General features: G+C 68.4%; 43 protein-coding genes and 1 tRNA gene. 15 read left to right on the plus strand and 29 right to left on the minus strand.

What is annotated here, in order from left to right; all coding sequences use genetic code 11:
- Positions 1-175: 175 nt before the first annotated feature.
- The 3 genes from BN2503_RS11195 to BN2503_RS11205 all read right to left on the minus strand — a co-directional run bounded on the left by BN2503_RS11195 (position 176) and on the right by BN2503_RS11205 (position 4,661).
- The gene (locus BN2503_RS11195; protein WP_054256749.1) at positions 176-1,831 is read right to left on the minus strand and encodes an acetolactate synthase large subunit; all 1,656 of its coding nucleotides are present in this window, start codon (positions 1,829-1,831) and stop codon (positions 176-178) included.
- A gap of 68 nt (positions 1,832-1,899) precedes the next feature.
- Entirely contained in the window at positions 1,900-3,051 is a 1,152-nt protein-coding gene (locus tag BN2503_RS11200) for an L-lactate dehydrogenase (RefSeq protein ID WP_054256750.1), read from the minus strand.
- Positions 3,048-4,661, minus strand: a complete 1,614-nt coding sequence (locus BN2503_RS11205) for an FAD-binding protein (RefSeq protein WP_054256751.1) — start codon at positions 4,659-4,661, stop codon at positions 3,048-3,050. The genes BN2503_RS11200 and BN2503_RS11205 overlap by 4 nt, the downstream gene beginning before the upstream one ends.
- A 117-nt stretch (positions 4,662-4,778) precedes the next feature.
- On the opposite strand from BN2503_RS11205, the gene BN2503_RS11210 reads away from it, so the two are divergent.
- Positions 4,779-5,777 (plus strand): AraC family transcriptional regulator, encoded by a 999-nt coding sequence (locus BN2503_RS11210; protein WP_233495056.1) that lies wholly within the window; start codon positions 4,779-4,781, stop codon positions 5,775-5,777.
- Positions 5,778-5,838: 61 nt separating this feature from the next.
- Here the strand turns inward: BN2503_RS11210 and BN2503_RS11215 are convergent, their stop codons facing one another.
- Positions 5,839-6,486 (minus strand): response regulator transcription factor, encoded by a 648-nt coding sequence (locus tag BN2503_RS11215; protein ID WP_054256753.1) that lies wholly within the window; start codon positions 6,484-6,486, stop codon positions 5,839-5,841.
- Entirely contained in the window at positions 6,483-8,516 is a 2,034-nt protein-coding gene (locus tag BN2503_RS11220; RefSeq protein ID WP_074930341.1) for a two-component system sensor histidine kinase NtrB, read from the minus strand. The genes BN2503_RS11215 and BN2503_RS11220 overlap by 4 nt, the downstream gene beginning before the upstream one ends.
- Before the next feature lie 42 nt (positions 8,517-8,558).
- On the opposite strand from BN2503_RS11220, the gene BN2503_RS11225 reads away from it, so the two are divergent.
- From BN2503_RS11225 to BN2503_RS11245, 5 genes are all read left to right on the plus strand, one after another.
- A complete protein-coding gene (locus BN2503_RS11225; RefSeq protein ID WP_054256755.1) occupies positions 8,559-9,566 on the plus strand; it encodes a DctP family TRAP transporter solute-binding subunit in 1,008 nt (335 codons plus the stop codon).
- 98 nt (positions 9,567-9,664) lie between these two features.
- Positions 9,665-10,669, plus strand: a complete 1,005-nt coding sequence (locus tag BN2503_RS11230; RefSeq protein ID WP_054256756.1) for a TRAP transporter substrate-binding protein — start codon at positions 9,665-9,667, stop codon at positions 10,667-10,669.
- A gap of 135 nt (positions 10,670-10,804) precedes the next feature.
- On the plus strand, positions 10,805-11,482 hold the full coding sequence (locus BN2503_RS11235; protein WP_054256757.1) for a TRAP transporter small permease: 678 nt from the start codon (positions 10,805-10,807) through the stop codon (positions 11,480-11,482).
- Positions 11,479-12,762 (plus strand): TRAP transporter large permease, encoded by a 1,284-nt coding sequence (locus BN2503_RS11240; protein ID WP_054256758.1) that lies wholly within the window; start codon positions 11,479-11,481, stop codon positions 12,760-12,762. Before BN2503_RS11235 ends, BN2503_RS11240 begins: the two co-directional genes overlap by 4 nt.
- A gap of 2 nt (positions 12,763-12,764) precedes the next feature.
- Complete coding sequence (locus BN2503_RS11245) at positions 12,765-13,874, plus strand: ABC transporter substrate-binding protein (RefSeq protein ID WP_054256759.1); 1,110 nt, start codon at positions 12,765-12,767, stop codon at positions 13,872-13,874.
- Between the two features lie 66 nt (positions 13,875-13,940).
- On the opposite strand, the gene soxZ is transcribed toward BN2503_RS11245, so the two are convergent.
- The 9 genes from soxZ to BN2503_RS11290 form a co-directional block, all read right to left on the minus strand.
- Positions 13,941-14,270 carry a thiosulfate oxidation carrier complex protein SoxZ gene (gene soxZ / locus BN2503_RS11250; protein WP_054256760.1) on the minus strand — a complete coding sequence of 110 codons (330 nt, stop codon included), beginning with the start codon at positions 14,268-14,270 and terminating at the stop codon, positions 13,941-13,943.
- Positions 14,271-14,280: 10 nt separating this feature from the next.
- Complete coding sequence (locus BN2503_RS11255) at positions 14,281-14,751, minus strand: thiosulfate oxidation carrier protein SoxY (protein WP_054256761.1); 471 nt, start codon at positions 14,749-14,751, stop codon at positions 14,281-14,283.
- Between the two features lie 4 nt (positions 14,752-14,755).
- Positions 14,756-16,099: an FAD-dependent oxidoreductase gene (locus BN2503_RS11260; protein ID WP_054256762.1), complete on the minus strand. Its 1,344-nt coding sequence runs from the start codon at positions 16,097-16,099 to the stop codon at positions 14,756-14,758.
- Positions 16,086-17,111 (minus strand): YeeE/YedE thiosulfate transporter family protein, encoded by a 1,026-nt coding sequence (locus tag BN2503_RS11265; protein WP_054256784.1) that lies wholly within the window; start codon positions 17,109-17,111, stop codon positions 16,086-16,088. The genes BN2503_RS11260 and BN2503_RS11265 overlap by 14 nt, the downstream gene beginning before the upstream one ends.
- A 175-nt stretch (positions 17,112-17,286) precedes the next feature.
- Positions 17,287-18,546 carry an NAD(P)/FAD-dependent oxidoreductase gene (locus tag BN2503_RS11270; protein ID WP_054256763.1) on the minus strand — a complete coding sequence of 420 codons (1,260 nt, stop codon included), beginning with the start codon at positions 18,544-18,546 and terminating at the stop codon, positions 17,287-17,289.
- Positions 18,546-18,863 (minus strand): c-type cytochrome, encoded by a 318-nt coding sequence (locus BN2503_RS11275; RefSeq protein ID WP_054256764.1) that lies wholly within the window; start codon positions 18,861-18,863, stop codon positions 18,546-18,548. The genes BN2503_RS11270 and BN2503_RS11275 overlap by 1 nt, the downstream gene beginning before the upstream one ends.
- 282 nt (positions 18,864-19,145) lie before the next feature.
- Positions 19,146-19,628, minus strand: a complete 483-nt coding sequence (locus BN2503_RS11280; protein WP_139235463.1) for a GNAT family N-acetyltransferase — start codon at positions 19,626-19,628, stop codon at positions 19,146-19,148.
- Positions 19,629-19,699: 71 nt separating this feature from the next.
- A complete protein-coding gene (locus BN2503_RS11285) occupies positions 19,700-20,347 on the minus strand; it encodes a GDSL-type esterase/lipase family protein (RefSeq protein WP_054256766.1) in 648 nt (215 codons plus the stop codon).
- A 226-nt stretch (positions 20,348-20,573) separates the two neighbouring features.
- Positions 20,574-21,080, minus strand: a complete 507-nt coding sequence (locus BN2503_RS11290) for a DUF2325 domain-containing protein (RefSeq protein WP_082366567.1) — start codon at positions 21,078-21,080, stop codon at positions 20,574-20,576.
- A 396-nt stretch (positions 21,081-21,476) separates the two neighbouring features.
- On the opposite strand from BN2503_RS11290, the gene BN2503_RS11295 reads away from it, so the two are divergent.
- From BN2503_RS11295 to BN2503_RS11305, 3 genes are all read left to right on the plus strand, one after another.
- Positions 21,477-22,268 carry a hypothetical protein gene (locus BN2503_RS11295; RefSeq protein WP_139235462.1) on the plus strand — a complete coding sequence of 264 codons (792 nt, stop codon included), beginning with the start codon at positions 21,477-21,479 and terminating at the stop codon, positions 22,266-22,268.
- A gap of 84 nt (positions 22,269-22,352) precedes the next feature.
- Entirely contained in the window at positions 22,353-22,961 is a 609-nt protein-coding gene (locus tag BN2503_RS11300; RefSeq protein WP_054256786.1) for a LysE family translocator, read from the plus strand.
- 11 nt (positions 22,962-22,972) lie between these two features.
- Positions 22,973-23,758, plus strand: coding sequence for a helix-turn-helix domain-containing protein (locus tag BN2503_RS11305; RefSeq protein ID WP_054256787.1), 786 nt, complete (start codon positions 22,973-22,975; stop codon positions 23,756-23,758).
- A gap of 90 nt (positions 23,759-23,848) precedes the next feature.
- Here the strand turns inward: BN2503_RS11305 and BN2503_RS11310 are convergent, their stop codons facing one another.
- The 7 genes from BN2503_RS11310 to BN2503_RS11340 form a co-directional block, all read right to left on the minus strand.
- A complete protein-coding gene (locus BN2503_RS11310; protein WP_054256768.1) occupies positions 23,849-24,811 on the minus strand; it encodes a PDDEXK family nuclease in 963 nt (320 codons plus the stop codon).
- A gap of 15 nt (positions 24,812-24,826) precedes the next feature.
- On the minus strand, positions 24,827-26,896 hold the full coding sequence (gene metG / locus BN2503_RS11315) for a methionine--tRNA ligase (RefSeq protein ID WP_054256769.1): 2,070 nt from the start codon (positions 26,894-26,896) through the stop codon (positions 24,827-24,829).
- Positions 26,897-26,933: 37 nt separating this feature from the next.
- A complete protein-coding gene (locus tag BN2503_RS11320; RefSeq protein ID WP_054256770.1) occupies positions 26,934-27,848 on the minus strand; it encodes a diguanylate cyclase domain-containing protein in 915 nt (304 codons plus the stop codon).
- Complete coding sequence (locus BN2503_RS11325) at positions 27,845-30,967, minus strand: hybrid sensor histidine kinase/response regulator (protein ID WP_054256771.1); 3,123 nt, start codon at positions 30,965-30,967, stop codon at positions 27,845-27,847. Before BN2503_RS11325 ends, BN2503_RS11320 begins: the two co-directional genes overlap by 4 nt.
- Positions 30,964-31,515 carry a YfiR family protein gene (locus BN2503_RS11330; protein ID WP_054256772.1) on the minus strand — a complete coding sequence of 184 codons (552 nt, stop codon included), beginning with the start codon at positions 31,513-31,515 and terminating at the stop codon, positions 30,964-30,966. The genes BN2503_RS11325 and BN2503_RS11330 overlap by 4 nt, the downstream gene beginning before the upstream one ends.
- Before the next feature lie 2 nt (positions 31,516-31,517).
- Entirely contained in the window at positions 31,518-33,791 is a 2,274-nt protein-coding gene (locus BN2503_RS11335; protein WP_199445252.1) for a TonB-dependent receptor plug domain-containing protein, read from the minus strand.
- A gap of 127 nt (positions 33,792-33,918) precedes the next feature.
- Positions 33,919-35,169 (minus strand): patatin-like phospholipase family protein, encoded by a 1,251-nt coding sequence (locus BN2503_RS11340; protein WP_054256773.1) that lies wholly within the window; start codon positions 35,167-35,169, stop codon positions 33,919-33,921.
- Between the two features lie 175 nt (positions 35,170-35,344).
- On the opposite strand from BN2503_RS11340, the gene apbC reads away from it, so the two are divergent.
- A complete protein-coding gene (gene apbC, locus BN2503_RS11345) occupies positions 35,345-36,436 on the plus strand; it encodes an iron-sulfur cluster carrier protein ApbC (RefSeq protein WP_054256789.1) in 1,092 nt (363 codons plus the stop codon).
- Between the two features lie 2 nt (positions 36,437-36,438).
- The gene (gene selD, locus BN2503_RS11350; protein WP_082366568.1) at positions 36,439-37,491 is read left to right on the plus strand and encodes a selenide, water dikinase SelD; all 1,053 of its coding nucleotides are present in this window, start codon (positions 36,439-36,441) and stop codon (positions 37,489-37,491) included.
- Positions 37,492-37,593: 102 nt separating this feature from the next.
- Here selD and BN2503_RS11355 read toward each other — a convergent pair.
- The 7 genes from BN2503_RS11355 to fdnG form a co-directional block, all read right to left on the minus strand.
- A tRNA-Sec gene (locus tag BN2503_RS11355) sits at positions 37,594-37,688 on the minus strand.
- A 7-nt stretch (positions 37,689-37,695) separates the two neighbouring features.
- Positions 37,696-39,618 (minus strand): selenocysteine-specific translation elongation factor, encoded by a 1,923-nt coding sequence (gene selB, locus BN2503_RS11360; RefSeq protein WP_054256775.1) that lies wholly within the window; start codon positions 39,616-39,618, stop codon positions 37,696-37,698.
- Positions 39,619-39,689: 71 nt separating this feature from the next.
- Positions 39,690-41,108 (minus strand): L-seryl-tRNA(Sec) selenium transferase, encoded by a 1,419-nt coding sequence (selA, locus tag BN2503_RS11365; RefSeq protein WP_054256776.1) that lies wholly within the window; start codon positions 41,106-41,108, stop codon positions 39,690-39,692.
- Positions 41,105-42,058 carry a formate dehydrogenase accessory protein FdhE gene (fdhE, locus tag BN2503_RS11370; RefSeq protein ID WP_054256777.1) on the minus strand — a complete coding sequence of 318 codons (954 nt, stop codon included), beginning with the start codon at positions 42,056-42,058 and terminating at the stop codon, positions 41,105-41,107. Before fdhE ends, selA begins: the two co-directional genes overlap by 4 nt.
- A gap of 102 nt (positions 42,059-42,160) precedes the next feature.
- Complete coding sequence (locus BN2503_RS11375; RefSeq protein ID WP_054256778.1) at positions 42,161-42,787, minus strand: formate dehydrogenase subunit gamma; 627 nt, start codon at positions 42,785-42,787, stop codon at positions 42,161-42,163.
- Positions 42,784-43,704, minus strand: a complete 921-nt coding sequence (gene fdxH / locus BN2503_RS11380) for a formate dehydrogenase subunit beta (protein ID WP_054256779.1) — start codon at positions 43,702-43,704, stop codon at positions 42,784-42,786. Before fdxH ends, BN2503_RS11375 begins: the two co-directional genes overlap by 4 nt.
- A gap of 10 nt (positions 43,705-43,714) precedes the next feature.
- Entirely contained in the window at positions 43,715-46,780 is a 3,066-nt protein-coding gene (gene fdnG / locus BN2503_RS11385) for a formate dehydrogenase-N subunit alpha (protein WP_082366569.1), read from the minus strand.
- Between the two features lie 235 nt (positions 46,781-47,015).
- Here fdnG and fdhD point away from each other — a divergent pair, with 235 nt between their 5' ends.
- The 3 genes from fdhD to BN2503_RS11405 all read left to right on the plus strand — a co-directional run bounded on the left by fdhD (position 47,016) and on the right by BN2503_RS11405 (position 51,116).
- A complete protein-coding gene (fdhD, locus tag BN2503_RS11395; RefSeq protein ID WP_054256790.1) occupies positions 47,016-47,879 on the plus strand; it encodes a formate dehydrogenase accessory sulfurtransferase FdhD in 864 nt (287 codons plus the stop codon).
- Between the two features lie 84 nt (positions 47,880-47,963).
- Positions 47,964-50,507: an ABC transporter permease gene (locus BN2503_RS11400; protein WP_054256782.1), complete on the plus strand. Its 2,544-nt coding sequence runs from the start codon at positions 47,964-47,966 to the stop codon at positions 50,505-50,507.
- Positions 50,508-50,726: 219 nt separating this feature from the next.
- Positions 50,727-51,116, plus strand: a complete 390-nt coding sequence (locus BN2503_RS11405) for a TraR/DksA family transcriptional regulator (protein WP_054256783.1) — start codon at positions 50,727-50,729, stop codon at positions 51,114-51,116.
- 32 nt (positions 51,117-51,148) lie between these two features.
- Here BN2503_RS11405 and BN2503_RS11410 read toward each other — a convergent pair whose 3' ends face one another.
- Entirely contained in the window at positions 51,149-52,111 is a 963-nt protein-coding gene (locus tag BN2503_RS11410; protein WP_054256791.1) for an IS110 family RNA-guided transposase, read from the minus strand.
- On the opposite strand from BN2503_RS11410, the gene BN2503_RS20965 reads away from it, so the two are divergent.
- Positions 52,110-52,338, plus strand: a 229-nt coding sequence (locus BN2503_RS20965; protein ID WP_233495058.1) for a hypothetical protein, incomplete at its 3' end; no start/stop codon positions are given. The genes BN2503_RS11410 and BN2503_RS20965 overlap by 2 nt on opposite strands.

Raw genomic sequence — 52,338 nt, forward strand, 5'->3', positions numbered from 1 at the left:
TCTTCAAGGAAGACCTCTTTGCGGGTTTTCTTGGGCAGGGGGTCAAGGCCAAGCGTGATCTGATCCATGTCCGTGATCGTCGGTCCTCATCAGGCTCTGCGCCAGTCGGAATGACCAGGGGTTTTGCAGACCTTCCTTAGCGGCATTGCCGCACTGCGGGGCCTTTTTACGGGGGCTACGGCGCAATCTTGCGCTTGAGCGCGCGCGCTACCTGCGGCGGCAGGCTGGGCAGGGCGCGCAGCAGCCAGGGCAGCACCTTGCGCTTCGGGCCGGCGAGCGACTCGGGCACCAGCGCCTCGATCAGGTGCGGCCCGGGGTGCGCCAGCGCGTATTCCAGCGCCTGGCAGAAGTCCTCGGCCGTGCTGGCGCGCACCGCATGCACGCCCATGCCCTGCGCGAGCTGGGCAAAGTTCAGCACCGGGCCCTTCAGGTCGAGCTGCGACTTGGCCTTGGGGCCCGCTTTCTCGGCGCCCACGCGCTCCAGCTCCACGTTCAGCACCGAGTAGCTGGCGTTGTTGAAGATGACTGACACCACATGCAGGTTTTCACGCGCCATGCTCCACAGCGCCTGGATGGTGTACATCGCGGTGCCGTCGCCGATCAGTGCGATCACCGGGCGGTTGGGGCAGGCGATGGCCGCGCCCACGGCATTGGGCAGGCCCTGGCCGATGGCCCCGCCGGTCAGCGTGATCAGGTCGTGGTGCGGGCAGCCCGCCGTCATCACGCCCAGCATCAGGCCGGAGGTGATGGCCTCGTCGATGAGGATGGCGTTCTCGGGCAGCAGGTGGCCCACGGCCTTGCACACTTTGGGCGCGGTGAGCGGTCCGCGCGGACGGCCGGGGCGCTGCGCCGGGGCCAGGGGCGGCTGCGTGGCGCTGGCGCCCAGCGCGGCGGACAGCTTGTCCAGGCTTGCCGCTGCGTCCTGCGCCGGGCTGCACAGGGTGTGCACCGTGCAGCCCGCGGGCACCAGGTCGCTGGCCTTGCCGGGGTAGGCGAAGAACGAGACGGGCGACTTCGCATCGACCAGCACCAGGTGCCGCGCGCCCGCCAGTTGCACGCCGGCCAGCTCGGCCAGGTAGGCCACGCGCTCCACGGCGGGCAGGCCCGCGCCGCGCTCCATGCGGGTGGGAAACACCTCGGCGAGCAACTGCACGCCGCTGTGGGCCGCAATGCGCGCGGCGCTGCGCAGCGCCCCCTCGCGCAGCGCGTGGCCGCCCAGCAGCACGATGGTCTTCTCGCCCGCGCGGATGGCCTGTGCGATGGCCTGCACGGCTTCGTCGCTGGCAGCGGTGGGCGCCGGCGGCGCTGGGGGCGGGCAGGGCTGGCCGCCCTCGCCCCACGACACGTCGGCCGGCAGGACCAGCGTGGCCACCTGGCCCGGCAGGCCGCGCGCGGCAGCAATGGCGTCTGCCGCGTCTTGGCACAGGGCCGCAGTGCTTTGCGCGGTGCGCACGAAGCCGGGCGAGACGTTGCGCGCCACGGTCTCGATGTCGGACTGCAGCTGCGCGTCGTACTGCGTGTGGTACGTGGCATGGTCGCCCACGATGTTGACCACCGGCACCTTGCCCTTGCGTGCGTTGTGCAGGTTGGCCAGGCCGTTGCCCAGGCCGCAACCCAGGTGCAGCAGCGTGGCGGCGGGCTTGTCCGCCATGCGCGCGTAGCCGTCGGCCGCGCCGGTGGCCACGCCCTCGAACAGCGCCAGCACGGCGCGCATGCGCGGCTCGCTGTCCAGCGCGGCGACGAAGTGCATCTCGCTCGTGCCGGGGTTGGTGAAGCAGACCTCGATACCGGCATCGGCCAGGGTTTTCAGCAGGGCTTGTGCGCCGTTCATGGGAATCTCCTTGCTTCTTTATTAATAGCTGTTGGCGCTTGATGGGTAAGCGCTGGAGCCGTTTTTCATTACCAATCCGTGTCGAGGTGCTGGGGTCCGATGTCGGCCACGCGCGTCACGCCCGCCAGCGTCATTGCCAGCAGCAGCTCGCGCTGCCACTGGGCCAGCAGGGTGCGCACGCCCGCCTCGCCCTGCGCCGCCAGCGCCCACACCCAGGGGCGGCCGATGAGCACGCCGCGCGCGCCCAGGGCCAGGGCCTTGAACACATCCACGCCGCTGCGCACGCCGCCGTCCACCAGCACCTCGGTCTGCGCGCCCACGGCCTGGGCGATGGCGGGCAGCTTGGCGGCGGTGGAGGCCACGCTGTCGAGCTGGCGCCCGCCGTGGTTGGAGACGACGATGCCGTCCGCGCCCACCTGCACGGCGGCCTGGGCGTCCTGCACGTCCAGAATGCCCTTGAGCAGCAGGCGGCCCTGCCACTGGCCGCGCAGCCAGTCGATGGCCTGCCACGTTACGCTGGGGTCGAACTGCGCGTCCACCCAGGCCTTGAAGGCGCCCAGGTCGCGCGCGCCGGGCACCTGCGCGGTCAGGTTGCCAAAGCGCAGCGGCTGGCCGCGCAGCGCCACGTCCTGCACCCAGCCGGGGCGCGCCAGCACCTGTGCGGCGCGGATGAGCGCCGGGCGCGCGCCGCTCGCGGCCATGCCGTGGCGGATGTCGCGCAGGCGCATGCCGGGCAGCGGCAGATCCACCGTAAAGACCAGCGTGCGGCAGCCGGCGGCCCAGGCACCGTCCAGCAGCGCGCGCACGGCGCCGCGGTCGCGCAGCATGTAGAGCTGGAACCAGGGCGGCGTACCGGCGGCCGCCGCCACCTCGGAGATGGGGCAGATGCCCACGGTGGAGAGCGTGAATGGCACACCCGCGGCGTGCGCCGCGCGCGCGGCCTGCGCCTCGCCCCGGCGCGCGGCCATGCCCGCCAGGCCGATGGGCGCCAGCGCCAGCGGCAGCGCGCAGGGCTGGCCGGCCAGGGGGGCGCGTGTGTCCACCTGGGCCACGTCCACCAGCACGCGCTGGCGCAGGCGCAGGGCGGCGAAGTCCTGCACGTTGGCGGCCAGCGTGCGCTCGTCGCTGGCGCCGCCGTCGATGTAGTCGAACAGAAAGCGCGGCAGGCGCCTCTCGGCCTGGCGGCGCCAGTCGGCGACCGATGCGGGGTAGTGGGTCATGCGCCGGCCCTCCCGGTGATGGCGCGCGCTGCGACGCGTGCGGTGAGGATGCAGCCGGGCAAAAAAGTGCCTTCCAGCGAGCGCTTGCCGCTCGCACCGCCGCCGCCAAAGCCTGCCGCCTCGCCCACGCAGTACAGGCCGTCGATGGGCTGGCCTGCGCCGTCGAGCACGCGGCTGTGCAGGTCCGTCTGCAGCCCGCCCAGGCTTTTGCGCGTAATGAGCTGCATCTGGATGGCAATGAACGGCCCCGCGCCGGGCTTTTGCAGCGGTGCGGGCGCGCAGGTGCGCAGCCGGTCGGGGCCCCACTGGCGCGCGTGCAGGATGCGGCGGATCTGGTCGTCGTTGTGCAGCTTGGCGCCGTGGGCAAAGTTGGCGTCGAACGCATCGGCCGTGGCCTGCAGCACATCCGGGCGCACGTCGAGCGACGCGGTGAGCGCGTTCATCTTCGCGGCCAGCCCCGCCAGCGTGTCGTCCACCAGGAAATGCGGGCTTTGCCGCTGCATCTGGCGCACCAGGCGGTGGTTGCCCAGCAGCGTTTCCTTGAGGAACTGCGGGAATTGCCTGTCGCGGATGCGCTGGTTGTGCTCGGCGCCGGAGATGGCGAACTCCTTGGCCGCGATGCGCCAGTTGAGCAGGTGCCAGGTCCAGGGCTTTTCCTGCGCGGCCACACGCTGGCACAGCCAGTGCGTGTCGAAGCCGGTGACCAGCGGCGCGGGGCCGATGCGCTCGCCCCGGTGGTTCAGCCACAGCGCCGACTTGCAGGGAATGGCCGACAGGCCATGCCCTTCAAAATGCGGAAAGGGGTGCGGAAAGCCGGCGGCGTAGTTCCACATTTCGCCCGCGTGCGTGATCTGCGCGCCCAGGCGGGCGGCGTGGCGGTGCAATTTGCCATCGGCGAAGGGGTGCGCGCCATTGAGCATGGCGGCGGGGCGGGGCCGGCCCTGGGGCCAGTTGGCGCGGGTCTCCTCGTGCCCGCCGTTGATGCCGCCCATGGCCAGCACTACCACCGGGGCTTGCAGGCGTACTTCCTCGCCCGTGGCTTCGTTCACCGCCACGGCGCCGGAGATCCGTCCACCCTGGTGGTCCAGTGCTGTGGCGCGGTGGCCGTGCAGCAGCGTGAGCCTGCCGCCTTCGCCCGCGCGGCGTAGCGCCGCGATCAGGCACCGCGTGAGTTCGCGCGAGGTGCCCCAGACGATGTGGTAACGCGGCAGGCTGTTGCCGTCGCCGTGCAGCCCGCGCTCCACCCAGTTCACCGCGGGCATGAACTTCACGCCCTCCTGCAACAGCCAGTCGTGCACCTGCGCGCGCGAATGCTCCACGTAGTGCCGCGCCCAAGCGCGGGGCCAGTGGTCGTCAGCGTCCAGCTCGCCAAAGCGCAGCCAGTCGGCCAGCGCGCGTTCGGGCGTGTCGGGGATCTTCATCTTCGCCTGCAGCGGCGTGCCCACCAGGGCCATGCCGCCAAAGGCCCACAGGGCCAGGCCGCCCAGGCGCTCGGGGGTGTCGCGGTCTACCAGCGTGACGCGCTGGCCTGCGCGCAGCAGCTCCAGCGCGGCCACGATGCCGGCCAGGCCGCCGCCGAGGACGACGGCGTCGGAATGTTGGGTTGCCATGCGGCTGTCTCCTGTTGCGCGCTCTGGGCGGCGCGCTGGGGATCACCTTAGCCCCTTATGATGGGTTTTTATTGACTTTAAAGGCCATCTGTTTTGACTTTGCAGGCCAGTGTGTCGATGAGCTGGGTGAATACCGTGCTGGCGGCGGGCGAGCGCGCCGGCGTGCCGCGCGAGCGCCTGCTGGCGCAGGCCGGCATGGCCCCGGCAGAGCTGGCGCGCGAGCGCTGGCCCATTGACCACATCACGCGGCTGTGGCGTGCGGCCGTGCACTGCACGCAGGACGCGGGCTTCGGCCTCAAGGCCGGGGCGCTGGTGGGGCCGGGCAGCTTCAACGTGGTGAGCTACCTGCTGCAGTCCGCGCCCAGCCTGCGCGCGGCGATCGGCATGGTGCAGCAGTACCAGCGCCTGATCAGCGACGGCGGGCGCTTCCAGGTGGTCGCGGGCGCACAGGCAGGCTGGGTGGTCTACCACCCGCGTCAGGGCGCGCTGGCGTTCAGCCCGCACCAGATCGAGGCCGTTCTGGCGGCGGTAGTGGCGTTCTCGCGCTGGGTCACGGGGCAGCCTGTGCGCCCGCTGCAGGTGCAGTTCAGCCAGCCGCGCGTGGGGCCGCTGGCAGGCTACCGCGAGGCCTTCGGCTGCCCGGTGGCGTTCGAGCAGGCATTCAGCGGCGTGCTGCTGGACAACGCGCTGCTGGATGCGCCCCTGCCCCAGGCCGACGCGCAGCTGGCGCGCCTTCACCACCAGTACGCGGCGCAGCGCCTGGCCGTGCTGCACGAGGGCGGCGCACTGGCGCAGGAGCTGCGCGCCTGGATTGCCGCCGCGCTGCCGGGCCGCGTGCCCACGCGCGCCGAGGCCGCGCAGGCGCTGGGCCTGAGCGAGCGCACGCTGGCGCGGCGCATGCAGGCGCAGCAGCTGAGCTTCTCGGCGCTGCTGGACGCCGTGCGGCGCGAGGCCGCGCTGCAGGCCGTGGCGCAGCCCGGGCGCGCACTGGCCGACATCGGCCAGGCGCTGGGCTTTGCCGAACCGGCGGTGTTCTGGCGCGCGTTCAAGCGCTGGACGGGGTGCACGCCGCTGCAGTGGCGTGCGCGGCAGGGCATGGCAGGGGGCGAAGAATAAGAGGAAAAAGCGGCTCCAGCCCTTTGCTGGAAAGCGCTGGCAGCTCTCTTTTTGATAGTTTTCAGCGCCCGCCACCCATGGGCGTGAGGCGCCCGAGCTTGTGCGCCAGCTCGATGGCTGACTCCACGCCCATCTTCTCGAAGATGTTGGCGCGGTGGAATTCCACGGTGCGCGCCGTGATGCCCAGGTGCTCGGCGATGTTCTTGTTGTAGTGGCCACGGATCAGCTCGTCGAGCACCTCGCGTTCGCGCGGGCTCAGGGACGCCAGGGCCTGGCGCAGGCGCTGGGCCTCGCGCTCGGCTTCCGTCTGCGCGCGCACGGCGCGCATGGCCTGCTCGACGCGGTCCACCAGCATGTTGTCCTGGAAGGGCTTTTCAAGGAAATCCCAGGCGCCGTTCTTGACCGCCTCCACGGCGCTGCCGACGTCGCCGTGGCCGGTGAGGAACAGCACCGGCCAGGGACAACCCAGGGCCTTGAGCTGCTCGAAGGTCATGGGGCCCGAGAGCGGCTCCATGCGCATGTCGAGCAGCACCACGGCCGCGCCCCAGGACTGGCCTTGCAGCGGGCGCAGGGCGTCGATCAGCGCCGTGCCGCTGGCCCAGGCACGCGTTTGCCAGCCGCGCGAGTCAAACAGCCAGGCCAGGCCGTCGCGCACGTCGGCGTCGTCGTCGACGATGTGGATGTCCATGCGGTGGGGGGTGTCGTTCATGGCGTGGATGCGAGGGGAAGTTGCACGGTGAACAGCGCGCCGCCAAGCTGCGTGTCCTGTCCCACCAGGATGCGGCCATGGTGGGCTTCGGTGATGGAGCGGCAGATGGCCAGGCCCATGCCCATGCCACCGGCGTGGGTGCTGAAGAAAGCGTCGAAGATGCGCGCGCGCGCTTCCTCGGGCACGCCGGGGCCGTTGTCGGCCACCGCCAGGGCCACGCAGTGGTGGCCGTTGCAGGGTTCGTTGGCGCAGGGCGCAGCGGCCAGGCGCACCTGCGCCTGGGGCGGCTCGCGTCCCTGGGGCGCCCAGGCCAGGGCGTTGCTGCACAGGTTGTGCGCCAGGTGTTCGAGCAGCAGCGCGTCGCCCTGCACCCACAGGTCTTGCGCGGGCAGCAGCAGCGTCAAGGGGGTGGCGTGGGCTTCCTGCACGCTGGTGCAGACGCGGCGCACCAGGGCCGAGAGGTTGACCTGCGTGAGGTTGAGCTCGCGCTTGCGCGCAAAGGCATTGACGCGCTGGATCACGCCGCCCGCGCGCTCGGCCAGCTGGGCCATGCGCTGCACCACGGGCTCCATCTCGTCGACGCCGATGGTGCCGGCGCGCAGGCGGTTGACCAGCCCGTTGGCGAAGCTGGCCAGCGCGCCCAGGGGCTGGTTCAGCTCGTGCGCCAGGGTGGAGGCCACCTCGCCCACGGCCACGAGGCGGCCCGAGGCCTCGAGCTTTTCCTGCTGCAGTGCGGCGAGCTGCTGGGCGCGCTTGCGTTCGCTGATGTCGAGCACGGAACTCATCCAGCCCAGCTGCGTTCCGTCGGCAGCCGTCAGGGGCGACTCGTGGATGAGCACATCCACGCGGTGACCGTCGCGGTGCTGAAACTGCATCTCTATGCCCTCAGCGCCCGTGCCCTGGCGGATCACGGAGCGGTGCAGCGCGTCGATCTCCTCGGCCTGGTCGGCAGGCCAGTAGGGCAGTGGGGCGCTGGCGCCGCGCAGCTCATGCGCAGCGTAGCCCACCATCGTGCAGAAGGCGTCGTTCACGTACAGGATGCGGCCCTTCATGTCCCAGGCACGCATGCCGATCGTCACCGAGCGCTGCATGGCCGAGCGCAGCGCCACCTCGGCCTGCAGGCGCTGCTGTACCTGCTGGCGCTTGACGATGTCGCGCCGCAGCGCCGCCAGGCTGGCCAGCATGCCCAGCAGGAACAGCAGTGCCACGACGAAGAAGATGCGTGGCACGGGCGAGCTCTGCGGGCCCTGTGGCACCACCTCCAGCATCAGGTCGGTGCCAGGCAGGTTCATCACCGCGCGGTAGGGGCCCACGGCCTGCGTGCCGGCGTCGGGGGGCGGGGCTGCGTCGTCGACCACCAGGCGCACGGTCTGGCTTTCGAGGAACCAAGGGGGCAGCAGCACGTCCACCGCCTGCTGCATGGACAGGGCGGCCACGTGCATGCCCTGCAGGCGCGTTCCGTCGAAGTACGGTACGGCCAGCCAGACGCGATCCGTGGGGTGGCCGCTGGCGTCACGCATGGGGCCGGCATAGCTGGCGCGGCGCAGGTTGCCCACGATGTCCTGCAGGGTTCGCAGCGCCTGGCGGTTGCTGTCGTGCAGGACCATGTCGTCCTCCCAGGCTGGGGGCGCGTCGCCGCTGGGCGCGCTGGTGACCCAGCCATGCGCCAGCACCACGCCAGGGGCGCGCCACAGCAGGCCGGTGGGCGCCTCGCCATCGGCACCCTGGCCTGGGCTGGGCAGGGTCTGCGGGCCGTCGAGCGCGGCACGGCGCGCGAGCAGGGCCATGTCGTCTTCCAGCCGGCGGAAGTGGAACTGCACGCTCTGCTCCAGCCACTGCGCGTCGGCGCCGCGGCGGCGTTCTTCTTCCTCGGTCTCGAAACTGTCGAGGTACCACACCAGAGCCACCACGGCACTGACGATGAGGACCGCAAAGCCCATCATCCACAGCACGGTCCGTCGGCTGCGGTCGGTCATGGGGCGGGCGCTGGCGTGCAGCAGCGCGAAGTCGTCGGGGGCTTGGGGCGTCAAGGTGGGGGCAGGCAGGGCAGAGGCGGTTTGATAATAACGGCCATGTCCTATGCCCCGCTCTCTCGCCGCCGCTGCCTCCAGGCGCTGGCCCTGGGTGGGCTGGCGCAGCGGGCGCGCGCGCAGGCCCGGGTCACCATCCGCCTGTCGCACGTGGTGGCGCGGCAAACGCCCAAGGGGCTGGCGCTGGAGCGCTTTGGCGAGCTGGTGCGCGCACGCAGCCAAGGGCGCATCGACGTCGTGGTGTACCCCAACTCGCTGCTGTTCGGCGACGCCGACGAGATGCAGGCGCTGCAGCTGGGCGCGGTGGACATGCTGGCGCCGTCGCTCTCCAAGTTCGGGCGCATTGGTTTCCCTGAATTCGAACTGTTTGACCTGCCGTTCCTGTTCGAGACGCGTGAGCAGGTGTACCGTGCCATGCAGGGAGCGCTGGGGCAGGCGCTGCTGGCAGGGCTGGCGCGCCAGCGCATGGTAGGGCTTGGCTACCTGGACAACGGCTTCAAGCACATGAGTGCCAACCGCCCGCTGCTGGCACCGCACCACTTTGCCGGGCTGCGCATGCGCGTACAGGGCTCGCGCGTGATCGCGCACCAGATGCGCGCACTGGGCGCGCGGCCCGTAGTGCTGGATTTTGGCGAGACGCGCCGCGCCCTGGCCATGGGGGTGGTGGACGGTACGGAAAACCCCATCTCCAACTTCTGGACCCAGCGCATGCACGAGGTGCAAACGCACCTGAGCCTGACGCACCACGGCTACCTGGGGTATGCGGTGGTGGTGCACCAGCGCTTCTGGGCGAATCTGGCCGGCCCGGACCGCCAGCTCGTGGCCGCAGCGCTGGAGGAGGCGCTGGCTTGGGGTAACGCCATTGCCCGCAGCGAGAACGAGCAGGCCTTGGCCACCCTGCGCGAAAGTGGCGGCATTCATATCCATGCCCCCAGCGCGGCGCAGCGCCAGCAGCTGCGCGCGGCCACCGCCGCGGTGTACCAGGGGCTGGAGCGGCGCATTGGCCGCCAGTGGCTCGACCAGGTTCAACACGACCGAAGCACGGGATAAAGGGTTAACCCTAGCTGTGGAACGCCACAGTTACGCGGGAGGCGCGCCGGGCATACAGTCCGCGCCGTTGTGATTTCTAACCCTTGAAGGAGACTCCCATGCAATTTCCCGTCAAGAAAATTTTGGCCTGCGCGCTGCTGGCCGTAGGCGCCAGCCTGGCCCAGGCGCAGACCGTCATCAAGTTCAGCCACGTCGTGGCGCAGGACACCCCCAAGGGCAAGGCTGCCGAGTTCTTTGCCAAGAAGGCCAATGAGCTGACCAAGGGCAAGGTCAAGGTCGAGGTGTACGCCAACAGCGCGCTGTACAAGGACAAGGAAGAGATGGAAGCGCTGCAGCTCGGCTCGGTGCAGATGCTGGCACCGTCTCTGGCCAAGTTCGGCCCGCTGGGCGTGAAGGAGTTCGAAGTGTTCGATCTGCCCTTCATCTTCGACAACCGCGACGATCTGCACAAGGTGACGAACGGCCCCGTGGGTGCCAAGCTGCTGAAGAAGCTGGAGTCGCGTGGCATCACCGGCCTGGCCTACTGGGACAACGGCTTCAAGGTCTTCTCGGCCAACAAGCCGCTCAAGACCGTGGCCGACTACAAGGGCCTGAAGTACCGCATCCAGTCCTCCAAGGTGCTGGAAGAGGAAATCCGCGCGCTGGGCGGCATGCCGCAGGTGATCGCTTTCGGCGAAACCTACCAGGCCCTGCAGACTGGCGTGGTGGACGGCACCGAGAACCCGCCCTCCAACTTCTACACGCAGAAGATGCACGAGGTGCAGAAGCACGTCAGCATGACCAACCACGGCTACCTGGGCTACGCAGTGATCGTCAACAAGAAGTTCTGGGATGGCTTGCCCGCCGACGTGCGTGAACAGCTGAACGACGCGATGCGCCAGGCCACAGCCTATGCCAACCAGATCGCGCAGGACGAGAACGACCAGTCGATGGAAGCGGTCAAGAAGAGCGGCAAGACCACCATCTACACGCCCACCGCCGAGGAACGCCTGGCGCTGAAGAAGGCCCTGGTGCCGGTGCACAACAAGATGTCCAGCCGGATTGGCAAGGACACCATCCAGGACGTGTACCAGGCCACGGGCTTCGATCCTTCCAAGCTCTGATCTCCTGAAACACCGGCCGGGGTGTAGCGCAACGCCCCGGTCTGGGGGTGGCACCTGCCTCCGGGGATGCCCGGCGGTGCCACCCACTGTGCGCCTTCGGGGTGCACTGCGCACTGATCTCTACGGAGAACCTCCATGAAATTCCTCAATCACCTGGAAGAGTGGCTTATCACCTTCCTGATGGGCGCTGCCACGCTCATCGTCTTCGTTTCTGTGGTCCACCGCTATGCAGCCGGCTTTGATGTGCCGGGCCTGCAAGACTGGCTGCTGTCCATCAACATGACCTGGGCGCAGGAGCTGACCATCATCATGTTCGTGTGGATGGCCAAGTTTGGTGCTGCCTACGGGGTGCGCACCGGCATCCACGTGGGCGTGGACGTGCTCATCAACCGCCTGAGCGTTGCGGCCCGCCACAAGTTCATCATCCTGGGGCTGTGCGCCGGGGCTCTGTTCACCGGCATCGTGGCCACCATGGGCGCCACGTTTGTCTGGGAAAACGGTGCGCACTACGCCGTCTTCAAGTTTCTGGGCATGAACGTGGACGCCCTCATTGAAGGCCCGACCACCCCTGACCTGGAATGGCCGACCTGGGGGGTCTACAGCGCCATTCCCTTTGGCAGCAGCCTGATGTGCTTCCGCTTCCTGCAGGTGCTGGTGGGCTTCATCCGCACCGGCGATCTGCCGCACCACGACCATGGCCACGTCGATGGCCTGGACGACGAAGAAGCACCGGCGCAGGACTACAACCCCTATGCCATGCGTGACAACCTGCATCCCGACGAAACCGACCACAGCGCAGGGGCCAAGAAATGAACGCCGCCATCATCTTCATCATCCTCACCGTGCTGATGCTCACCGGCATGCCGGTGTCCATCTCGCTCGGTCTGACGGTTCTCACCTTCCTGTTCGGCTTTACGGATGTGCCGCTGGAATCGGTGGCGCTCAAGCTGTTCACGGGCATCGAGAAGTTCGAGATCATGGCGATCCCGTTCTTCATCCTGGCGGGTAACTTCCTCACCCACGGGGGTGTTGCCAAGCGCATGATCAACTTCGCCACCGCCATGGTGGGCCACTGGTACGGTGGCCTGGGGCTGGGCGGGGTGCTGGCCTGTGCACTGTTTGCTGCCGTCTCGGGCTCCAGCCCGGCCACGGTGGTGGCCATCGGCTCCATCTTGCTGCCCGCCATGGTCAAGGCGGGCTTTCCCAACCGCTTCGGCGCGGGGGTGATCACCACCTCGGGCGCCCTGGGCATCCTGATCCCGCCGTCTATCGTGATGGTGATGTACTCCGTGGCCACCAACACCTCGGTGGGCGCGCTGTTCATGGCCGGCGTGGTGCCGGGCCTGGTGCTGGCGGCGGTGCTGGGTGGCGTGACCTGGTGGCGTGCGCGCAAGTACAACTACCCGCGCCTGCCCAAGGCCACCTGGGGCGAGCGCTGGACGGCCTTCCGCAAGTCGGCCTGGGGCCTGTTCCTGATCGTGGTGGTGATGGGCGGTATCTATACCGGCATGTTCACGCCCACCGAGGCAGCGGCCATGAGCGCGGTGTACGCCTTCGTGGTGGCCGTGTTCATCTACAAGGACATGAGCCTCAAGGACGTGCCCAAGGTGCTGCTGAACTCGGCCAACATGAGCGCCATGCTGCTGTACATCATCACCAACGCGGTGCTGTTCAGCTTCATCATGACCAACGAGAACATCCCGCAGGCCCTGGCCGACTGGATGCTCAGCAACGGCATGGGGGTGATCACCTTCTTGCTGGCCGTGAACGTGATCCTGCTGCTGGCGGGCAACTTCATGGAGCCGTCGTCGATCATGCTGATCTTCGCGCCCATCCTGTTCCCGGTGGCCATGAAGCTGGGGATCGACCCGGTGCACTTCGGCATCATCATGGTGGTGAACATGGAGGTCGGCATGTGCCACCCGCCCGTGGGCCTGAACCTGTACGTGGCCTCGGGCATCACCAAGATGGGCATCACCGAGCTGACGGTGGCCGTATGGCCCTGGCTGCTGGCGATGCTGGGCTTCCTGGTTGTGGTCACCTACTGGCCGGGCCTGAGCCTGTGGTTCCCGCGCTGGCTGGGGATGCTCTAGCCATGTGGCGCCACGCACGGCGGTTGGCGCTGGCGGTGGCCCTGGGCCTGGCGGCCCAGGCTGCCACGGCCCAGATTCGCATCGGGCAGACGGTGGGCGTGACCGGCGCGGTCGCCGCCACCGTCAAGGAATCGATGCTCGGCGCGCAGCTGTACCTCGATGCCGTCAACGCCAAGGGCGGCGTGGCCGGAGAGAAGATCGAGGTCATCACGCTGGACGACGCCTTCGACGTGCGCAAGGCCGAGGCCAATGCCCGCGTGCTGATCGAGGAGCGCGGCGTGGTGGCTCTGTTCATGAGCCGGGGCACACCGCATACCGAGGCCATCAACACGGTGCTGGAGCAGCACCGCGTACCCATGGTGGGCCCCTCCACGGGCGCCATCGTGCTGCACCAGCCGGTCAAGCCCTACATCTTCCACGTGCGCGCCACCTACCAGCGCGAGGCCCGGCATGCCATGGCGCACCTGCTGTCCGTGGGCATCACGCGTGTGGCGGTGGTGCACGTGGACGACAGCTTTGGCGCCGACGGTCTGGAGGGCGCGCGCCAGGGGCTGCAGCAGGGCCGCCTGGAGCCCGTGGCCGTGGCCAAGTTCGACCGTGCCAAGCCTGACTTCGCACCGCTGCTGCCCACGCTCAAGGCGGCCGCGCCGCAGGCGGTGCTGGTCATCGGCTCGGGCACGGCGGTGGTTGAGGGCATTCGCAGCCTGAAGGCGGCCGGCATTGGCGGGCAGCACCTGACGCTCTCCAACAATGCCTCGGAAGGCTTCGTCAAACTGCTGGGCGCCGACGCCAAGGGCGTGGTGGTGAGCCAGGTCATGCCGTCGAGCCTGAACTTCGGCCTGGTGCGCGAAGCCACGCAACTGGCCAAGGCGCGCGGGCTGGACGATGTGAGCCCGGCCATGCTGGAAGGCTTCGCCGCCGCCAAGGTACTGGTTGAAGGCCTGCGCCGCGCGGCGCCCCGCATCACACGGGCCAGCCTGCACCAGGCGCTGGACACCCTGGGGCGCTACGACCTGGGTGGGCTGGCGCTGGAGTACACCCCGGCCCGGCATTCGGGACTGGAGTACGCCGACCTGTCCATTGTCGCTGCCAACGGCAAGTTCAGGCGTTGATGCTTTTAAATTGATAGCTGCCAGCGCTTTCTGGATAAGCGCTGGCAGCTTATTTTGCTTCAAAGATCAGCTGACGCTGATGGCCTTGCTGGCGCTCGCCGTCTGGCCTGTGTCGTCCTTCCAGTGCAGGCGCAGCTCGCCGCTCTCGCGTGCGAGAAAGGTGAACTCGATGTAGGGGTTCTGCGAGATGGAAATGCCCGGCTCCCAGGCGAACAGCAGGGCCGTACCCAGGTGCGCCTCGAAACGCGTGACGATGTTGCGCGGGCGGATCTTGCCGGCCTCGTCTTGGCGCAGACCGCTTTCCATCACGTGTTCGATCTGCGCGCGCACGCGCAGCACCTCGCCCTTCTTGGGGCTGGCGTTGCTGATCCAGACGCGGGGTGGTTTCTGGTTCATGGGGTCGTCCTCACATGCCGCAGCCGCTGGCGGCCACCGTCACTGCGTGGCTGGCCGCGAGCAGCTTGCCGCTTTTCATGCGCGCCAGCGCGTGCACCGTCTGCGACTGCGACAGGCGCACGCGCACGGCGGCCTCGGCCGTGCCGGCCGCCGCCGTGAACTGCAGGCGGCAGGCCAGGGGCGCGGGGTTGAGGTCGGCCAGCACGATGATTTCCTCGCACCAGTCCTGCGCGGTGATCGGCAGCGTCACCTTGACCTTCACCGGCACGGCGGCCGGGTTGTCGGCCAGCGTGGGCACGTCCAGGTGCAGGCCTTCCGCCAGGGGCTTGCGCCCTTGGGTGAAATCGGCCATGGCCTTGCGGAACTCGGCCGGGTTCGGCGCCAGGGCCGCATTGCTCAGCGGCGTCTTGCTCTGCGGCTGGGCCAGAGCGGGGAAGGCCAGCGCGGCGGCGCTGGCGGCCATCAGGGTTCTGCGCTGCATGGGCTCAGATGGCGAGGAAGTCGCTGAACTTGGAGCGCGCCCAGGCGAAGTCTTCCTTCACCAGGTCGGCCGAGCGTACGTCCATGTCGATCTGCGTCTGGTTGACCTGGCCCTTTGCATCGACCTCGTACTCGAACTTGACCGAGATTTCCTCCTGCGGCTCGGTGTTGACCATCATGTAGCAGAGGTTGTCGGGCAGCAGCGGCTTGATCTCCTGGCCCGCCACGCGCTGGGCGATGTACTTGGCAACGATCTGGCCAATGAAGTTGGCCACATGCGCACTCTTGGGATAGTGGCCGAACTGGGGCGAGATGGCGCCCATCAGGTCGCCCACGAAGTACACGCTGTCGTCGCCGTTGGCGTGGAACAGGCGCTGGTGCATGTCGGCCCAGCCGGTGGGCTTGCCGGTGGTTGCGTCCTTGCCGATCAGGCCTGCGTGCCACACCATGTCGGCGGCCTGGTGCGGTGGCATCAGGATGGCCTCGTCAAACTTCAGCTCGCCGGCCGTGGTCTTGATGCGCTTGGCGAACGGGTCCACCTCCTGCACGCGCGCGTTGGGCACGTGGGTGATGATGTCCGGGTACAGCTCCTCGAATGCCTGCTTGTAGCCCACGCCGATGGGCGCGATCTTGGGCTTGGGGTCGAGGATGACGATCTTGCCGGGGATCTTGTTCTTCTTGATGTGCGAGGCGATCAGGCAGGCACGCTCATAGGGCGAGGGCGGGCAGCGGTGCGGCGGCGGCGGCAGCGTCATCACCAGGGTGCCGCCCTTGAAGTCCTTCACGCGCTGCTTGAGCCCGAACATCTGCTGGTTGGGGATGTAGGCGCTGGCGAAGTGCCGGCGCGTGTGCTCGATGGCGCGCTGGTCGTCGCCATACCAGGCATCCCACGCATCGCGGATGCCGCCCGAGAGGATCAGGTAGTCGTACTCGACCAGGCCGTGCGAGGTGCGCACCAGCTTCTTGTCGCGCTCGAAGCCCGTCACCTCGGTCTGCAGCAGCGTGTAGCCGTACTTGTTGGCCGGGCGCAGCATGTCGTGCTGCACGAAGTCGGTGTTCACAATGTCCACCAGCCACTTGTTGCTCATGGGGCCGGACCAGAACGTGGGGTTGCGCTCCAGCACCACCACGTCGGAATTCGGGATCAGCTCGCGCAGGTAGCGCGCGGCCGTCAGGCCGCCCCAGCCGCCGCCGCAGATCACGATGCGTGGCGCCTTGCCCTGGCGCGGCAGGATGCGCGACTGCGGGCTGATGACGGCCGGTGCGGCCAGGGCCGGGCCGGCTACGGCGCCAGCCATGGCACCCATGGCGAGCGCGGGCGGGGTGATGAGGAAGCTACGTCGTTGCATGGCGGTCTCCTTGGGTTGACGGGTTGGAAAAGGGGAGGACGAGCAGTGCGCCCGCCACGATGCCCGCGCAGGCGGGCAGGCTGGCAAAAGCCAGCGTCGAGAGGCCTGAAAGGCCCTGGCCGATGGAGCAGCCCACGGCCAGCACGCCGCCCAGGCCCATCAAGAGCCCGCCGCCCGCCGAGGCGGCCAGGCGCGCCGGGCTGTCGAAGCCCTCCCAGCGCGCTGTGCGCGTGAGCAGCGCGGTGGCACAGGCCCCCGTGAGCGTGCCCGCCACGATGGCCGGGCCCAGACTGAATTCGCGGCCCACGGCCAGTTGCAGGTAGAGCAGCCCCTCGGCCACGGGGCCGATGAAGCTCAGGGACGTGAGCGGCGCGGGCTCGAACGGATCGGCACCCACCTGCGCCGTGACCCACCAGCCAGCCGCCACCAGTGCGCCGATGGCGGCCGCGCACAGCAGCGCCACGCCGTTGCCTCGCACCTGGCGCAGCGCGTAGGCCAGCAGCGCCAGCGCGGGTACGGCCGCCGCGCCCAGCGTGGCGGCGCCCACAGGCAGGCCCTGCGCCGCCAGCCACTGCGGCAGCGCTGCGTGTTCGAGCTGCACCACGCCCCAGCCTTGCAGCCACTGGCGCACGGGTGCGAGCACCCCCGTCAGCGTGGCCTGCGCGGCCAGGCCCAGGCACAGCAGGGCCACCAGCGCGCGCAGGTTGCCCCCCGCGAGCAGCACCAGGGCGCGCGCGCCGCACTGGCGCGCCAGCGCCATGCCCGCGCCGAACAGCAGCCCGCCGATGAGCACGCCCGGCAGCGAAAAGCGCGCACGCACGACCTGCGCTGTGTCCAGGTCGGCCCATCCGGCCCAGGCCAGCGCTTGCGAGGCCAGCAGCGCCACGGCCAGCGCCAGCGCGAAGGCGCGCAACGCGGGCGCTTCGCGCAGCCCACGCAGCAGGCAGAAGCGCCCGAGCCGCGCGGCCACACCGAAGACGCAGCCCAACAGGAATCCGGCCCAGAGCAACACGTCAGTGCTCCACCGCGCCGCGCGTTGCACGCGGCCTTTGAAACTGGCACGAGCCAAGCCAGTGGCCACCGTGCAAAGGGGGCCGCCCCGCCGCACTGGCAGCGTCCCCCTTCCCGCAGCGCGCAGCGATGCGAGAGAAGGAGGAAGGCGCGTAGCGCCACAGGGGGGTGTGCATTTATCTATCCCAGATGTCGGCGGAGATGGCCGCGTACCACGCCTCCCCGTAGCGCGCTTCTGCCGCGCGGTAGCCGGCATGGCCATCCAGCGGGCTTACGCCGCCCGAGCCTGTGGGCTCGATGAGCTTGCCGCCCTCGGCGCGGTACACGCCGGCCACCGAGATGCCGTAGCCCGGCCCGATCAGGCTGTAGCAGGTGTTGGCGTAGGCGGCCGTGGGCGCGGCCCGCCCCAGCAGGTCCGCCGCGATGGCAGCGGCGACCACCTTGCCCTGCGTGTTGGCTGCGAAGCCTGACTTGGGCATGGGGGCGGCGATGGTCGCATCGCCCACTGCATAGATGCCCGCCACCTGGCGCGACTCGAAGCTCTCGGCCTTCACGGGCACCCAGCCGCTGCCATCGGTCACGCCCGCGCGTTCGGCGATGAAGCCGGCCTTCTGCGGCGGGATCACGTTGAGCACGTCGGCCTGGTGGCGCGTGCCGAAGGCGGTTTCCACCTCCAGCTTTTCAGCGTCCACGCGCATCACCTGCCCGTCGTCAGACTGCTTGACCCACTCGATCATGTCGCCGTACAGCGCCTTCCAGCCCTGCTGGAACAGCGCCTGCTTGGAAAAGCTGTCCTTGGCGTCGAGCAGCAGCACCTTGCTGCGCGGCTTGTGCTGCTGCAGGTAGTGCGCCACCATCGCCGCCCGCTCGTAGGGGCCGGGCGGGCAGCGGAACGGGTTGTCGGGGATCACCATCACGAAGCGCCCGCCGTCGGGCATGGCTTCGAGCTGGCGGCGCAGCAGCAGCGTCTGCGGGCCGGCCTTCCAGGCGTGCGGCGCTTTTTCAGCGGCGGCGGCGTCATAGCCCTCCAAGGCATTCCAGCGCATGTCCACGCCGGGCGAGAGCACCAGGCGGTCCCAGCGCAGCGTCTGGCCGTTCGACAGGCGCAGCGTGCGCGCGGCGGCGTCCACGTCCTCGGCGCGCGCATGAACCACCTCCACCCCTGCAGCGCGCAGGCCGGCGTAGCCGTGGCCGATGCTGTCCCAGGTGCGCAGACCCGCAAGGTAGAGGTTGGAGAACGGGCAGGTGTAGAAACGCTGGGCAGGCTCAATCAGCGTCACGCGCACGTCTGGCGCGCGCTGGCGCAGGTAGCGCGCAGCGGTGGCACCGCCAAAGCCGCCGCCCACCACCACCACGTGGGCAGCGCCGGCGCGGGCATGCACGAAGGCGGGCAGCGCGAGGGCGCTGGCGAGCACGGTGCGTCGGGTACAGGACATCAGCGGCCTTCCTTGTCGGCGAACCAGTGGGCGAGCGCCTCGACCTGCGCGTCGTCATAGCCTTTCATGAGGCGCGTCATCACCGTGGCGTCCGGCGCTTGTCCCGTACGGAAGGCCTGCAGGCGCTGCAGCAGGTAGCCGGCGGTGTGGCCGCGCAGGCTGGGGATGGCGCCCGCCGAGCGGCCCTCGGGGCCGTGGCAGTTCAGGCAGGTGCCCGCAAGCACCGAGGCGTCCTGCACGCGCAGCTGGGCGCCGGCCGCCAGCGGTGCGAACAGCAGCGCCAGGGCGAATCGACTCAGGAAGAAGGCGGGGGGCATAGGGACTCCGGTGCGGGCAACGCGAAACACGCAAACACGGCTTGGGCGTTGGAGCGGCCTCGGGGGCTGCAGCGCACCCCGAGGCGGGGGCGTCCCTCTTAGCCGTCACGCGGCACAAGCGGAGTTGTCTGTGGGGAGCGATTCTACGGGGCAGGGGCGGGGGGCGCTCGTTGTAGCGCTTTTTGAGGCCGGGGTGTTACGGCGTCTGTGAGTTACTGTGAGTTGGAATGAAAAGTGGCTCTAGCGCTTGCGGGATAAGCGCTGAAAGCTATCAAAAACGTATCAAGCGCGCATATCCAGCGCCAGGAAGCTGGTGCCTGGCACCGGGTTGTGGCTGACCGGCGCGGCATCCACGAAGCCCAGCGATGCGTACAGCGCCCGCGCGGCCTGGAATTCGGGCAACACGTCCAGGCACATGCGCGCGTAGCCCGCCTGCCGGGCCTCTTGCAGCATGCGCTCGACCAGTTGGCGGCCTGCTTGCAGCCCGCGCGCGGCAGGGCGCACGTACACGCGCTTGAGTTCGCAGGTCTGCGCATCGACGCGGCGCAGCGCCGCACAGCCCACGGCCTGGCCCTCGCGCCAGGCCAGCAACACCTGGCCGTCGGGCGCGGCGTATTTGCCGGGGAGCGCGGCGAATTCGGCCTCGTAGTCCTGGAATCCCAGGTCGGCCTGCGGGCTGCGCACGTATTCCTGGAAGATGGCGACGACCGTGTCCAGGTCGTCAGGAAAGCGGGCGGGGCGAATGGCGATAGCCGGGTTGTCCATCATGGCGAATTTTCAGGGTTTTTGGGCTGAAAGCATTACGGGGATTGCGCTGGCAGCTATGGTTTCAGGAGTTACGCCAGCAGCCCCACCTGGCGCAGCCGCTGCGCCAGTCCTTCGGCGAATTGGCGGTAGCCCTTGGCATTGGCGTGCACCTGGTCGGAGCGCAGGCGGGTGTCGCCCAGTACCTCGGCCCACCCGCCCTCGTACAGCGGCAGCCGCAACTCGCTGGCCAGCTCGGCGTAGAGCGGGTGGTCGGTGAGCCTGCCGGTGCTGGCTGCGAGCAGCGAGAACTGTGGCACGGCCACCAGCATTACCTGCGCGCCCGCTGCGGTAGCGGCGCGGCAGATCGCGCGGATGTTGTCCTTGGCGCCTGCAGCGCTCATCTGGCGCAGGAAGTCGTTGCCGCCAATGCCGACGATGACGAGCGCGGGCCGGTGCTGCTCCAGCAGCGTGGGCAGGCGCGTGAGCGCCTGGGCGCTGGTGTCGCCAGAGACGCCACCGTTCACGACCTGCCAGCCCGTCAGTTCCTGCAGCACGGCGGGATAGGCGGTGGCGGCATCGGCGCCGACGCCCGAGGTCAGCGAATCGCCCAGCGCCAGCACGTTGCTGCCCTGGGCAATGGGGCGGCCCTTGGGGGCGCGCTTGCCGCAGGCGGCGAGCAGTGCGGTGGCGGGCAGCAGGGCCAGCAGGCGGCGGCGGGGCAGGGGACAAGAGGGCATGCGTTGTGGTTATGCGGTGAGCGGGACAGGGGGCGACGCGCTGCCGCAGTGCACGCGCTTTGGCGTTGCACTGCGGCACCAGATTCACCGTCCAGGCGCAGCGCGGTTGCCGGGGGCGGGCGCGCCAGACGTTCTGGTGGCCTGCCCAATATAAGGTAAGGCGCCAATGTAGCCAGGAGGCTCAGGGCGGTGGCGCGGGCGGGCGGTTGGGGCTGCAGGCCATGGCTTACGGCATGGTCTTCTCGTCCAGGGGCGTGCAAGCCTCGGCTTCGTACGGGGCGGCAGGATGGATACGCACGATGCGCAGCGCGCCGGGCTGCTCCACCAGCACGCAGGTCTTGCCCGTGCGCTTGCAGTGGTCCTCCACGCGCCAGAACGTGCCGTGGCTTGCGCAGCCGGTCTGGCAGATCACCAGGTCAGCGCAGCGCAGGCTGTGTTCGAACCACTCGGCATCGGCATGGGCGTCGCCATCGGTGTGTGGCGCCAGTGCCAGCGCGGGCCCGTCGGCGATGGCCGCCAGCAGCCGCTGGCGGTCCTCGCGCTCCCAGGCCAGCGCGCTGTCGCGCTGGATGCGCTGCGCCCGCAGGCGCATGACCTGCTGCTGCAGCCGGGCGATTTCCTGCGCCTGGGCGTGGGCGTGCTCTGTGCAGCGGCGCTGCAATGCGCTGTAGCGACGCAACAGCACACCATGCTCCTGCGCCAGGTGATGGAGGTCTTCTTCAAGGTATGGCATGACGCAACGGCTCCCTGCCAGGTGGGCTTGCGAAAAGGGTGGCCCCCGCACCGGCAGGCATGGCCGGCGGCATCGTGAAAAAGTGCGTGGCTGGTGGCGAACCAGTGGCTGGCAAAAAAGTGGTCAATAGGCTGGAGTGAGCACCCTATTGACGACCCCACGATGAGAACCTTGCCGCAACGGTACGCGTTGCAGCGTGGGGTGAATCTTAATCTCAAATGAGAATGATTTTCAGTTTCTTCAGAAAATCCCAGGAGAACGCACACAAAATTCCAGATGAATTGGCTTCCATCCCTTATGCACAAAGCGCTGGAAGCTATCAAAACAGGAGTCCTGTCTGGCTTGCCTGCGGCGCGGGGCACCCCGGCCTCTACACTCCGTGCCCGGGAGGACAGGATGCAACACCCGACACAACCCGGCCCTACGCCGCACACCGTGCGCTGGCGCTGCGAGAACTGCGCGCAGCCGCTGGCCGATGCCTATACGGTCTGTGCGCACTGCGAGCCGGAGTTCAGCACACCGTGGGGCAACCGTTGGCGCGCGCCCGAGCGTGCACAGCAACCCGCGCTGCACACCTGTGCACAGTGCGGGTTCGGCTTCGACGTGGCATCCGTGCGGCTCCAGCCCGACCCCGCGCCGTGGTGGCGCATGCAGACGATGGCGCATTGCTGTCCCGCATGCAGGGGCAGACTCGACTGGATTCCCTCTGCACAGGCGCACGCTGCGGAAGTCTGGAACAGCTTCAGCGTGTGGGGGCTGGTCAGCATGCAGTGGGGCATGCAGGTGCTGGGGGAAGTGCGCGGGGCCGGACCGCACCGGGGGTGGTGGCTTGCGCTGCCGTTTGTCCTGGGCATGGTGGCCTTGCTATGGGGTGCTTTGCAGCAGCACAAACCACCGCACCAGGCGCATCCTCCGGCATGGCGTGCCACGCTGAAACAGGCGCGCCACTGGGCACTGGGGCGTTTTGTGTCCCATGGCAGCGTGGCCACGCCGCGCATGCCCTGGCCCGTGTGGCTCGTGGCCGCGGCGCTGGGTGGACTGGCGCTGCTCGCGGTGTGGTTGCGGCACAGGGGCGTGCCATCGGAATGGCCGGTGGGCTTGTATGTGTTGGGCAATGCCATCGTGTTCGCGGCGCTGGCCCATGCCACGCTGCTGCGGCGCCGGGCGCTGCGTGCCCTGGGCTGGTGAGTGCGCCCCGCGGCGCACGCACCGTGCAATTGTGTTCAATACAGTACCGCCGTGGCGCGCCAGACTGCGTGGGCCATGACGTCCTTGTTCTCTTTGCTGCTGGCGATGGCCGGCTTTTCCCTCGTGGGTGCCATCACCCCCGGGCCCGTCAACGTACTGGCGCTGCGCCACGGCAGCCAGGCGCGCCGGCGCGTGGCCCTGGGGTACGTGCTGGGAGCCAGCGCCAGCTACGCGGCGGTGGTCTGGTGCATGGGGCAGGGCGCGCAGTGGCTGGTGGACGGCCTGCCTGGCTTGGCGCCGCTAGCGCAGTGGCTGTGCGCTGCTTATCTGCTGTGGCTGGCGTGGCAGCTGGCGCGCGCGCCGGTGGAGGGCTGTGCGCTCCAGGCGGCGCAGGCGGTGCCGCCGTGGCGCGCCTTCGCCCAAGGGGCCACCGTGCAGGTTCTCAACCCTAAAGCCTGGCTGGTCGCGCTGTCCGGCGTGGGCCTGTTCGTGTTGCCCCAGGGCGAGGGCAGCGGCGCGGCGCTGGCGTGGTACTGCACGGTGTCGCTGGCGGCCTGCCTGCTGGGCGTGGGGTGCTGGGCCGTGGTGGGCCGGGTGCTGGTGCGCTGGCTGGGCACGGGCGCGCGGCAGCGGTTGTTCCAGCGGGCGCTGGCGCTGCTGCTGGTGGCAAGCGTGCTGGGCATGCTGGCATGATCGATCGTGCCATGACCGCCACCACCTTCCACCGCCATCCCGCAGCCCCGTGGGTGGAGCTGCGCGAGAGCCGCGCCGCGCCCCACTGCTACCGCCTGCACATGCATGCGGAGTACTCCATCGGCATCGTTGATGCGGGGGCGGCAGTGTTCCACCATGCCGGTGGCCCCGAGCGGGTGGAGGCTGGCAGCGTGGTGCTGATTGAGCCCGGCGTCTGGCACGCCTGCAACCCGGAGGATGGCGCGCCGTGGGCATACCGCATGCTTTTTGTGCAGGCCGACTGGCTGTGCGCGCAACTGGGGGTGCAGGCACTGCGCTTTCCCGCCCGCGCGCGGCATGATGCCGCGGCTGCGCAGACCGTGCACCGGCTGTGCCAGCCGCTGGACGAAGCCGGTGCCACGGCGTTCACCGCGGCGCTGCTGCACTGTGTGCAGCGCTTCGCCGAGCCTGCACAGCCCACGCAGGCTGCGCCCCAGGCCACAGCGGTAGCCGTGGCCTTGCGCTGCCTGCATGCGCAGCCCGAAGCCGCGCCCAGCGTGCAGGCGCTGGCCCAGGCCTGTGGCATGAGCGCGCCGCGCTTCATCCGCTGCTTCAAGGCGGCAACGGGTGTGACCCCCGGGGTGTACCGGCTAAACCTGCGCCTGAACGGCGCGCGCCGCCTGCTGGCCCAGGGAACGGCCTTGGCCGAAGCGGCACATGCCATGGGCTTTGCCGATCAGGCCCACTTGCAGCGCGCTTTCAAGGCACACCATGCGCTGACGCCGGGGTGCTATGCGCAGTCACGGCCGGGGTGCTGAGTGCTCCTGAAAAGAGAGCTATTAGCGCTTTCTGGGTAAGCGCTAGGGCCGGTTTTTATTGAAATTTTCTGCTGGACCTGTCAGCCAGCTTCACAGCAACCGCTGCAAGTGCTCCCTGAGGGTTTGCAGGCTCACGAAGCTCAGGTCGTACATGGCGCTCAGGCCTGCCGCCTGTTCCTGCGTGAGATCGGTGGACAGGATTAGGAAGCGGCCACGGTCTATGTTCAGACGCTTGCGCAGGCGCAGGTATTTGTCGATGTCGCGGCGGAATTCGCCGCTCTTGCATTCGATGCAGATGGGTGGTTGTCCTTCAGGCAGGCAGACCACATCCAGTTCGTGCAAGTCTTCGTTTGGAAAAACGACCTTGACGCCACGCGCGCACGAGAAACCGGCACCACGGCCGCGCGCGTGCTCTAGCAGGCAGACCAATGCGTACCACTCCAGCCAGCCTCCGTCGAAGAACTGGCGGATGGCCGGGGCCGTCTGCAGCGTCAGGCGCACGATCTTCTCGGGTTTCTGGTAGTGGTAGCGCGCGAAGAAAGTGTGCTCGTACAGGTTGCGGCACAGCTGGTTGACGGCCTGAGCATCCTTCTGCGGCAGGCGCGCCAGTTCCAGGTTCACCCAGCCATGGCTCTTGCGGTAGGCATAGCGCAGGCGGTCGATAAGCTCGCCGAACAGTGCGTAGTTGTCGCCCAGCCGCAGCGCAGCATCATCGAAGAAGCCGCTGGTGTCGACGTTCGCGGGGTCGATCTGCGCCTCGATCTTCTGCGCTGTGAACCACTGCTGAAGTGCCGCATGCTGCCCGACGCTTGCTAGGCTGTCGGTGCGCGCAGGCTGGGGCTCGGTAGGCGGCGGTGCGCTCACTACGGCCTGTTTGACCGCGTTAAGTTCGCGCGTTGCTGACGCCAACCGCTTGACCAGCTCCTCGACGAAGAACACGGTGCCATAGACCGTGCTTAGCGTGCCACAGCGCCCACAAGCAGCCTGGGCGCCGACGGGTGTCTGCGCGTCCTCGCTGACGAAGCCACATTTGTTGCAGCGGTAAATCGGCATAGGTTGCTAGGCCGTTCAGTGAATGCGCATGCCCGGCTGCGCGCCCGGGAACGGCTCCAGCACGTAGATGCCGGGGTGCGCCTTTTCGTCGGCGTGGCTGGCGGCCAGCACCATGCCTTCGCTGATGCCGAACTTCATCTTGCGCGGCGCCAGGTTAGCAACCACCACGGTCAGCTTGCCCTGCAATTGCGCGGGCTGGTACATGCTGGCGATGCCGGAGAAGACGTTGCGCGTTTTCCCCTCGCCCACGTCCAGCGTCAGTTGCAGCAGTTTGGTGGAGCCTTCGACGGGCTTGCACTCGACGATCTTTGCAATGCGCAGGTCGATCTTGGCGAAGTCGTCGATGGAAATCGTCGGGGCGATGTCTTCGCCGCCCGGCTGCACGGTCTCGGCGGCCGGTGCTGCCGGGGGCTCGAACAGTGCTTCGAGCTGCTTGGCGTCCACGCGCTGCATCAGGTGCTGGTAGGTGCCGATAGCGTGGCCCGCGCCGAGCAGCGTCTGGGCATCGGCAAAGGTGAGCGGCGGCACCTGCAAGAAGGCCTCCACCTGGGTGGCTACGGCGGGCAGCATGGGCTTGAGGTAGATGGTGAGCAGGCGGAAGGCCTCGATGCAGGTGCTGCACACGTCCTGCAGGCGCGCGTCCTGCCCCTCCTGCTTGGCGAGTTCCCAGGGCTTGTTGGCGTCCACGTAGGCGTTCACCCGGTCGCACAGCAACATGGCTTCGCGTGCGGCGCGGGCGGTGTCGCGGGCCTCGTAGGCCTGGGCGATGGCGTCGGCCTGCGCGCGCAGCTGTTGCAGCAGCGCCTGGCCGTCGGCACCCGGTGCGCCGAGCTGGCCGCCGAAGCGCTTGGCGAGGAAGCCCGCGGCACGGCTGGCAATGTTCACGTACTTGCCGATCAGGTCCGAGTTCACGCGCAGCATGAAGTCCTCTGCGGTGAAGTCGATGTCTTCGTTCTTGCCGTTGAGCTTGGCGCCCAGGTAGTAGCGCAGCCACTCGGGGTTCATCTTCAGCGCCAGGTACTTGAGCGGATCCAGCCCGGTGCCGCGGCTCTTGCTCATCTTCTCGCCGTTGTTCACCGTGAGAAAACCGTGCACGCAGATCTTCGTCGGCGTCTTGCGGCCGCTGAACTTGAGCATGGCAGGCCAGAACAGCGTGTGGAAGGTGATGATGTCCTTGCCAATGAAGTGGTACTGCTCCAACTGCGGGTCGGCCATATAGGCGTCGTAGTCTTCGCCGCGCCGGTTCAACAGGTTCTTCAGCGAGGCCAGATAGCCCACGGGCGCGTCGAGCCAGACGTAAAAGTATTTGCCCGGCGCGTCCGGGATCTCGATGCCGAAGTAGGGTGCGTCGCGGCTGATGTCCCAATCGTCCAGGCCGGTGCTGGTGCTGCCGTCGGGGTTCGTACGTGTGCCGAACCATTCCTTGATCTTGCTGGCGACCTCGGGCTGCACGTGGACGCCGTTTTGCGTCCACTCCGTGAGGAATTCCACGGCACGCGGGTCGGAGAGCTTGAAGAAGAAGTGCTCTGAGGTCTTGAGCACTGGCTTGGTGCCCGACAGCGCGGAGTAGGGGTTGATGAGGTCGGTGGGCGCGTAGACCGAGCTGCAGACCTCGCAGTTGTCACCGTACTGGTCCTTGGCGTGGCAGCGTGGGCATTCGCCCTTGATGAAGCGGTCGGGCAGGAACATGCTCTTCTCGGGGTCGAAGAACTGTTCGATGGTGCGGGTCTCGATGAAGCCGGCCTTCTTCAGATCCAGGTAGATCTGCTGCGACAGTTCGTGGTTTTCCCGGCTGTCGGTGTTGCTCCAGTTGTCGAAGGCGATGTGGAAGCCGTCGAGGTACTGCTTGCGGCCCGCGGCGATATCGGCCACGAACTGCTGGGGCGTCTTGCCGGCCTTCTCGGCGGCGATCATGATCGGCGCGCCGTGCGCGTCGTCGGCGCCGACGAAGTTCACCGCGTGGCCCTGCATCCGTTGGTAGCGCACCCAGGTGTCGGCCTGGATGTATTCCATGATGTGGCCGATGTGGAAATTGCCGTTGGCGTAGGGCAGCGCGGTGGTGACGAAGAGCTTGCGTTGGGACATGGAGGTGGCCTGGGAAGAAGAAGGCGAACCAGCGATTTTAGGCCGCCGCCCAGCGCACGCAGTTGCGGCCGCTGGCCTTGGCCTGGTAGAGGGCCGCGTCGGCCAGGGGGAAGAAGGCCGGGTCGGCCTCGGCCTGCATGGGCGTGCTGCTGGCACCGCCGATGCTCAGGGTCACGCTGGCCCCTACGGGCGAGGCTGGGTGCGTCAGCCCGCGTGCTTCCAGCTTGGCGCGCAGCTCCTCGGCAAGCATCTGTGCTTCCTGCGCGCCAGTCTCGGGCAGCAGCAGCACGAACTCCTCGCCGCCGTAGCGCGCGGCCAGGTCGCCAGGGCGGCGCGCGCACTGGCGCAGCACGGCGGCGACTTCCTGCAGCACGCGGTCGCCGGCGGCGTGGCCCAGGGTGTCGTTGTAGGCCTTGAAGTGGTCCACGTCGGCCACGACCAGCGACAGCGGCTGGCCGGCGCGCTGGCAGCGCCGCCACTCCAGCGCGTAGGACTCGTCGAAGCGGCGCCGGTTGGGGATGCCGGTGAGCCCGTCGAGCGCGGCGAGCTGCTCGAGCAGGCGGCGCTGGTGCACGATTTGCAGGTGGTTGCGCACGCGCACGCGCACGATTGAGGGATGGAAGGGCTTGGCGATGTAGTCCACCGCGCCCAGGTTCAGGCCCTGCTCCTCGTCGGTCGGCGAGTCGAGCGCGGTGATGAAAATGACCGGGATGTTGCGCGTGGCGTCCTCGCGCTTGAGGGCGCGGATGGTGGCCATGCCGTCCATCTCGGGCATGAGCACGTCGAGCAGGATCAGGTCGGGCGCGTGGCTGCGCGCACGCTCCAGTGCCTGGAGACCGTTCTTGGCCTGGATGACCTTGTACTCGCCCTCGAACAGTTCGGTGAGCAACAGGCGGTTTTGCTTCTCGTCGTCGACGACAAGCAGGGTGGATTCGTTGAACTGGGGGTTCATGGCCGCTGCTCCATGAGGGCGCGTAGCGCAGGCAAGGCTGCCAGCGCGTCTTCGTATTCCACGTCTTCCACCAGCTCGCGCAGCGCCGTCAGCTGCGCGCGCCAAGCGGGGTGGGGGGCGGGTGCCTGTTCGAGTGCCTCGATGACGCGCAGTGCGGCGGCATCGTCGTTTTCCAGCAGGGTTTGCAGACGCTCGAAAAGCGCGCCGCAGTCGTGCACCGGGGCGTTGCCGGGGGCGGTGGGTGTGGTGGGCAGCAGCGGCGCCAGCAGGGCGCACACGCGCTGAAGCTCGGCATGCGTGGCGGCCAGATCGGCCTCGCTGGCAGGTTGCGACTCGGCGTAGCCGTGCTCCAGCGCCTTGGCCTGCTGCGCCAGTTGCCCGGCGCCAATGGTGGCAGCGCCTGACTTGAGCGAGTGCGCCAGGCGGCGCGCCAGTGGCCAGTCTTGCGCCGCCTGGGCTGCGCCGATGGCTTGGGTGCTGGCGCCGAACTCCTTGGTGAAGTTGCCCAGGATGCGCCGGTACAGTGCAGGCCGCCCCAGGCTCTGTGCCAGGCCGCGCACGGTGTCGATGCCGTCCAGCGGCGGGATGGGCGCATCGTCCGTGGATGCACCGGCAGCGGGCGCAGGGCGAGGTGCTGTCGTGTCCTGGTGGCGCGGCCGGATCCAGCGCAGCAGCGCGGTGTAGAGCGCTTCGGGGTCGATGGGCTTGGTCAGGTGGTCGTTCATGCCTGCCTCCAGGCTGCGCTCGCGATCGCCCGTCATGGCGTGTGCGGTCATGGCGACGATGGGCAGCGTGCGCAGGCGCGCCTCCTTGCGGATCTCGCGCGTGGCCGTCAGGCCGTCCATCTCGGGCATCTGGATGTCCATCAGCACCAGGTCGTAGGGCCGGGCGCGCGCCATCTCCAGCGCCTCGCGGCCATGCGTCGCCACGTCCACGTGCACGCCGGTGTCGGCGAGGAAGGCCAGGGCCACGGTGCGGTTGAGTTCCACGTCATCGACCAGCAGGATGCGCGCGCCGGCAATGGCGCCAAAGTCGTGTACGGCGGAGCCCGGGCGCTGCGGCACCCGGTGTGCGGGCAGGTCGATGGCCCCGTTGCCCAGCAGCGCTTCGAGCATGGCATCGTGCAGTGCCGATTCGCTCACTGGCTTGGTCAGAACGTGCTCCAGCCCCACGCTGGCCACTTGGTCCGAGAGTTTTTCGTAGCTGCCTGCGGTGACCATGAGTACCGCGGGCACGCCCCCTTGCAGGTGCGCGGCGTTGATGTGGCGTGCCGTCTCGATGCCGTTCATGCCGGGCATGAGCCAGTCAAGCAGCACGAGCTGGTACGGCTCGCCGGTTGCTGCCGCATGCTGCAGGCGTTGCATACCGGGCTCGCCTCCTTCTGCGGCCTCGGCGCGCATGCCGAACTGCTCCAGCATGGCGCAGAGAATCTCGCGCGCGCTGGCGTTGTCGTCTATCACCAGCACGCGCCGCCCGCGCAGCATGCTGGAGTAACCGCGTGCGGCCGTATCGTGTGCGCAGGGCGCGCCGTCTGCCGCGTCCTGCGTTGGCAAGCCCAGCGGTACGGTGAAGGAGAACGTGCTGCCCGTGCCGACTTGGCTTTGCACTTCGATGCGCCCGCCCATCAGCTCCACCAGCTGGCGGCAGATGGCCAGGCCCAGGCCGCTGCCGCCAAAGCGCCGGGTGATGCTGCCGTCCACTTGCATGAAGGGCGAGAACAGCTCGGCCAAGCGCTCGGGCGGAATGCCCATGCCGGTGTCGCGCACGGAAAACTCCAGCTCCGCCTTGCCCGCGTGGCGCCCGCGCAGTGTTGCCTGCACCACGATCTCGCCGGATTCGGTGAACTTCACAGCGTTGTTGGCCAGATTGACCAGCACCTGGCCAAGCCGCAGCGGGTCGCCGGTGAGGTGCCGCGGCACGTCTGGCGCGATGCGGAACAGCAGCTCCAGCCCGCGCTCCTGCGCGCGCAGCGCCACTTGGCTGGAGACGCTGCGTAGCACCTGCTCCAGGTCGAAGGCGATGGTCTCAATCTGCAGTTTGCCGGCCTCGATGCGCGAGTAGTCGAGGATGTCGTTGATCAGGCCCAGCAGCATGTCCGACGCTGCCAGCACCTTCTCCTGGTAGTCGCGCTGTTGCGCCGTCAGGTTGGTCTTGAGCAGCAGCTTGCCCAGGCCGACGATGGCATTCATGGGCGTGCGGATTTCGTGGCTCATGCGCGCCAGGAAGTCGGACTTGGCGCGGCTGGCCTGGTGCGCCTGCTCGGTGGCCTCCAGCAGTGCGTGCGTGCGCTGCTCTACCAGGTGCTCCAGTCCCTGGCGGTAGTGCGCCAGCTCGCGGTCGCGCGCCTGCAGCCGGTCGATCATCTGGTTCAGGCTGCGGCCCAGTTGCGCCAGTTCGTCCTCGCCGCGCGTATCGGCGCGCTCGGCCAGCGCCGGGTCGTCGCTGATGCGTGCCATGAGCTGGTTCAGGTCCTGCAGCGGCGTGGCCATGCGCCGTGCGGCCCGGGCAGAGAGCCACAGCAGCGCCACCAGCAGCGCCAGCAGGCTGGCGCCGGTTTCCAGCGCCATGTGGTCGATGGCGTCGTGCATGGCGTCGAGCGAGGCCACGAGTTCGATGGCGGCGCCCCCGTCGCTGCCCGGAATGGGCGCCCACACGGCCAGATAGTGGCCGTGGCTCAGATCCGCATCGTCGCGGCGGCTGTTGCCGCTGCTCCAAGGCAACAGGTGTTGGCCGTGGCTGAAGTGCACACCCGCGCCTTGGGCCGGGGGCTCGGGCATGACCAATTGCGCAGCGTCGAAGCGGGCGAACTCGGCAAAGGGCTGGCGCTCGCCGCGCCGCAGCAGGCGCGCGCGCAGGATGGCCGGGTTGTTGTCGGCCACGGCGCCTAGCAGGCGTGTGGCTTCCGCGCGATCCTGGAAGTCAAACGCTGCCTGGCTGTTGGTAGCGATCAGCCGTGCCTGCGCACCCAGCGATTCGCTCCATTCGCTGCGGATCAGCCGCTGCTGCAGCAGCACCATGGCGACGTAGAGAACACACACCGCGCTGATGATGGCGATGGTGAAAAACCAGGCCAACTTGCCCCGGATGGTGCGCGGGCGCAGGCGGTGCAGCAGCTTCATTCGACGATCCTCGCCAAGCGCAGCAGCTGCGCGTTGAACTTGACGGACTGCGCGTGTGCTGCCTTGCGGTTGATGAGCACGGCCAGAGAACCGCCACCCTCCTTGTTCACGGCAAACTCCACCATGCCGCCAGCGCTGGCAAAGCCCTCAATGTCCGACACCGTGACCACCGGTTGCTCACCGAGCTTGTCCAGCGTGGCCTTGAGGTGCGCGGCTTCACTGGCAGCGACAAAGACGAAGTCGCACTCTCCTGCCTCGCTTGCCGAAGCGGGCTTGCGTACCAGGACGGCGCGCCCGTCGATCGGGGTTTGCGCCAGCTTCTCCAGCGCCCCGCCGAAAGGGTTCTGTCCGAGTACGCACAGGGTGACGCTGGTGCCACCCTCGAAACGCGGCAGGTAGACGAAGCGCGGCAGCTTGAACAGCAGTGCGGATTTGACGGCGTACTCTGACACCGCACCCGCGGTAGCCTGGGCGCGTGCGGCCAGCGGCGCCAGCATGAGCAGCAGGGCGAGCAGGGCTGGCAGGGCCATCGGCAGGGGGCTGGCCATGGTCAGAACGGGTAGTCCAGCGTCAGCATCCAACTGCGTGGCTGCTGCGGCGTATCCCAGAAGGTGCGGCTGCCCGAGCCTCCGGCGGCGTAGTAGCGCTTGTCGAACAGGTTGTAAATGTCGAGCCACAGTGTGGCCTTGCCGTTCAGCAGCTTGTGCCAGCCCAGGTGCAGGTCCACGACGGTGTAGCCCGGTGTGGTGCAGCGATCTGGTGCCACCATGGTCTGGGTGCAGGCCCCCAGGGGCAGCAGCGGGTCGCCCGGGGCTTTCTTGCGGCCATTGGTGACGGCGCCGGTCCAGTACACCTTGGGCGTGATGCTCACACGATCCAGCCAGCGCAGCGTGGCACCGAGCTTGAACTTGTGGCTGGCAGCGTAGGGGATGGCCCAGTCCACGCCGTCGCCCTCGTCGATGCGCCCGCGTATCCAGCTGGCGCTGCCCCACAGCTCGCCTGACCAGGCGCCGCCTGCGTGGAAGCGCCACTGTGCCGTCAGGTCCAGCCCGGTTTGCACTTGACGCCCGGCGTTGCCTTTGGTTTCGGGATTGACCAGGACGGCGCCGGGAATGGCGGTCACGTTGTTCGATGCCTGGGTGACCACCAGGCTGGTGATGCGGCTGTGGTACAGGTGAGCGCCCAGGTTCAGGTTGGTGGCCGGACGCCAGTCCCACGCCGCGCTGAGGGAGCGCACCTTCTCAGGTTGCAGGTCGAAGTTGGGCACGCGGAAATTGGTACCGATGTAGCGGCCCGCACCGTCGCGCACGCCGCTGAAGGAGCCAAAGGCGCTCAGGCTTTCTTCGGGGGAGGGGGCTCGGAAAGCCTCGCCATACAGCAGCTTGAAGACATGCCGCTCCAGCGGCTTCCACACCGCGCCCAGGCGCGGGTTGCTGGTGGTGCCGTAGGCGCTGTGGCGGTCGATGCGCAGGCCTGCTGTGGTGGAAAAACCCTCGCTCCACTGTGACTGCACCTGTACATAGGCCGAGAGATTGTGGAAGTCAGCGCTGTGGATCACCACCGGCAGGTCGGTGTTGGGGTAGTACAGGCCCTGGGCACCGGCGGGCTTGCTGGTGTCGTAGGGCGCGGGCAGCGAGGCTGTCTCGATCGCCGAGTACCTTTGGTAGCCCAGCCCGGCCTGCACCTGCTGGGTGCCGCTCAGGCGCCAGCTCAGGCTCTGCTCGATGCCGGTGCGCGTACCCAGCGCGTAGGAAAAGCCATCGCGGTAGGCGTTGTTGGTGTTGTTGTAGCGCGCCTTGGGGTCGACTTCCAGGCGGGCATGGTCGATCAGCAACTGCGCGTTCACGTCGGGCGCAGGGGTAAAGCGCAGGCGCGCATACACCGTGTCGGTGGTGGGTTGCCACTGTGAGCTGTCCAGGTAGCGTGCCATGGCGGGGGGGTCGCCGGTGCTGGTCAGGCTGGTGAATTGGTGGCGGAAAAAGCCCACGCTGAGTTGCTCGGCCCAGTCGGCGCGTGCGTACAGGCTGCGGCTGCCGATGCCGCCGGTGTAGTCCTCGCGTGCGTCGGCGGGCACCACCGTGGCGCCGTTGACCATGGCCGGTACCTTGGCGAACTCGCGCGGATAGTACTGGTCAAGCGGTGCACGGTCGGACTGCTGCCAGTGCCCTCCCACGGCCAGGCTCAGGCCTTCGGCGTTGCGCATGCCGGTCATGAACGAGGCTTCCTGGCTGCCAAAGCGCCCTGCGCCCACCGAGGCCCAGCTTCCCTGCGGGCCAGTGCCTGCCTCGGTAATGATGTTCACCACCCCGGCTACTGCATCAGCACCATAGAGCGCCGCAGCAGGGCCGTAGAGCACCTCGACCTGCTTGGCCATGTACAGGGCCAGGTTCTCGGCCACCGGGAAGTTGCCACCCGCGGGCGCGCCAATGCGCACCCCGTCGAGCATGACCAGCAGCTTGTTCGGCCCCACGTTGCCTTGCACCGCGAACTGGTTGTATTGCGACGACTTGGTGCCGCGCTGGATGTCCACGCCGGGCAGGTCCGCGAGCAGGTCGGCCAGGTTCTTGTAGCGCCGCTCGCGGATTTGCGCGCGCGTGATGACCATGACCTGCGCCGGTGTCTGGTCGCGCGTCTCGGTCTGGCGCGAGGCGGTGATGAGCGGCGTGGCGATCAGCTCTTGCAGCGACAGGTCCATGAGCATCGCGGCATCGCGTGCCAGCGAGTCGGCAGCCCATGCCGGGACATGCAGCAGGCAGGCCAGCGCCAGGGCGGTGCGCAGGTGGTTTCTCGGGGCCGCTGGGGGCAGGGGAGCAAGGGGTTTCACGGTGCGGCGGTATGCAAAGACGCGCCCTCGGCGTGGGGCCGGGGCTTCAAGGGAACGAGGGGCTGGCGGATGGCGGTGCGGTATTTTGCGGCAGGTGTAAATAGATATTGCAAATCATCGTACGCCCTCAAGCGTATCCGTCGGCGTCGTTGGCCGGGGGCGGCAGGGCCGTGCCCGGGTCGTTCCAGCCGAAGAAGCGGCAGACCTCGGCGCGGCGCGCCAGCGTATCGGCGCGGCCCAGGTCCATCAGTTCGCGTGTGTAGGCCTGCTCGAACAGCAGGTAGCTCACCAGGGCCGCGCCGCGCACGTCGCCTGCTTGCGAGGTCACGCCCAGTGCCCCCAGCATGGTGCGCATGGTCACGGGCAGGTCGGTGACGTGGCGCGCCGCAATGTCGTCGATGCGCTGCGAGGGCACGATCATCAGCACGTCTACGGGGCGCAGGGTGCTGTGGGCGCGCGCCTCGGGCGGGATCAGCGACAGCGTGTGGTTGATGCGCTGCGCGCGCTCCACGTCCACGCCCAGCGCGTCCAGGAAGATATTGGACAGCGCGTGCCCCGCGATCTGTGCCAGCGTGGGGTAGGTGGGCTCGGGCTGGCCTTGGCGCGGCGGCTCGTGCAGGCGCCCCGTGCCCACCACCAGCAGGCGCTCGGCCCCCAGGTGGATGGCGGGCGCCAGCGGGGCCGACTGGCGCATGGAGCCGTCGCCAAAGTACTCGGTGTGCCCGTCCACCGCCAGTGCCTGCGCCGGGAAAATGAAAGGAATGGCCGACGAGGCCAGCAGGTGCTCCGCCGTGATGCGCTCGCGCGCCGCCTTGCGCTGCGAGCGCGTCCAGCTTGTCACCTGCGGGCCACCCTCGAAGTAGGTCACATGTTCGCCCGAGCTGTAGCTCGACGCCGTGATGGCCAGCGCGTGCAGGTGGCCCTGGCGGATCAGCAGCGGCAGGCGCACCAGCGGCACCACCTGCGCCAGCAGTCGCTCCAGCGGAGCGTTGTTCAGCAGCGAATGCGGCCGCGTGCGCTTCCAGCGTGCCAGCGCCCAGCCCAGCGACAGCAGCGTGAGCCAGCGCGCGCCGCTTTGCATCACATGCAGCGAATCGGCGTGGTACACCTGGCCCGCGCGGATGTGGCTCCACATGCGTGCGATGCGGCGCACCGCGCGCTCGAAGTGGTCGGCCCCGCAAGCCAGGGCCGCGCCATTGATAGCACCCGCCGAGGTACCGGTGATGATGGGAAACGGGTTGGGCCCGCGCCCCTCGCCACAGTGGCGGCGCAGCGCCGCAATGGCTTCGAGCACGCCGACCTGGTAGGCGGCGCGTGCACCGCCGCCGGCAAGCAGCAGACCGGTCATGGGCTGCGAGGGAGAAGGGGGCGTGGGCATGGTGTGTGCTGTGCTGGCGTGGCCGCGCGGTTGCTGGGCATACCGAGTGTGCCGCCGCGCGGCGGCATCCGGGCCATGGAGAAACCCGCAGGCCGGTGATGGCCCGCCGGTGGCGAAGGGTGGGGCGCTTGGCCTAGACTAGCGCGATACCCCCCCCAAAGGAATGATGGAAACCATGGCAGTCACTGAACAAGGCCTGCTGGCGGCGCTCGCCAGCGTGTGCGACCCGCACACGGGCAAGGACTTCGTCTCTACGCGCGCAGTGCGCAACGTGCAAATCTCCGGCGGCGATGTCGCTTTCGACGTCGAGCTGGGTTATCCCGCGCAAAGCCTGGTGCCCGAGCTGCGCCGCCAGTTCATCAGCGCCGCCAAGGGCGTGGCGGGCGTAGAAAACGTCTCGGTCAACATCGCCACCAAGGTCGTGGCCCATGCGGTGCAGCGCGGCATGCCGTTGCTGCCGGGGGTGAAGAACATCATCGCCGTGGCGTCGGGCAAGGGCGGCGTGGGCAAGAGCACCACGGCCGTCAACCTGGCCCTGGCGCTGGCCGCCGAGGGTGCGCGCGTGGGCCTGTTGGATGCCGACATTTACGGTCCCAGCCAGCCCATGATGACCGGCACCTCGGGCGACGTGGAGAGCCTGGATGGCAAGCTGATGGAGCCCAAGCGCGCCATGGGGCTGCAAATCAATTCCATAGGCTTCCTCGTCAAGGACGAGCAGGCCATGATCTGGCGCGGCCCCATGGCCAGCCAGGCGCTGGAGCAGCTCATCACGCAGACGCGCTGGGACGACCTGGACTATCTTGTGGTGGATATGCCTCCGGGCACCGGCGATATCCAGCTCACCATGGCGCAGAAGGTGCCGCTGACCGGCGCGGTCATCGTCACCACGCCGCAAGACATCGCGCTGCTCGATGCCAAGAAGGGCATCACCATGTTCCAGAAGGTGAGCGTGCCCATCCTGGGCATCGTCGAGAACATGGCCATGCACGTGTGCAGCCAGTGCGGCCACGTGGAACATATCTTCGGCCAGGACGGCGGCAAGAAGATGGCGCAGAGCCAGGGCATGGACTACCTTGGCGCGCTGCCGCTGCGCCTGTCGATCCGCGAGCAGGCTGACAGCGGCCGCCCCACCGTGGCTGCCGAGCCTGATGGAGACGTGGCGCGCATCTACAAGACCATCGCCCGCGCGGTGGCGGTCAAGATCGCGCAGCAGGGCAAGGACTTCTCCAGCAAGTTCCCCACCATCACCATCAGCAAGTCTTCTTGAGCATGGCCACCACCCCCTCTCCGCGCCTGACCTCTTTGTCCCACGGCGGCGGCTGCGGCTGCAAGATTGCACCGGGCGTGCTGTCCGACATCCTGCGCTCTAGCGGTGCGGCCGGGTTCGTGCCGCCGCAGTTGCTGGTGGGCATCGAGACCTCGGACGATGCCGCCGTCTACCGCCTGAACGATGAGCAGGCGCTGGTGGCCACCACCGACTTCTTCATGCCCATCGTGGACGACCCGTACGAGTTCGGGCGCATCGCCGCGACCAATGCACTGTCTGATGTGTACGCCATGGGCGGCACGCCCATCATGGCGCTGGCGCTGGTGGCTATGCCGGTGAACCAGCTCCCGTTGGAGGTGATTGGCGCCATCGTGCGCGGCGGGCAAGACGTGTGCCGTGCCGCTGGCATCCCCATCGCGGGCGGCCACACCATCGACTCGGTCGAGCCCATCTACGGCCTCGTCGCCATGGGGTTGGTGCACCCCGATCGCGTGCGCCGCAACGCGGATGCGCGCCCTGGCGACGTGCTGGTGCTGGGCAAGCCGCTGGGGGTGGGTGTGTATTCGGCAGCGCTGAAGAAGGAGCAGTTGGGCGATGCGCACTACCGCGAGATGATCGCCAACACCACGCGGCTCAACACCCCTGGCCCGCTGCTGGCAGCGCTGCCGGGTGTGCACGCCATTACCGATGTGACGGGCTTCGGCTTGGCCGGCCATGCGCTGGAGATGGCGCGCGGCGCTGGCGTGACGGTGCACATCGACTGGGCGCGCGTGCCTCTGCTGCCCGGTGTGGAGCAACTGGCGGCCCAGGGCTTCGTCACTGGCGCCAGCGGCCGCAACTGGGCCGGCTACGGCGCGGGCGTGGTGCTGGCGCCGGGCTTGCCCGCCACGGCGCAGAACCTGGTGACCGACCCGCAGACCTCTGGTGGCCTGCTCGTGGCCTGTACGTCCGACACCGTGCAGCAGGTGCTGGACACCTTCGCGCAGGAAGGTTTTGCCCACGCCGCCGTGGTGGGGCGCGTGGAAGCGGGTCCGGCGCAGTTGCACGTCGGGTGACGTGCTTTTAATTTGATAGCTGCTAGCGCTTTTGGGGTAAGGGTTTGATGCCGATGTGGCTCTAAATTTCTTGGCCCCTCGCCCCATTGACTGTTTGGCCGATGGCGGAAGGGAGAGGGAGTCGAACCCTCCGGCCGCGCGTGGCGCAACCCGCCGGGTTTGAAGCCCGGGCGCCCCACCAGGGACGCTTCCCTTCCCAAAGACTCAATCCTGAGCCGTGAACAGCGGCGTGCCGGGGCGCAGCAGGTGCGCATCCTTCACGCGCCGTGTGAAGCCCACGCGGTCAAAAAACTCCAGCAGCTGGATGGCGCGCTTGCGGCCCAGGCCTGTCGCATCGCGAAAGGCCGCTGCCTGCACGGCATCGCTAGCGTCCATGCACTGGCGCGCCAAGGCGGCCAGACGTTCGAGCGTAGGCAGTGGATAGTACAGGTCTTTGACCACCTGAAAGGCTTCGCCGCGCCGCGCCATGCTGGCCAAGGTCTGGCGCACCAGGGCTTCGGCGGCGCCCAGGTCTTGCGCCAGGGTGCGCACCCAGGGCGGGTCGAACGCGCCCGCCAGCAGCAGCGGGCGGATACGCTGGGCCAGCGCCTCTTCGGTGGCGTTCATGCGCGCGGCGTGTTCGGGCAGGTGCAGCCAGTGGCTGCTGCGCACGACCAGTTGGTGCGCCACCATGTCCTCCACCACGTGCTGCCACAGCGCGTCGCTGGCGCGCGGCGCGGCCAGGCGGCGCAGGCGCCGTGCGTCGGGGCCGATCTCCTCGGGGCTGGCGGCGTGGAAGGCGCGTAGCCGCTCCAGCACCAGCGCTTGCAGCGCCTGCAATGCGGCTGGCGCGATGGCGAGCCCCTCGCCCGCGAGGCGAATGGCGTCTGGGGGCAGTGGCAGGTCGCCGGGGCCAGGCAAGGCTTCGGCGCGGGCGGTGTGCGCAAGGTCCAGGCCCAGCGGCGCATGCGCCAGCAAGGCTGCCACGCGCGTGGCGCGGTCAGGCAGTGCCTGGGCGGCAAGCTGTGCAAGGCGTTCGGCGGTTTTGCGGTAGCGCTGCGGCGCGAAGGGGTCGAGCACGCGCACACCGGCCAGCGTGCGCGTGGCCGAGGCATCGCGCAGCACGCCCCGGTCGCCGTGCCATGCGGCCACAGTGCCGTGCAGCACGAGCTGGGCCAGCGCGGTGGCGCCCGGCGCCAGCGTGTCGCTATCGAGCAGCACGATGCTGCCGGTCACATCGCTGGTGCCCAGGTGCACGTGCACGGGCGTGCCAGAGCGCAGTGCCTTGGGCTCGTCGGGCCAGAGCTGGCACTGCACGTCGATGCGGGTGGTGGCCAGGGCAATGGAGGGCGCGCAGACCCAGTCGCCACGGTGCACGTCTTCTTTGGCGACGCCGGCAAGCGCCAGCGCGCAGCGCTGCCCGGTGCGGGCTTCGCTGGCGGGTTGGTTTTGCGCGTGCACTCCGCGCAGGCGCGCCCCCGTGCCGTGCGGGGCGATGCACAGCTCGGCGCCCACCGGGGCGACGCCGCTGGTCACGCTGCCGGTGACCACGGTGCCCACGCCGGTGAGGGTGAAGACGCGGTCTGCCGGCATGCGGAAGGCGCGGGCGCTGTCGTGCGAGCTGGCGCTGCCGCAAGTGGCCGCGCATGCCAGCAGGTGCTGGCGCAATGCCTCCACGCCCTCGCCGGTGATGGCAGAGACAGGAAACATCGGCGCCTGGGCCAGCGCCGTGGGGGCGAGCAGTGCCCGCACTTCGGCCTGCACTTCGGCCAGCCGCGTGGCGCGCGTGGCGGGGTCGAGGCGGTCGATTTTGGTGATGGCGACGCTGCCCTGGGTCACGCCCAGCAGGGCCACCACGGCCAGGTGCTCGCGCGTTTGCGGCATTACGCCGTCGTCGGCTGCGACGATGAGCAGCGCGTGGGCGATGCCCGTGGCGCCCGCCAGCATGGTGTGCAGCAAGCGCTCGTGGCCCGGCACGTCCACAAAGCCCAGCGAGGGGCCGCCCGGTGGGTGCAGGTAGGCGTAGCCCAGCTCGATGGAGATGCCCCGGCGTTTCTCCTCCGGCAGCCGGTCGGTCTCCACGCCGGTGAGTGCGCGCACCAGCGAAGTCTTGCCGTGGTCAATGTGGCCTGCGGTGCCGATGATCATGGTGGTTTGCTATTTATTTGCTAGCTGCTTGCGCTTATCCATAAAGCGCTAGAGGTCAATTTGGCTGCTATTTATTTTTGCCTGAGTGCATCGGCCAGGGCGGGCAGCTGCGCGGTGAAGGCGGGCAGGTCAGGCGCCTCCAGGCAGCGCAGATCGAGCCAGAGGGCGTCGCTGGCGATGTGGCCGATGACGGGGCGGGGCAGGCTGCGCAGCGCGGCTTCCAGGGCGGCGAGGGCGCGGCCCGTGCGCTTGGGCGTCGTCGGCGCGATGGCCAGGCCGTAGCTGGGCAGCGTGTCCACGGGCAGGGCGCCGCTGCCGATCTGGCTGAACAGGGGGGCGGTGCGCACGGCGTATGCGGCACCCACGGCGGCCTGCAGCGGTGCCAGCAATGGCTCGGCCAGGGCACGGATGTCGGCCTGCGGGCGGGTGAACAGGCGCAGCGTGGTCAGGCGCGCGGGCAGGTGCTCGGGCGCCAGGTACAGGCGCAGCACGGGTTCCAGCGCGGCCAGCGTGAGCTTGCCCACGCGCAGCGCGCGTTTGAGCGGGTTCTTCTTGATCTTGGCGATCAAATCCTTGCGCCCCACGATCAGCCCGGCCTGCGGGCCGCCCAGCAGCTTGTCGCCGCTGAAGGTGACCACGTCGGCCCCGGCGGCCACCACGTCGCGCACCGTGGGCTCGTGCGGCAGGCCCCATTGCGACAGGTCCACCAGCGTGCCGGACCCGAGGTCGGTCACCAGCGGCAGGCCATGGGCGTGGGCAATCTGGGCCACTTCGGCCTCGGGCACGCTCTTGGTGAAGCCAGTGACGGCGTAGTTGCTGCAGTGCACCTTCATCAGCAGCGCGGTGCGCGCGGTGATGGCTTCAGCGTAATCCTTGGCGTGGGTGCGGTTGGTGGTGCCCACCTCGACCAGCTTGGCTCCGGCGCGGCCCATGATGTCGGGGATGCGGAAGGCACCGCCAATTTCCACCAGCTCGCCGCGCGAGACGATGACTTCCTTGCGCGGCGCCAGCGCGTTGAGCGTGAGCAGCACGGCGGCGGCGTTGTTGTTGACCACGGTGGCGGCTTCCGCGCCAGTGAGGTCGCGCAGCAGGTCGGTGATGAGGTCGTCGCGGTCGCCGCGTCCGCCGGTGGCCAGGTCAAATTCCAGATTCGCTGGCGTGGTGAGCGCCTGCACCACCGCCTGCACGGCGACATCGGGCAGCAGGGCGCGGCCCAGGTTGGTGTGCAGCACCGTGCCGGTGAGGTTAAACACGGCCTTCAGGCGTGGCGCAAAGCGTGCGGCCAGGTGCTGCTGTGCCTGTGCGGCCAGTGCCTCGGGCGCAAGCTGCGCGGCAGCGGCTTCGCCCGCCAGCGCGGCGGGGCGCAGCGCGTCGAGCGCGGTGCGCACGGCGGCGGTGGTGGAGGATGCGCCGTATTCGGCCGACAGGGCGCGCGCGAGCGGGGTGGAGAGCACGCGGTCCACGCTGGGCAGGCGGGCCGCGGTGTTCATGGCGCGGGGCTTTCCTCGGCTTCGGCCATCGGCAGCAGCGGGTTCATGCTGGCGCGGGCGAAGGGCGTTTCGCCCATGAGCAGGTCGAGCAGCAGCGTGGCGAGGTCGTCGGCCAGGGGCTCGGCGAGCGGGTCTTTTTCCTGGTTGGCAATCTTACGGTAGGTGTGGCATTGGTCGCAGGTCTCGGCCAGCACCACCTCGTCCTTCTGGTCGCTGCCCTCGCTTTGCAGGCCCTGGTAATGCACGCCTTTGGTCGATTCGCAGTGGCTGCATTTCACGCGCACCATGTGCCATTCGGTGCCACAGCAGCCGCAGTGCAGGTAGCGCAGCCCGGCCTCGCGCCCGCCAATGCGCAGCACGCTCGCCACCGGGGCCGTGCCGCACACCGGGCAAATGGTGGCGGGGTCGGTGTAGGGGATGTCGCTCTCTTGCAGGCGGCTGGCGCGGTCGGCGAAGACCACCTGTAGCGCCGCCATGACGATGGGGGCGGCAGCCAGGTCGGCGCTGTCGCCCAGCAGGCCGAGGAGTGCGCGGCGCGCCAGCGCGTCACGCTCTTCGCCAGACAGGGCACGCAGCCGGGCCAGCGTGGGGCGCAGGGCCTCGGGCAGCTCGGGGGCGCCGTCGAGCGCGGCCAGCAACTGGTCGAGCACGCCTTGCCAGGCCGGGTCGATGTGCTGGGCCGCGGGCAGCAGCGCCATGGAGTGCTCTTGCGCCTGGGCAATCAGCGCAGGGTCGGGCGTGGCGGTTTGCACCGTGCCCGCAGCCTGTTGCTGGGCGCGCACCAGGCGGGCGAGAAAGCGCAGGTAGTCGCCAATCGGGTTGCCCTCGGCCTTTTGCGCCAGGCGCGCGGCGCGGTCCGCGAACAGGCTGGTGGGCTGGGGCAGGCGGATGCGCGGTAGTTGGGTGCGATCCAGGGCTTCGATGTCGCCGGGTTGAAGAATGCGTTGCACGGATCAGGTCTCCAAAAATGGAACTGCCGCCGGGGCAGGGACGCTACCGGCGGCAGGAATGAAGGCAGCGTATCAGTTTTCAGCGCTGCGTGGCTCCAGGGGCTAGCTGTTATCGCCCGTCATCTTGCGGTACCAGCCACGGTGGTGCTGCTTGGCCCAGGCGCGCGTGACGGTACCGTAGAGCATGGCGCGGATGGTGCCGCGCGTCCAGATGGCAGCGTACACGTGCATGATGATCAGGCCGATCATCCACACCGCCGCTGCGGCATGCACCACCGAGGCGACGCGCACCATGTCCACAGGCAGGTGCAGCCAGGCACGCCACATGGCCACGCCCGACGCGGTGAGCGCCAGCATGCCCACCACCAGGCCCCAGAACAGCACCTTCTGGCCGCCGTTGTACTTGCCCTGCTCGGGCATGTCGTGGTCGTTGCCGTCGATCATTTTGTTGACGTTCTTCAGCCACTCGACGTCGCGCTGCTCCATCACGTTCAGGCGCCAGAAGCGCAAGAACATCATGATGAAGAACAGCATCATCACCACCCCGATATAGGGGTGCAGGATGCGCGTCCAGGGGCCGCCGCCAAACAGTTGCGTGAGCGGGAAGAAGGCCGGGTGAAAAAACGCCAGGCCCGAGAGCGCGAGCAAGATGAAGCAGATGCCGACCACCCAGTGGTTGGCACGCTCACCGGCGCTGTAGCGCTGCAGGTCGCGGGGGTTGCGTCTCATGGCTGTTTCTCCTTTTCTGCCTCACGGTCCTGGCGCTCCATCTCGTCTTCCAATTCCTTGGAGACGTCGTTGGGGCCCTTGGTGATGTAGTGGAACAGCCCGCCCAGGGCGGCCACCCCGAGCGCGGCCATGGCCAGGGGCTTGGACACCCCCTTCCACAGCCGCACGGCGGCGCTGACCTTGGGGTCGGTGGGCAAGCCCTGGTACAGCGACGGCTGGTCGGCATGGTGCAGCACGTACATGACGTGCGTGCCGCCCACACCGGCCGGGTCGTACAGGCCTGCCTGGGCAAAGCCCCGCTCCTTCAGGTCGGCAATGCGCTCGTCGGCGTGGTCCTTCATGGACTTCTTGGTGCCGAACATGATGGCGCCCGTGGGGCAGGTCTTGACGCAGGCCGGCTCCTGGCCCACGGCGACGCGGTCCGAGCACAGCGTGCACTTGTAGGCCTTGCTGTCCTTATGGGAGATGCGCGGCACGTTGAACGGGCAACCCGTGACGCAGTAGCCACAGCCCACGCACTTTTCCTGGTGGAAGTCGACGATGCCGTTGGTGTACTGCACGATGGCACCAGGGGACGGGCAGGCCTTGAGGCAGCCCGGATCCTCGCAGTGCATGCAGCCGTCCTTGCGGATCAGCCACTCCAGATTGCCCGTGGCCTCGTTGTCGTATTCGGTGAAGCGCATCACCGTCCACGCGTTCTCGGTCAGGTCGTTCGGGTTGTCGTACACACCGTGGTTCTGGCCTGGTTCCTGGCGCAGGTCGTTCCACTCCATGCAGGCGGTTTGACAGGCCTTGCAGCCGATGCACTTGGAGACATCGATCAGCTTGGCCACGTCGCCCGACTGCGGGGTGCGTGCCTGGGGCGCCGGGGTGGTGGTGGCAGACAGGCGTTTGATATCGAGGGATTGCAATGACATCTGTGCCTCCTTAGACCTTCTCCACCTTCACAAGGAAGGTTTTGAATTCCGGCGTGTTGGTATTGCCGTCGCCCACAAAGGGCGTCAGCGTGTTGGCCAGGAAGCCTGGCTTGGTCACGCCCTTGAAGCCCCAGTGGATGGGAATACCCACGTGATGCACGGTCTTGCCCTCGATCTTCATCGGCTTGATCCGCTTGGTGACCACGGCCACCGCCTTGATAAAGCCACGCTTGGAGCTCACCTTGACCTTGTCGCCTGCCACGATGCCCAGCTCCTTGGCCAGTGCCTCGCCGATTTCGACGAACTGCTCCGGCTGCGTGATGGCATTGACCAGCGCGTGCTTGGTCCAGTAGTGGAAGTGCTCGGTCAGGCGGTAGGTGGTGCCCACGTGTGGGAACTCGCTGGCCTTGCCGAAGGTGTCCCAGATGTTCTTGAACACCCGCGCCGCCGGTGAGGACGTGGCCTTGGGGTTGTCCGGGTACATGGGGTTGAAGCCCAGCGGCGTGTCGAACGGCTCGTAGTGCGTGGGGAACGGCCCTTCAGCCATGCCCTTGCGCGCGAAGAAGCGCGCCACACCCTCCGGCGTCATGATGAACGGCCCGGCGCCGGTCTCGGGTGCCAGGGTGGCGCCCATGTCCGGAATGTCGGCACCGCCCCAGGCCTTGCCGTTCCACTCGATGAGCTTGCGGCGCGGGTTGAAGGCCTTGCCCTGAACGTCGCAGGAGGCGCGGTTGTAGAGCACGCGGCGGTTCGCCGGCCAGGCCCAGGCCCAGTTCAGCGTGTTGCCGATACCGGTCGGGTCGGCGTTGTCGCGCCGCCCCATCTGGTTGCCTGCCTGTGTCCAGCAGCCCGCGTAGATCCAGCAGCCGCTGGCGGTGGTGCCGTCGTCGCGCAGCTCGCCAAAGCCCGAAAGCTGCTGGCCTGCGGGGCGCAGCACCTTGGTCGGATCCTTGGGGTCGAGCAGGTCGGCCAGCGCCTTGCCGTTGTACTCCTTGGCGATTTCCTCGGAGCTCGGGTGGTCGGGCTGGGCGTACTTCCAGTCCAGGTTCAGGATCGGGTCGGCAAACGCGCCGCCTTCCTTGGCGTAGAGCGCCTTCAGGCGGTGGTGCAGCGCAGACATGATGGCCACGTCGGTGCGCGCTTCGCCCGGGGGCTCGGCCGCCTTCCAGTGCCACTGCAACACGCGCGAGGAGCTCACCACCGCGCCTTCTTCCTCGGCGAAGCAGGTCGTGGGCAGGCGGAACACCTCGGTCTGCACGGAGGCCGCGTCGATGTCGTTGAACTCGCCGTGGTTCTTCCAGAATTCCGAGGTTTCAGTGGCCAGCGGATCCATGACGACCAGGAACTTGAGCTTGGCCAGGCCGTCGCGCACGCGCCCGCTGTTCGACAGCGAGGCGATGGGGTTGAAGCCCTGCGCGATGTAGCCGTTGACCTTGCCCTCGTTCATAAGCTGGAAGTACTGCAGCATGTCGTACTGCTTGTCCAGCTTGGGCAGGTAGTCGTAGGCCCAGTTGTTCTCGGCCGTAGCGGCTGCGCCGAACCAGGACTTCATCAGGCTGACGTGGAACTTGGGGTAGTTCTGCCAGTAGCTCATCTGGCCTGCGCGCAGCGGTTTTTGCGTGCGCGCCGCGATGTAGCCCTGGTAGTCCTGCTCCTTCTCGCCCGGCAGCGTCAGGTAGCCCGGCAGGCTGGCGGAGAGCAGGCCCAGATCGGTCAGGCCCTGGATGTTGGAGTGTCCACGCAGCGCGTTCATGCCGCCGCCAGCCACGCCGATGTTGCCGCACAGCAGCTGCACCATGGCGGCGCAGCGCAGGATCTGCGCGCCGATGGAGTGCTGCGTCCAGCCCAGCGCGTAGAGGATGGTGGCGGCACGCCCGGCCACGGCCGTGGAGGCGAACTTCTCGGCCACGTGCAGGAACTTCTCCTTCGGTGTGCCGCAGACGCTCTCGACCTTTTCGGGCGTGTAGCTCTCGTAGTGCTTCTTCATGAGCTGGTACACGCAGCGCGGGTGCTGCAGGGTCGGGTCGGTCAAGACGTAACCGTCTTCACCCAGCTCGTAGTCCCAGCTCTTCTTGTCGTAGGTGCGTTTTTCCTCGTTGTAGCCCGAGAAGATGCCATCCACGAAAGCAAAGTCATCGCGCACGATGAAGCTGAAGTCCGTGTAGTTGTGCACGTACTCGTGGTGGATCTTGTCGTTGGACAAGAGGTAATTGATGATGCCGCCCAGGAACACAATGTCGCTGCCCGACCGGATGGGGGCATAGAAATCGGCCACGGAGGCAGAGCGGTTAAAGCGCGGATCGACCACCATGAAGTGCGCCTTGTTATGCGCCTTCGCTTCGGTCACCCACTTGAAGCCGCAGGGGTGCGCTTCGGCGGCATTGCCGCCCATGATCAAAATAACGTCCGCGTTCTTGATGTCGACCCAATGGTTCGTCATCGCTCCACGGCCAAACGTCGGGGCAAGACCTGCCACCGTCGGGCCGTGTCAAACACGGGCTTGGTTGTCGAACGCCAGCAGGCCCCAGGAACGGGCCACTTTGTGGGTGATGTAACCGGCTTCGTTGCTCGACGCCGAAGCGGCCAGCATGCCAGTGGTGAGCCAGCGGTTCACCGTGAGGCCGTCTTCCGTCTTGGCCTGGAAGTTGGCGTCGCGGTCGTCCTTGAGCAGCTTGGCGATGCGCGTGAGCGCCTCGTCCCAGGACATGCGCTTCCACTCGTTTGAGCCAGGCGCACGGTACTCGGGGTACAACAAGCGGTTGGGGCTGTTGATGAAGTCCAGCAGGCCCGCGCCCTTGGGGCATAGCGTGCCGCGGTTCACCGGGTGGTCCGGGTCGCCTTCGACGTGGATGACGGAGGGCTTGGCGTTCTTCACGCCGTCGCCCAGGGAATACATCAGCAGGCCACAGCCGACCGAGCAATAAGTGCAGGTCTGCCGTGTGACGGTGGTGGCGGCCAATTTGTACTGGCGCACTTCGGCCAACGCGGTGGCGGGCGAAAAGCCCATCGCCACCAGGCTGGAGCCCACCAGGCCTGCCCCGCTAACGCGGAAGAAGTGCCGGCGGTTCATGTCCATGAGGGAACCTCCTGTCGTGGGGGAGTGGAATGTTGTAGTGTGATATTCAAGGCTTGTCCGGGAAAGTCCTACAGGGATTGCACCGATGCGCTACGCCTGCCCATCGCGGTGGGGCCGTGAGGGGCGGATCATAGGCATCCTGGCCCGATGTGGGGCCGATTCCTGACCCTGGCGCGGGGCGGTTGTCCCCGCGGGGTGCAAGCCTTCGGGTGGCTGTTAAGGTGCGAGGATGTTCATGAGCGATCCCATCGAGCCGGCCTGCCCGCTGGCGCCGGGCGCGGCAGGCGCTTGCCCGCCGCAGCCCCTGGCCGACGTGGCCGTGCAGCGCTGGCACAGCGGCGGCGGTGCGCCGCAGTTCTACGCCAGCTATGTTGCTGCCGAAGTGCCGGTGGCGCTGGTGTTCAACGGCATTTCGCACGCCGTGATGATGGCCACACCGCAAGATCTGGAGGCGTTTGCCGTGGGCTTCGCGCTGAGCGAGGGCATCGTCGAGCAGCCGCAGGAGTGCCGCGACCTCGAAGTGACCCTGCACGGGCTGGGCACGCCCGATGCCAGCTGCGCCGTGCACATGGAGATTTCGCCGCGCCAGTTCGCCCGCCTCAAGGACCGCCGCCGCACCCTGGCCGGGCGGACCGGGTGCGGGGTGTGCGGCATCGACAGCCTGCAGGCGCTGGACCTGCACCCCGCGCCGCTGGCTGCGCCCGCCTGGCGCGAGCAGCTGGATGCCGCGCGCATCTTGCGCCCCTTTGGCGCGCTGGCCGCGCGCCAGACGCTCAATGTCCAGGTCGGCTCGCTGCATGCCGCAGGTTGGGCCACACCCGAGGGTGAACTGACCGATGTGCTCGAAGACGTAGGTCGCCACAACGCGCTCGACAAGCTCTTTGGCCGCCTGGCCCTGGCGGGCCGCCTGGGCGAGCCGGGCTTTGTCATCATGACCAGCCGCACCAGCTACGAACTGGTGCGCAAGTGCGCGCGCCTGGGCGTGCCGGCGTTCGCCACCATTTCGGCGCCCACTGCGCTGGCGCTGCAGCTGGCGCAAGAGGCCGGCATGCACCTGTGGGCCATGTGTCGGCCGCCCACGGCGCTGCGCTATGCCTGAGCAATGCGTGAACATCCACGTCGTTTACTCCTGATTCAATAGCTTCCAGCGCTTGCTGGGTAAGGGCTGGAGGCCGAAAATACTATGAATCCATCGATTCTTGCCCTGGGTTGGCGCACCTTGCTGCGCGATCTGCGCGCGGGCGGGCTGCGCCTGATGTTCTGGGCCGTGGCCTTGGCCGTGGCCGCCTTGACCTCGGTGGGCTTCTTTGCCGACCGGCTGCAGGGCGGCCTGGTGCGCGATGCAGCGCAGCTGCTCGGCGGCGACGTGGTCGTGGCCAGCGACCAGCCTACGCCCGCCGCCTTTGCCCAGCAGGCCCAGGCGCTGGGACTGCGCACCAGCACCACGGTGAGCTTTCCCACCATGGCGCGCGCGCCCGACGCGCAGGGCGGTGCCAGCCGCCTGGTGGCGCTCAAGGCCGTGGCGCCCGGCTATCCGCTGCGCGGCAGCCTGCGCGTGGCCGACGCCCCCGGTGCGCCCGACGCCGCCACGCAGGCCACGCCGGCGCGCGGCGAGGTCTGGCTCGACGCCCCGCTGCTCGAAGCCCTGGGCCTGGCGATGGGCGACACGCTGCTGCTGGGCGATGCGCAGCTGCGCATCGCCCGCATCCTCACGCTGGAGCCCGACCGGGGCGCGGGCTTTCTGAGCTTCGCGCCGCGCGTCATGCTCCACGCGGCGGACTTGCCCGCCACCGGGCTGGTGCAACCCGCCAGCCGCCTGACCTACCGCTTTGCCGTGGCCGGCCCCGACGCCGCCGTGCAGCCCTACCGCGCCTGGGCACAAGAGCAGGCGCAGCGGCCCGATGTGCACGGCCTGCGCGTCGAGTCGCTCGACAGTGGTAGCCCCGAGATGCGCCAGACGCTGGAGCGCGCGCAGAAGTTCCTCAACCTCGTGGCCTTGCTGGCGGCGCTGCTCTCGGCCGTCGCCGTGGCCCTGGCGGCACGCGCCTTCGCTGCCGAGCACCTGGATGCGGCCGCGCTGCTGCGTGTGCTGGGCCTGAGCCAGCGCCGCATCGCCTGGGCCTACACGGTGGAGTTCACGCTGGTGGGCCTGGCCGCCAGCGCCACGGGCGTGCTCATGGGCTTTGGCGTGCACCACCTGTTTGTGCAGTTGCTCGCCGGGCTGATCGAGGCCGCGCTGCCGGCCCCCGGCCCGTGGCCTGCTGTGCTGGGGCTGGGCCTGGGGCTCACGCTGTTGTTGGCCTTCGGCCTGCCGCCGGTGCTGCAGCTGGCGCGCGTGCCGCCGCTGCGCGTGATCCGGCGCGACCTGGGGGCGCTCAAGCCCGCCTCCCTCGCCGTGCTGGCGCTTGGCGTGGCAGGCTTCGCCGCGCTGCTGCTGGCGGTGAGCAGCGACCTCAAGCTCGGCCTCATCGCCGTGGGCGGCTTCGCGGCAGCGGTGCTGCTGTTCGCGCTGCTGGCCTGGCTGGCGGTACGCCTGCTGCGCCGCAGCGTCAACGAAGCCACGGCGCCGCGCTGGCTGGTGCTGGCCACGCGCCAGCTTGCGGCGCGCCCGGCCTATGCCGTGGTGCAGGTCAGCAGCCTGGCCGTGGGGCTGCTGGCGCTGGTGCTGCTGGTGCTGCTGCGCACCGACCTGATCGCCAGCTGGCGCCAGGCCACCCCGGCCGATGCGCCGAACCGCTTCGTCATCAACATCCTGCCCGACCAGGCGCAGGACTTCCAGCAGGCGCTGCGTGCGGCGGGCGTGGCGCGCTATGACTGGTACCCCATGTTCCGCGGCCGCCTGGTGGCGGTGAACGAGCGCCCCGTGGGCCCGCAGGACTACACCGAGGACCGCGCCAAACGCCTGGTGGACCGCGAATTCAACCTCTCCAACGCTGCCGAGGCGCCGGGCCACAACCAGATCGTGGCCGGGCGCTGGACGCCTGGGGAGCAGGGCACGGTGAGTGTGGAGGAGGGCATCGCCCAGACCCTGGGCCTGAAGCTGGGTGACCGGCTGCGCTTTGACATCGCCGGCATGCCCAGCGAGGCGCGCATCACCAGCCTGCGCAAGGTGGACTGGGGCTCGATGCGCGCCAATTTCTTTGTCATGTACCCGGTGCAGGCGCCCGATGCTGTCTTGCCCGGACTGCCCGTGACCTACCTGGCCGCCTTCCGCGCGCCCGGCGCCGAGGGCGCAGGCGCCGGCTTCGACAACGCGCTGGTGCGCCAGTTTCCCAACGTCACCAACGTCGATCTGAGCCAGACGCTGGCGCAGGTGCAGCGCGTGCTCGACCAGGTGGTGCGCGCCGTGGAGCTGCTGTTTGGCTTCACCCTCGCCGCCGGGCTGGTGGTGCTGTTTGCTGCCGTCACCGCCACGCGCGAGGAGCGTGCGCGCGAATTCGCCATCATGCGCGCCGTGGGCGCGCGCGCCAGCCTGCTGCGCCAGGTGCAGCGCGCCGAGCTGGCGGGCGTGGGCCTGCTCGCGGGCGTGCTGGCCAGCAGCGTGGCCGTGGCCGTGGGCTGGGCGCTGGCGCGCTTCGTGTTCGACTTTCACTGGACCGCCTCGCCCCTGGTGCCGCTGGCGGGGGCCGCGGCGGGTGCGCTGCTGGCCCTGCTGGCCGGCTGGTGGGGGCTGCGCGAGGTGCTGCGCCGCCCCGTGGTGGAGACGCTGCGCCGTGCGGCTGAATGACCCCCCCCTCAGTCGCCCTCGGCGCCTTCCCCTTCTCTCGTTCGCGCTGCGCGCTGCGGCTGGCGGACGCAGCACCGTGGATACCTGCAGTGAGGATGTGCTATTGAAAAATGAGCTGCTAGCGCTTGCTGTGTAAGCGCTAGCGCCATTTTTTACCAGAAACCCTGCAGGCTTGATGTGTGTCAACGAAGGCGGCGCCGTAACTGGCATCCTGTGGCCATGACACACGACAACACCTTCCTGACCGATGCCCAACGCGAACAGTTGCGTGCCCAGCTTGAAGCGCGCAAGGAACAGCTGCTGCAAGAGTTGAACGCAGCCCAGCGCGACAATCTCTCGCTGCTGCCCAGCCGGGGCGACGCGGCCCACCCGGACGACCGCAAGGAGCATTCCGAGGACATGTTCTTCAACACCGTGCGCGACGCCGAGGCCAGCCGCGACCACGACGAGCTGGTGGCAGTGCGCGCCGCGCTGGAGCGCATCGCTGACGGCAGCTACGGCGAATGTCTCGATTGCGGCCAGGGCGTGGGCCTGGCGCGGCTGCAGGCCCAGCCCCAGGCCTTGCGCTGCGTGGGCTGCCAGTCCAAAGCCGAAACGCGCTTGAAGTGAAACGGCACCCCCCTGAGTAACCGTCTTCAAAGTCAAGCACGATGAAGAGACGGATCCCAAGGTTTGCCGGTTCTGACCATTGCGTTGAGCGTGGTCAGCAGCTTGCGCATGCATGCCACCAAGGCGACCTTGGGCAGTTTGCCCGCAGCCCTCAAACGCTCGTAGAACGCCCGGATGACCGGGTTGTAGCGCGCTGCAGTCAGCGTGGCCATGTACAGCACACGCCGTATCTCAAAGCGCCCACCCTGCACCCTGCGTCGCCCCTTCCTGTTGCCCGAGTCATTGGCCACGGGCGCCACGCCCGCCAGGGCGGCGATCTCGCGGCGGTTGAGCCTGCCCAACTCGGGCAACTGAGCGATCAACGTTGCGCTGGCCACCGGGCCGATGCCGTTGGTCGATTGCAGCAGCCCATCGAGCTCACCGAAGTGCTCGCGCACATGGCCCACCATCTGCCTCTGCAGATCATCGAGCTGTGCCTTGATCGCTGCCACGATGGCCTCGATGCTGGGGTGCAACTTGCTGGGCGTAATCTGCAGCCGCTGGCGCTCGGAATTGAGCATGGTCAGCAACTGGCGCCTGCGCGTGACCAGGGCGGCGAGCCACTGCTGGCGCTCATCGGCTACAGGGCGAAGAAAGCGTGCCAGGTCATCGCGGCGCATCAGCACCGCCGCCAACTCGGCCAGCATGCGGGCATCCACCGCATCGGTCTTGGCCAGACGGCCCATGCTCCTGGCAAAGTCGCGTGCATGGCGCGGATTGACCACCGCCACATGCAGGCCCATGGCCTGCAGTGCGCACGCCAGAGCCGCCTCGTAGCCTCCAGTGGCCTCCATCACCACCAGGCCCACATCCAGGGACTGCAAGGCAGCAGCCAGCGCACAGTGGCCATCAACATCGTTGGCAAACCGCTGGACATCGCTGTGGGTGCCCAGCACACAGACATCGACGTGTGCCTTGGCCACGTCGATACCTACCGTCACTGATAAAGCAGACATGATCTTCAACTCCCATGCTTGTACATGCGCACTCAATGGTGGCGCGCGTAACCGTTCGGGCTCAATGAAGACCAGCGCGGTGACCGTGCGTTCTGTACTCAGGGACGGGCTCGAACACCCCAGCGGCTACCAAACTGCACGGGCCGGTCTGGCTACCTTTACGGCCGTCAAACTCTACCGCGACGGTCTGGATGGAAGATACAAGCGGCTGCGCCGCTTCCCCCTTC

The organism is Paenacidovorax caeni (assembly GCF_001298675.1).
Taxonomy (GTDB): domain Bacteria; phylum Pseudomonadota; class Gammaproteobacteria; order Burkholderiales; family Burkholderiaceae_C; genus Paenacidovorax; species Paenacidovorax caeni.

Coding starts and splice junctions, on each gene's coding strand:
- BN2503_RS11195 (WP_054256749.1), bottom strand. CDS start 1,831: ATGAACGGCGCACAAGCCCTGCTGAAAACCCTGGCCGATGCCGGTATC.
- BN2503_RS11200 (WP_054256750.1), bottom strand. CDS start 3,051: ATGACCCACTACCCCGCATCGGTCGCCGACTGGCGCCGCCAGGCCGAG.
- BN2503_RS11205 (WP_054256751.1), bottom strand. CDS start 4,661: ATGGCAACCCAACATTCCGACGCCGTCGTCCTCGGCGGCGGCCTGGCC.
- BN2503_RS11210 (WP_233495056.1), top strand. CDS start 4,779: ATGAGCTGGGTGAATACCGTGCTGGCGGCGGGCGAGCGCGCCGGCGTG.
- BN2503_RS11215 (WP_054256753.1), bottom strand. CDS start 6,486: ATGAACGACACCCCCCACCGCATGGACATCCACATCGTCGACGACGAC.
- BN2503_RS11225 (WP_054256755.1), top strand. CDS start 8,559: ATGTCCTATGCCCCGCTCTCTCGCCGCCGCTGCCTCCAGGCGCTGGCC.
- BN2503_RS11230 (WP_054256756.1), top strand. CDS start 9,665: ATGCAATTTCCCGTCAAGAAAATTTTGGCCTGCGCGCTGCTGGCCGTA.
- BN2503_RS11235 (WP_054256757.1), top strand. CDS start 10,805: ATGAAATTCCTCAATCACCTGGAAGAGTGGCTTATCACCTTCCTGATG.
- BN2503_RS11240 (WP_054256758.1), top strand. CDS start 11,479: ATGAACGCCGCCATCATCTTCATCATCCTCACCGTGCTGATGCTCACC.
- BN2503_RS11245 (WP_054256759.1), top strand. CDS start 12,765: ATGTGGCGCCACGCACGGCGGTTGGCGCTGGCGGTGGCCCTGGGCCTG.
- soxZ (WP_054256760.1), bottom strand. CDS start 14,270: ATGAACCAGAAACCACCCCGCGTCTGGATCAGCAACGCCAGCCCCAAG.
- BN2503_RS11255 (WP_054256761.1), bottom strand. CDS start 14,751: ATGCAGCGCAGAACCCTGATGGCCGCCAGCGCCGCCGCGCTGGCCTTC.
- BN2503_RS11260 (WP_054256762.1), bottom strand. CDS start 16,099: ATGCAACGACGTAGCTTCCTCATCACCCCGCCCGCGCTCGCCATGGGT.
- BN2503_RS11270 (WP_054256763.1), bottom strand. CDS start 18,546: ATGTCCTGTACCCGACGCACCGTGCTCGCCAGCGCCCTCGCGCTGCCC.
- BN2503_RS11275 (WP_054256764.1), bottom strand. CDS start 18,863: ATGCCCCCCGCCTTCTTCCTGAGTCGATTCGCCCTGGCGCTGCTGTTC.
- BN2503_RS11280 (WP_139235463.1), bottom strand. CDS start 19,628: ATGGACAACCCGGCTATCGCCATTCGCCCCGCCCGCTTTCCTGACGAC.
- BN2503_RS11285 (WP_054256766.1), bottom strand. CDS start 20,347: ATGCCCTCTTGTCCCCTGCCCCGCCGCCGCCTGCTGGCCCTGCTGCCC.
- BN2503_RS11290 (WP_082366567.1), bottom strand. CDS start 21,080: ATGCCATACCTTGAAGAAGACCTCCATCACCTGGCGCAGGAGCATGGT.
- BN2503_RS11295 (WP_139235462.1), top strand. CDS start 21,477: ATGCAACACCCGACACAACCCGGCCCTACGCCGCACACCGTGCGCTGG.
- BN2503_RS11305 (WP_054256787.1), top strand. CDS start 22,973: ATGACCGCCACCACCTTCCACCGCCATCCCGCAGCCCCGTGGGTGGAG.
- BN2503_RS11310 (WP_054256768.1), bottom strand. CDS start 24,811: ATGCCGATTTACCGCTGCAACAAATGTGGCTTCGTCAGCGAGGACGCG.
- metG (WP_054256769.1), bottom strand. CDS start 26,896: ATGTCCCAACGCAAGCTCTTCGTCACCACCGCGCTGCCCTACGCCAAC.
- BN2503_RS11320 (WP_054256770.1), bottom strand. CDS start 27,848: ATGAACCCCCAGTTCAACGAATCCACCCTGCTTGTCGTCGACGACGAG.
- BN2503_RS11325 (WP_054256771.1), bottom strand. CDS start 30,967: ATGAAGCTGCTGCACCGCCTGCGCCCGCGCACCATCCGGGGCAAGTTG.
- BN2503_RS11330 (WP_054256772.1), bottom strand. CDS start 31,515: ATGGCCAGCCCCCTGCCGATGGCCCTGCCAGCCCTGCTCGCCCTGCTG.
- BN2503_RS11340 (WP_054256773.1), bottom strand. CDS start 35,169: ATGCCCACGCCCCCTTCTCCCTCGCAGCCCATGACCGGTCTGCTGCTT.
- apbC (WP_054256789.1), top strand. CDS start 35,345: ATGGCAGTCACTGAACAAGGCCTGCTGGCGGCGCTCGCCAGCGTGTGC.
- selD (WP_082366568.1), top strand. CDS start 36,439: ATGGCCACCACCCCCTCTCCGCGCCTGACCTCTTTGTCCCACGGCGGC.
- selB (WP_054256775.1), bottom strand. CDS start 39,618: ATGATCATCGGCACCGCAGGCCACATTGACCACGGCAAGACTTCGCTG.
- selA (WP_054256776.1), bottom strand. CDS start 41,108: ATGAACACCGCGGCCCGCCTGCCCAGCGTGGACCGCGTGCTCTCCACC.
- BN2503_RS11375 (WP_054256778.1), bottom strand. CDS start 42,787: ATGAGACGCAACCCCCGCGACCTGCAGCGCTACAGCGCCGGTGAGCGT.
- fdxH (WP_054256779.1), bottom strand. CDS start 43,704: ATGTCATTGCAATCCCTCGATATCAAACGCCTGTCTGCCACCACCACC.
- fdhD (WP_054256790.1), top strand. CDS start 47,016: ATGAGCGATCCCATCGAGCCGGCCTGCCCGCTGGCGCCGGGCGCGGCA.
- BN2503_RS11400 (WP_054256782.1), top strand. CDS start 47,964: ATGAATCCATCGATTCTTGCCCTGGGTTGGCGCACCTTGCTGCGCGAT.
- BN2503_RS11405 (WP_054256783.1), top strand. CDS start 50,727: ATGACACACGACAACACCTTCCTGACCGATGCCCAACGCGAACAGTTG.
- BN2503_RS11410 (WP_054256791.1), bottom strand. CDS start 52,111: ATGTCTGCTTTATCAGTGACGGTAGGTATCGACGTGGCCAAGGCACAC.